We start from the raw sequence: 55,777 nt of genomic DNA, 5'->3' as shown, positions 1-55,777 counted from the left end.
GGCGACCATCCCGACCGACCGGTACAAGGTGTAGCGGGCGGGCGGTCGTCGCCCCAGATCGAGAGCGGGTCCTGCCGCGACATGCGTCATCCCCGCGCAGGCTGGGATCTCTCGCCGACAGCACCCGGCAGGAGCCGCGAGAGGCCCCAGCCTTCGCTGGGGCGACGTTTGCCGGTCGGCAGATTACTCGTTGGGGGCGAAGCGCGCCCGTTACCGGAACGGCGGTTCGTTGAATGCGCGCAGCTTGCGGCTGTGCAGCCGGGCGCCCTCCAGTCGCAGCTGCTCGCAGGCCTCGATGCCGATGCGCATATGTTCGTTGATCGCGCGTTCGTAGAAACGGTTGGCCTGTCCGGGCAGTTTCAGTTCGCCGTGGAGCGGCTTGTCCGAAACGCACAGCAGCGTGCCGTAGGGGACGCGGAAGCGGTAGCCCTGCGCGGCGATGGTCGCCGATTCCATGTCGATCCCGACCGCGCGGCTGAGCGAGAAGCGCAGCGCCGAGCGGCTGAAGCGCAATTCCCAGTTGCGGTCGTCGGTGGTGACGATGGTGCCGGTGCGCAGGCGCTTCTTCAACTCATCGCCCGACTGGCCCGACACGATCTCCGCCGCGCGCGCCATCGCGACCTGCACCTCGGCGATCGCCGGGACGGGAATTTCGGGCGGCAGCACGTCGTCGAGGACATGGTCGTCGCGCAGATAGGCGTGGGCGAGGACATAGTCGCCGATCCGCTGGCTGGGACGCAGGCCGCCGCAATGGCCGATCATCAGCCATGCCTCCGGCCGCATGACCGCCAAATGGTCGCAGATCGTCTTCGCGTTGGACGGGCCGACGCCGATATTGACCAGCGTGATCCCGGTGCCGTCGGGCGCAACGAGGTGATAGGCCGGCATCTGGTGCCGCCGCCATGCGCTGTCGCTGACCATGCGTTCCGCATCGTCGCCGGCGGTCGCCAGCACGCCGCCCGCGCCGGACAGCGCGGTATAGCGGCTGGGCGTGCCATCGGCGGCGGGCTTCAGCTGCTCGCCGGCCCAGCGGACGAATTCGTCGACATAGCGGTGATAGTTGGTGAACAGCACGTACTGCTGGATGTGCTCGGGCGGCGTGCCGGTGTAATGGCGCAGGCGTGCGAGCGAGAAGTCGGTGCGCAGGCCGTCGAACAACGCCAGCGGGCGATGCGCATCCTGCGACGCCCAGAGGCCATCGGCGATCTCGTCACCGATATGCGCCAGCTCGGTCGCAGGGAAATAGCGGGCGAGTTCGGTCGCCGATACCGCGTCGAGGCTGAGTGCGTGCCCCGCGTCGAGGACATAGGGGAAGGGAATTTCCTGCCGCCCCGCAACCGCCTCGACCGTCACGTCGTGGTTTTCGATCAGCAGGTCGAGCTGCTCGGTCAGATAGGCGGCGAACATCGCCGGCTTGGTCACGCTGATGCGATATTCGCCGGGCGTCGTCAGCCGGCCATAGGCGCGCGACGGCGTCGGCCGTTCGCTGCTGCCGCGATAGGTCAGGCGGATTTCGGGATAGGCGAACGACCCGTCGACCCTGGCGGAAGAGGGCGGGGGCGTGCCGTCGGTGAGGTAGCGGTCCAGCGCGGCGCGGAGGCGCGCGACCGAGGCGGTGTAGAGCCGATCGAGTTCGGCGACGATCTGGGAAGCCTGCGTCATCGACCGTGGCTAAGGCGGCGCGCGGCGCAACGCAAGCCCCCGGCGCGCGCGTAACGCGCCGGGGGCAGCGGCCTCAGGTCGCCGAGGGCGGGACCTTCGGCGTGGCGTCGGCCTCGCGCTTCTTTTCCATCAGCTTGGACGCACCGAACGCGGCGCCGGCAATCGCGGCGGCGGCACCGGCGACGATCGCGGCGGTCGCGCCGGGATGTGCCTTCACGGTTTCGGCGGTCGACTTGGCGGCGCTGCTGACGGCATCGCGCGACTTGGCAGCGGCGTCGCTGACGCTGTCCTTGGCCGAGGCGTAGGTCGCCGATGCCTTTTCGGCGAGCGTGCCCGAGGTTTCGGCGACGTCGTTCGCGATGTCGTTGGCGACATCCTTCGCGGCGTTGGTCGTGGTCGTCGTGTCGGTCATGACGTTCCCTTTCCTGATCGATATGGCTGCGTAACTACCGACTAACTCGAACGGTCGCCGCCGGTTCCGTTACAACCGGCGGGAAATGGCCCCTTGTCCCACGACGTCGCACCAGCGAAGGCTGGGGCCTCGCGCGGCTCCTGCTGCGTGCTGTCACCGTAAGACCCCAGCCTTCGCTGGGGTGACGTGTGCGTGCGAGTCTGCGCGAACAGCGTTAGAGCGATGCCAGCAGGTTTTCGGCGGAACTGACCTTGAACTCGCCGGGTGCCTCGACATGCAGCGCCTCGACCACGCCGTCGTTCACCAGCATCGCATAGCGTTGCGAGCGGGTGCCCATGCCATAGGCCGAGCCGTCCATGGTCAGCCCGATCGCCTTCGCGAAATCGGCATTGCCGTCGGCCAGCATCGTTACCTTGTCACCCGCATCGCCGGCCTTGGCCCAGGCCGACAGGACGAAGGCGTCGTTGACCGCGGTGCAGGCGATTTCGTCCACGCCCTTGTCACGGAATGCCTGCGCCTGTTCGACGAAGCCGGGCAGGTGCCTGGCCGAGCAGGTCGGAGTGAAGGCGCCGGGGACCGAGAACAGCGCGACGCGACGCCCGGCGAAGAAATCATCGGTCGATACCTGGTCCGGGCCGTCGGGCGTGACCTTGGTAAGGGTGGCGTGGGGCAGGCGGTCGCCGACCTTGATCGTCATGAATCTCTCCGCTTCGGGTCCGGCGCACGATGCGCGCCGCCATGCAGCTTGGGTGCGCTCATGGTCCTTTTCAACCATGGCGCTCGGTCGCGGGCGGGATTAGCGTCGGCGGCATGATGGACCAGACGCGATTCCTTGCCGGAGAGATTTTGCTTGCCATGCCGGGGATCGGCGATCGCCGGTTCGACCATGCGGTGATCGCGATGTGCACCCATGACGAAGAGGGCGCGATGGGGGTCGGGATCGGCGATACGATCGACGGCCTGGGGCTGCATGCGCTGTTGAAGCAGCTCGACATCGAACCGGGCGAGGCGCCCGATGCGCCGATCCACCTCGGCGGGCCGGTCGAAACGCGGCGCGGCTTCGTGCTGCACGACGACAGCTGGAGCGGGCAGGACACGATCGACGTGGCCGGCAAATGGGCGCTGTCCGGGTCGATCGACGTGCTGCGCGCCATTGCGGCGGGCAGCGGGCCGTCGCGCTACCTGATCGCGCTGGGCTATGCCGGCTGGGAAGCCGGACAGCTGGAGAGCGAATTGTCGCGCCATGGCTGGATGAACGTCGCCGGCGACGGGGCGCTGCTGTTCGACGTGCCGACCGCGACGCGCTGGCGCGGCGGGTTCGAACGGGCGGGCATCGATCCGCGGTTGCTGGCGCTGGGTGCGGGAACCGCCTGACCACGGCATATAAAGGAATCTTTATATAGGATTTGCGTTTCGGCGGGGCCGCCGGTAGAGGCGGACCATCCGCCATGGGTGCGCCCATGGCCCCACGCAGGAGCATCCCATGGCTACCGCCATTGCCGACAAGCAGACCGATTACGTCATTCGCGACATCAGCCTCGCCGATTTCGGTCGCAAGGAAATCGAGATCGCCGAAACCGAAATGCCGGGCCTGATGGCGCTGCGCGACGAGTTCGGTGCGTCGCAGCCGCTGAAAGGCGCGCGCATCACCGGTTCGCTGCACATGACGATCCAGACCGCGGTGCTGATCGAGACGCTGGTGGCGCTCGGCGCCGACGTCCGCTGGGCGACCTGCAACATCTTCTCTACGCAGGACCATGCCGCTGCCGCGATCGCGGCCAAGGGCATTCCGGTGTTCGCGGTGAAGGGCGAGAGCCTGGCGGACTATTGGGACTATGTCGGCGACATCTTCAACTGGGGCGACCAGACCGCCAACATCATCCTCGACGATGGTGGCGACGCGACGATGTTCGCGCTGTGGGGCGCGAAGCTCGAAGCCGGCGCGACGCTGGGCGAGCCGGAGAATGAGGAAGAAGTCGAGTTCCAGCGCGCGCTGAAGGCGTTCATCGCCAAGCGTCCGGGCTATCTGACCGAAACCGTCAAGAACCTGAAGGGCGTGTCCGAAGAGACGACGACCGGCGTCCACCGCCTGTACGAAATCGCGAAGAAGGGTGAGCTGCCCTTCCCGGCGATCAACGTGAACGACTCGGTCACCAAGTCGAAGTTCGACAACCTCTATGGCTGCAAGGAATCGCTGGTCGACGCGATCCGTCGCGCGACCGACGTGATGCTGGCCGGCAAGGTCGCGTGCGTCGCGGGCTTCGGTGACGTCGGCAAGGGCAGCGCCCAGTCGCTCCGCAACGGCGGCGCGCGTGTCATGGTCACCGAGATCGATCCGATCTGCGCGCTGCAGGCGGCGATGGAAGGGTTCGAGGTCGTGACGATGGACGAGGCCGTCGAACGCGCCGACATCTTCTGCACCGCGACCGGCAATGCCGACGTCATCACCGCCGAGCATATGGCGAAGATGAAGCCGATGAGCATCGTCTGCAACATCGGCCACTTCGACAGCGAGATCCAGATCGCCGCCCTGTCGAACTATGAATGGGACGAAGTGAAGCCGGGCACCGACCTGGTGAAGTTCCCCGATGGCAAGCAGATCATCGTGCTGGCGAAGGGCCGCCTCGTGAACCTCGGCTGCGCCACGGGCCACCCGTCGTTCGTGATGTCGTCGTCCTTCACCAACCAGGTTCTGGCGCAGATCGAGCTGTGGACCAAGGGCGAGAACTACAAGAACGAAGTGTACGTTCTGCCCAAGCACCTCGACGAAAAGGTCGCGGCGCTGCATCTCGAAAAGCTGGGCGTGAAGCTCAGCAAGCTGACCGAGAAGCAGGCGTCGTACATCGGCGTGCCGGTCGAAGGGCCGTTCAAGCCGGACCATTATCGCTACTGATCGCCCACGCGATCCGACGCCACAGGGGGCGGGCATCCACCGGGTGCCCGCCCCTTTTGTTGCACGTTTGCAACGCTCTGCGCCGAAACCACCCCGGCAATCATTCAATACGTTGCAAATGAAACCGACTGCGTATCGTAGGAATGCATATAACTGTATGAGTAAGGGGTCTGTTTCATGAACCAGTCAACGTCGCGTTTGCGTGCCGGTGTCGCCCGCAGTGCCGTTGTCGTCGCCGCGCTGATGGCATCGGCGGCCGCCACCGCGCAGACTGCCGCGCCCGGCAACAGCGATAACATTCCGATCCCGGCAGACCCCGCCGCGCAGACCGCCGAAGACGCCAGCAACGGCGACGAAATCGTCGTCACCGGTACGCGCATCCGTCGCCCGGACTTCGAATCGCCCAGCCCGGTCGTCTCCGTCAGCGCCGCCGCGATCCAGCAGGCCGGCAGCACCAACCTGACCGACATCATCGCGCAGGTCCCCGCGCTGCAGGGGTCGACGACCTCGGCCGATACCGCGGGCAGCGGCGTCGGCATCGGCGCGTCGGGCCTCAACGTGCTGAACCTGCGCAACCTTGGCACCGATCGCACGCTGGTGCTGATCGACGGCCGTCGCCAGGTCGCGTCGGTTCCGGGGTCGCAGGCGATCGATATCGGTACGATCCCGAGCGATCTGGTCGAGCGGTTCGACGTTCTGACCGGCGGCGTGTCGGCGGTGTACGGTGCCGACGCGGTGACCGGCGTGGTCAACTTCGTCCTGAAGCGCAACTTCGAGGGCATCACCGCCCGCGCTCAGGCCGGCATTTCCGAATATGGCGATGCGGGCAAGCGCCTGCTGGCCGTCACCGTCGGCAAGAATTTCGCCGACGGCCGCGGCAACGTCGCGCTTGCCTATGAATATGGTTCGGAAAGCCGTCTGGAATCGCGAGACCGCGCGCGCCTGCGCGGGAACGGGCTGGTCAGCTTCCAGCGCAACCCGAACGATCCGGAGTTCCGGCCGGGCTATACCGGCGGTGCCAGCAACGGCATCCCCGACAATATCCCGACCCGCGACGTCCGCTACAACGACACCGCGCGCGAGGGTGGCATCGACGTCGATTTCGACGGTCAGCCGGACTATATCGTCAATGGCGCGGGACAGCTGGTTCCATTCCAGCTGGGCACCGTGTTGCGTCCCGGTTTCTCGCAGGGCGGCACCGGCACCAAGACCGCCGATTATCTCAACGACCTGCTGCCGCGCATCGACCGCCATGTTGTGAACGCGATCACGCATTTCGACGTGTCGCCGGCGCTGACGCTGTTCGCCGAGGGTAAATACGCCCGCAACAAGTCGTTCACCGTCGGTCAGCCGTCGTTTGACTATTATCTGTTGGCGGAGGACGGCAATCCGTATCTGCCGGCCGGCCTGCCCAATCTGGGCAATGGCGGCGTGCTGATTACCCGTGACAATTTCGACATCGGTCAGCGCGGTGAGACGATCACCCGCGAAACCTATCGCGCCGTCGTCGGTGCGAAGGGCCAGATCAACGACCATGGCAGCTACGAACTGTCCTATGTCTTCGGGCAGTCGGACATCGCCAACCGCTATGTCAACAACACCTATAACGACCGCTTCTATGCGGCGCTGGACGCGGTGCGCGATCCGTCGAACGGGCAGATCACCTGCCGGGTGAACCTGCAGCCGAACTGGACGCCGAACCAGCCCTATGCCAGCCGCACCGTGGTGAACCCGACGACGTTCCGGCCGGGTGAGTGCGTGCCGCTCAACCTGTTCGGCGATGGTGCGCCGAGCCAGGCGGCGCTCGATTTCGTGCGTGCGACCACCACCGACCGTTCGCGCCTGCGCCAGCATGTCGTGTCGGGATCGATCTCGGGCGATTTCGGTCAGTTCTTCAAGCTGCCCGGCGGTCCGGTCAACTTCGCGCTGGGTGCCGAGTATCGGAAGGAAGAGAGCCGGTTCGTGCCCGATGCCATCGCGGCACAGGGGCTGACCTTCACGAACTCGCTGGGTCGCGAAGAGGGTCAGTTCGACGTGAAGGAAGGCTTTGCCGAACTCGATGCGCCGATCCTGAAGGACCTGCCGTTCGCCTATCGCCTGAGCGTCGGCGCGGCGATCCGCTTCTCCGATTATTCGACCATCGGCGGCACGACGACGTGGAAGGTCAACGGCACCTACGCGCCGGTCCGCGACATCGTGTTCAACGGCACCTATTCGAAGGCGGTGCGCGCCCCGAATATCGGCGAGCTGTTCGCGGGTCAGTCGCAGACCTTTGCCTTCATCACCGACCCGTGCGATCGGGCCGAGTTGCAGAACGGCACGGCGACCCGCGCGGCGAACTGCCGCACGCTGCTGAGCGGTCTGGGCGTTGCCGATCCGGCCAATTACGTCGATGCGCGCTCGACCAACATCTCGGGCTTCTCGGGCGGTAACAGCCAGCTGCGTGAGGAAGAAGCGACGACCTGGACCGCGGGCGCTGTGCTGCAGCCGCGCTTCATCCCGGGCCTGTCGTTGCGTGCCGACTGGTACGACATCAACCTGCGCGGTGCGATCAACACGGTCGCGGCCAACGAAGTCGCGCGGCTGTGCGTCGATCAGGCCACGCTGGACAACGTCTTCTGCCGGTCGATCACGCGTACCAACGTCGCCAGCAACACGGCGGCCGTTGGCAACATCACCAGCTTCGTCGTCGCACCGCAGAATGTCGCGCGCTTCAGCACCGCCGGTCTGGACGTCAACGTCAACTACGCCTTCGATGCGGGTTCGGCGGGCCGTTTCAACCTGCGTCTGATCGGCAACTATCTGGACAAGCTGGAGTTCATCGGCACGCCGGGAGCCCCGGTCACCAACCGTCGCCAGGAAGCGGGGTATCGTGCGCCGAAGTACAGCGCGAATGCCGATCTGACCTGGTCGCTGGAGAATGTCACCGTCAACTACGGTGTCAACTTCATGGACAAGACGCTGCGCTACGCCAATCTGACGAACGAGAACAACCCGGACGTCGTTGCGCCCGAGTACAAGTACATCAAGGCGATGTGGCAGCACGATATTTATGTCAGCGTCGATGCGACCGACCGCTTCCAGTTCTTCGGTGGCGTGAACAACGTGTTCGGTCAGAAGGCGGACATTGCCGACACGACCTATATCCAGCAGGTCATCGGCCGCTACATGTTCGCGGGCGCTCGCATAAAGATGTAAGCGCACGCCCCGGGCGGCGATCCGTCGCCGGGAAGCGATAGAGGGGCGGCACCATGCGGTGTCGCCCCTTTTTCGTGCCGGTCGTGGTGAGGTCCGGGAAACGCGGCTTCCGCCCGGAGCGGCTCCGAATTGTTGCTGGTATGTGGCGGGGTGTTGCATGGCAACAACGCTGCCCCGCTAAATGACCCGTTTCGTACCGTTGCGACGAAAGGACCGGGCGAACTGCGCGCCGGTCGCATGCCCTAATATGGTATACTAAACTGAAAAGGGGGATCGACCGATGAAGCAACCGATATCGCGCTGGCGGCTGAACGCCGCACGCAGCGTCCTCGCCATGGCTGCCGTTCTGGCGGCGGCATCCGCTTCGGCGCAGGATGCGCCGGCGACCGTCGGCGACGAACAGGCAACGACCGATCCCGCCGAGGAGATCGTCGTGACCGGTTCGCGCATCGTGCGGCCCGAGCTGGAGGTTGCCAGCCCGATCGTGTCGGTCACCGCCGCCGCGATCGAGGCGACCGGTCTGAACAACATCACCGACGTGCTGATCCGCAATCCCGCGCTCAGCGCATCGGTCGGCGGTGCGCGGTCGGGCGGGGGCAGCCCGACGCCGCTGGCCGGCACCGGCGCCAATTTCCTGAACCTGCGCAATCTGGGGACGAACCGGACGCTGGTGCTGGTCAATGGCCGTCGCCACGTGGCGGGCGTCCCCAATACCGCCGCGGTCGACATCAACTCGATCCCGCAGGACCTGATCCAGCAGGTCGACGTGCTGACCGGCGGCGCGTCGGCGGTCTATGGCGCCGACGGCGTGTCGGGCGTCGTCAATTTCGTGCTGCGTCGCGATTTCGAAGGCGTGACCGCTCGATTGCAGGCCGGCATCTCGGACGATGGCGACGCCGGCAACCAGCTGGCATCGATCGTCGCCGGCAAGAACTTCGCCGGTGGACGCGGCAACGTCACGGCCGCCTATGAATACAGCAACACCGAACGGCTGAGCAGCTTTGCACGGCCATTTTCCGGCGATCCCGACCATTTCCAGGAATTGTGGCAGAACATCAACGATTTCCGCCCGGGCGCGAACGGCATTCCGTTCGACGATCCCAACATTCCGGATCGCATACTCTACACCAACCTGACCTGGGCGGACAGCGCGCCCGACGGCGCGGTCGACCTGAACCTCGACGGCATTCCCGACTTCACCGGCAGCGGCCTTCCCTATGACGGCGGCACCTTCCTGCCCGGCGGCAGCGGCCGTGCGATCGGCGGCACGTCGAACACGCCGACCGCGGGATATTTCGGCGACCTGTATCCGGCGATCGAACGCCATGCCGCCAACCTGCTGACCAGCTTCGAATTTTCGGACAAGGTCCGCTTCTTCGCAGAGGGCAAGTTCGTCCGGACCCGCGCCTATTCGGTCGGGCAGCCGAGCTTTGACTTCTACACCTATCTGATGCCCGACAATGCGTTCCTGAACGATCGGTTCGGCGCGAATGCGGCGCCCAACGGTGCCTTCATCTCGCGCGACAATTTCGACTTCGGCATTCGCGGCGAGCGGGTGCGGCGCGATACGTGGCGCGGGGTCGTCGGCTTCGACGGCGAGATCGCCGAGAACACGCGCTACGAAATCTCGTACGTCTATGGCCGCACCAGCGCGCGGTCGTCGCAGACGTCGAACCCGATCGGCGACCGTTATTATGCGGCGATCGATGCGGTGCGCGCGCCGGACGGATCGATCGTCTGCCGCTCGACGCTCGATCCGTCGGCGCTCAGCCCGGCGGCGACCACCTTCACCCCGGGGGCGGGCAGCCCGTGCCGGCCGCTCAACCTGCTGGGGAACGGCGTCGCGTCGCAGGCCGCGCTCGATTTCGTACTGGCGAGCAATGTCGGCCGCGCGCTGGTCGACCAGCATGTCGTGTCGGGATCGATCTCGGGCGACAGCCGTGCCGTCTTCGAACTGCCCGGCGGTCCGATCGGCTTTGCATTCGGTGCGGAATATCGGCGTGAGCGCAGCCGGTCGGACCCCGATCCGTTCAGCGTCCGGGGCGAGTTTCGCGATTCCGCCGCGCTGCCGCCCAGCGCCGGCAGCTTCGACGTCAAGGAAGTGTTCGGCGAAGTGAACGTGCCGCTGCTCGCCAACATGCGGTTCGCCGACCTGCTGTCGTTCGGCGCCGCCGCCCGCGTGTCGGACTATTCGACGGTGGGGTCGACCCGCACGTGGAAGTTCGACGGCATCTATGCGCCGATCCGCGACATCCGCTTCCGCGGCTCCTATTCGCAGGCGGTCCGCGCGCCCAATATCGGCGAATTGTTCCTGCCGACGACGGGCACGTTCGGCTTCGTGACCGATCCGTGCGATCTGGCGAACCGCAATCAGGGGACCCAGTATCGCGAGGCGAATTGCCGCACGCTGTTGGCCGGGCTGGGGCTGACTCCGCAGCAGATCGCGACCTTCACCCCGTCGCGGGTGCCGTCGGCGACCACCTCGCGGCGCGGCACCGTCGGTGGCAACCGCAACCTGGCGGCGGAAATCGCGACGACGTGGACCGCGGGCGTCGCGCTGCAGCCGCGCTTCATCCCCGGCCTGACGATCACCGCCGACTGGTACGACATCCGCATCCGCGACGCGATCAACACGCCCAGCCCGACCCAGCTGGCGCAACTGTGTGTCGATCAGCCGACGATCAACAACCAGTTCTGCGCCAACGTCTTCCGGTCGACCACCACCGGCTATGTGCTGGGCGACGGCAACGATCCGCAGCGGCGCATCGGCTTCAACGTCGGACCGGCCAACGTCGCCGCGTTCCGTACGTCGGGTGCGGATTTCGCGGTCAACTATACCGTACAGCCGGGCAAGCTGGGCCGCTTCGACTTCAACGTGAATGCGGGCTATCTCGACCATATCTCGTTCGTGCCGACGGTGGGCGCGGACGTCGATGACAACACGCTGGAACAGTATAATCCGCGGTGGCGCGGGTCGGGCAACATCACCTGGACCCTTGACGCGCTGTCGCTGAACTACGGGCTGGTCTATTTCAGCAAGACCCGTCGCTTCAGCGTCGAGGAACTGGCCAACAATCCGGACCTGTCCGATCCGAAGTTCTTCTTCTGGCCGGAAATGTTCCAACACGACATTCGTGCCGAAGTGCGGGTGAACGACCGGTTCCGCTTCTATGGCGGCGTCAACAACCTGTTCGAACAGACGCCGATCTGGGGTTCGCTGAACTACCCGATCTCCGGCGTCGGCCGGTTCCTGTATGCCGGCGCGACGATGCGCATGTGATCGGACGCGACCGAGGTTTCGGTTGAACGATTCTGGCCGGCACCATGCGGTGTCGCCCCTTTTTTATGCGGGCGCTAACGACTAGGCAGGGGGCGTGCCCATGTCCGCCGTTCCTTCGTCTGCCCGCGAGGCGCTTGCTTGATTACGCTCAGCCTGATGGCCGCCATCCTGTCCGGTGTCGTGCTGGCGCTGCTGGTGGGGGCAAGCGCGTGGATGCTGCATGCCGGCCTGTCCGCACGGCGGCGGGCGGCGGCGGATGCGGCGTCGTTCGCGTCGCTGAACGCCACCCTGTCCGCATCGCCGGCGCTGGCGATGGTGGTGCGGGCCGATGGGCGATTGCTGCTCGACCAGCCGCTGGCCGACCGGCTGGGGCGCAGCGACATGCCGGCGTCGCTGGCCGATCTGGGCAATGCCGATAGCGGGCTGGAGCCGGGCAGTGCCGACCGGCTGGTCGATGCGATTACCGCGGCACTGCGCGGGGGCAAGCCGTTCCGCACCGTCGTGCGCGCGACCGGTTCGGCGCGGTCGTTGTTCGCGATTGGCGAGCGGGCGCCGGCGGCCCTCAATACGCCGGGCGGGGTGCTGGTCTGGTTCTTCGACGCGACCGAATTCCATGACGAGATCGCGACGCTGGGCGCCGAGGCCGAGGAATATCGCGCGGCGTTCGAAGCGCTCTCCAGCCTGATCGAGGCGGCACCGATGCCGATGTGGTATCGCGACGACAGCCTGCGCCTGGCCATGGTCAACACCGCCTATGTCCGCGCGGTCGATGCCGCCGATGCCGCAGAGGTGATCGCGCGCCAGGTCGAACTGGTCGAGGGCGTCGGCATGGGCGGGCCGCTGGCCAGCGCGGCGATCGCGCGCGATACCGGACAGCCGCAGGTCGCGGCGATGCCGGCGACGATCAATGGCGAACGGCGGATGCTGCGCGTCCACGACATGCCGCTGCGCGACGGTGGGACCGGCGGCTTCGCAATCGACGTGCACGAGATCGAGGAAGCGCGCGGCAAGCTGAAGCGCAGCCGCGAGGCGCAGCGGGCGATGCTCGACCGGCTGTCGGCGGGCGTGGCGCAATTCGCGCCGGATCGTACGCTCGTCTTCTACAACCAGCCGTTCGGCCGCACCTTTGCGATGAAGCCCGAATGGCTGGCCGACCGGCCCGAATTCGACCGGGTGCTCGACCGGATGCGCGAGGCCAAGCGGCTTCCCGAAGTCCGGGACTTTCCGGGGTGGAAGGCGGAGCGGCGCGACTGGTTCCGCGCGGCCGAGGGCGCGATCGAGGAACAATGGCATCTGCCCGGCGGCACCCATCTGCGCGTCGTGGCGCAACCGCTGCCCGAAGGCGGGTTACTTCTGATCTTCGAGGATCGCACCGAACAGGTGCAGCTCGCCAGCGCCCGCGACACGCTGCTGCGGGTGCGCACCGCGACGTTCGACAATCTGTTCGAGGCGCTGGGCGTGTTCGCGGCGGATGGGCGGTTGCAGATCTGGAACGCGAAGTTCCGGCAGGTCTGGGGGCTGGACGACGCGTTCCTCGATTCCCACCCGCGGGTCGATGCGCTGGCTGAGCGGGTCGCCGACAGCCTCGCCAGTCCCGGCAAGGCGGCGCTGATCCCCGAACTGGTCCGCTTCGCCACGCAGCAGCGGATGCAGCGTTCGGGCCGCTTCGCCATGGCCGATGGGCGGCATTATGAGTTTGGCGCGGTGCCGCTGCCCGATGGCAACGCGCTGCTGACCATGCTCGACATCTCCGACAGCCGGCGGATGGAACAGGCGCTGCGCGACCGCAACGAGGCGCTGGAGGCGGCGGACCGGGTGAAGACCGCGTTCGTCGCGTCGATGAGCTACGAACTGCGCACGCCGCTGACCTCGATCAAGGGGTTCGCCGAGATGTTGCAGGCGGGCTATGCCGGCAAGCTGACGCAGGACGGCGCGCGTTATACCGACGCGATCCTCGAATCGGTCGAGCGGCTGGGCGGGTTGATCGACGACACGCTCGACCTGACCGCCAACGAAACCACGCCGGTCGCACGCGCTACGGTGCCGTTGAAGATGATCGCGACCGAGGCTGCCGATGCGGCGCGGGCGGCGGCGACGGCGCGTGGCGTCGAACTGGCGGTGGAGATCGCACCGACCGCCGGGGTGATGCTGGGCGATGCGCGGCGGTTGCGGCAGGCGGTGGGCCATCTGCTCGACCATGCCATCGGCGGGTTGCGGCAGGGCGGGCGCGTGCTGCTGCATGTCGACGGCGATGCGCAGCGGGCGCGGATCGTGGTGTCGGACGACGGTCCCGGCATGTCCAAGGACGCGGTGGCGCGCGCGTTCGACCGCTTTGCCCAGGCCGGCGCGACGCGGGTCGGGGAACGCGCGCTCAGCCTCGACCTGCCGCTCGCCCGACAGGCGGTCGAGGCGCATGGCGGGACGATCGAGCTGGTGTCCGAAAAGGGCGTCGGCACGCTGGTCACCATCGACCTGCCGCGCGAGCCGTGATGCATCTGCCGGACGAAGCGGCGGCGCATGCGCTCGGGGCGAAGCTGGCGGCGGTGGTGCAGCCGGGTGACGTGATCGCGCTGTCGGGGCCGCTCGGCGCAGGCAAGACGAGTATCGCGCGCGGGGTGTTGGCGGCACTGGGGCTGGCGGGGGAGGCGCCCTCGCCGAGCTTCGCGATCGTCCAGCCCTATGATCCGCCGGAGGTGCGCCTGAGCGTCCTGCACGTCGATCTGTACCGGATCGAGGAACCGGACGAGGCGCTCGAACTGGGACTGGACGAGGCGGACGATGCGCTGCTGCTCGTCGAATGGCCCGAACGGCTGGGCGACGATCCTTGGCCGGATGCCCTTTGGCTGACCCTCGCGTTCGACGAAGCGGGCGGGCGGCGCTTGACAGCGCGCGTGCCGGACGCTTGGGAAAGCCGATGGCCGCTGATCTGAACCCGCGCGATGCGGCTGTCCCGTTCCTCACTGACGCCGGCTGGGGCGAAGCGCAGATATTGCCCTTGGCGGTCGATGCCTCGTTCCGCCGCTACTACCGCGTGATCGAGGCGGGGCGCAGCGCGGTGCTGATGGACGCGCCGCCGCCCGAGGATACGCGCAAGTTCGCCCATATGGCGGCATGGCTGGGCGAACGGGGCTTTGCCGCGCCCGCGATCCTGGCCGACGATGCTGCTGCCGGCTTCATGCTGCTGGAGGATTTCGGCGACATGCGGATGCGCGAGACGGTCGACGCCGCACCCGAAAGCGAAGGCCGGCTATATGCCGCCGCCGTCGACCAGCTGCTCCGCCTGCAACGCCATGAGCCGGCCCCGGTCCCTCCCTACGACCGCGCGTTCATCCTGCGCGAGGCGAACCTGCTGATCGAATGGTATTGCGACGCGCTGGGCCTCACCGTCGATACCGAAGGTTATGTAGCGGCATGGAATGCGGCGTTCGACGCGCTGCCCGACATGCCGGTCGTCACCGTGCTGCGCGACTATCACGCCGAAAATCTGATGCTGCTCGACGATGCGCGGCTGGGGCTGCTCGATTTCCAGGACGCGCTGGCCGGGCATCCGGCGTACGACCTCGTGTCGCTGTTGCAGGATGCGCGGCGCGATGTGCCGGCGGTGGTCGAGGCGTCGATGCTCGCCCGCTATCGGGAGTCGACCGGCGTGGGCGACGGGTTCGACGCCGCCTATCATCTGTTCGGCGCGCAGCGGAACGCGAAGATCCTCGGCATCTTCACCCGGCTGTGGCGGCGCGACGGCAAGCCGCGCTATGGCGCGCTGTGTCCGCGCGTGTGGCGCTATCTGGAGCGTGACCTGACCCATCCGGCGCTGGCCGGGGTCGCGCGCTGGTTCGATCTCAACATCCCGTCGCCCAAGCGCGGCGATCCGCAGGAACTCGCATGACCACGCTCCGTTCGATCCGTCCCCATCCGCAAGCGACGGTGCCCGAAACCGCGATGGTGATGGCGGCGGGGCTGGGCAAGCGGATGCGCCCGCTGACCGCGATGCGGCCCAAGCCGCTGGTCGAGGTCGCCGGCAAGCCGCTGATCGATCACGTGTTCGACCGGTTGCGCGGGGCGGGGGTCAAGCGCGCGGTGGTCAATGTCCATTACCTGGCCGATGCGATGGAAGCGCATCTCAAGCACCGTGTGAAGGGCATCGACGTCGCGGTGTCCGACGAACGCGCGAAGCTGCTGGAGACCGGCGGCGGGCTGGTACAGGCGCGCGAGCTGATCGGCGACCAGCCGTTCGTCTGCGTCAATTCGGACAATCTGTGGGTCGACGGCCCGGTCGACTCGATCCGGCTGCTCAGCAATTTGTGGGACGACGACCGGATGGACGCGCTGCTGCTGCTGGTGCCGCAGGCGCTGGCGCACGGCCATCGCGGGCAGGGCGATTTCCACATCGACGCGATGGGCCGCATCACCGGCCGTCGCAAGCCCGGCCGGCTTGCGCCGTTCGTGTTCACCGGCGTCCAGATCCTGTCGCCGCGCGTCATCGCCGACTGGCCGGAAGGCGCGTTTTCTACCAACTTGTTCTGGAACCGCGCGATCGAAGCCGGGCGCGCCTATGGCGTGGTGCACCAGGGGCTGTGGTTCGATGTCGGCACGCCGGGCGCGATCGCGATGACGGAGGCGGTCCTCGCCGATGGCTGAGGGGCGGCGCCTCAGCCTCTATACCATCCCGATCCATCGGGCATTTGCCGATGCGCTGGCGGTCGGGCTGATCCGCCGGTTCGGCGGCGACCGGCTGGCGCTGGCGCAGGGCATGGTTCTGGTGCCGACCAACCGCGCCAAGCGGACGGTGCAGGAAGCGTTCGTGCGCGCCAGCGGCGGCGGGTTGCTGCTCCCCCGCCTCGTCGCGATCGGCGACCCCGAACTGGACGAAGGCGTCGGCAGCTTTGCCGATCCGGCCGACCAGGAACCGATCCCGCCCGCGATCGATCCGCTCGCCCGACGGATGATCCTCGCCCGGCTGGTGACCGAGGAGCGCCAGCGCGCCGGGCGTCCGGTCGATGCGGCGGAGGCGGTGCGACTGGCCGGTGACCTTGCCGCGACCCTCGACCAGCTGCTGGTCGAGGAGGTCGATCCGGCACGGCTGCGCACCCTCGACCTCGACGAAACATTGTCGGCGCATTGGGAACGCTCGCTCGACCTGTTCCGCATCGTGCTCGACCGCTGGCCCGGCGAACTGGCGGCGCTGGGGCGGATCGATCTGGCCGACCGGCGGACCCGGCTGCTCGGGCGGCTGTGCGCGCGCTGGGCGGTCGATCCGCCCAAGGGGTTCGTCTGCGCGGCGGGCATCGCCACCAACGCGCCGGCGATCGCCCGCATCCAGCGCTGCGTCGCCGGCCTGCCGCGCGGGATGGTCGTGCTGCCCGGCCTCGACCTGGCGATGGACGATGACGAATGGGCGTCGCTCGGCCCCCATGCGCCCGATCCCGTCACCGGCCGGCGCAAGCGGTCGATCGAGACGCACCCACAATATCATTTGAAGCTGCTGCTCGACCGGATGGGCGTCAACCGCCACGAATTCGTCCGCTGGCAGGCGGCGAGCGAGCATGACGCGACCCCGACGCGCAGCCGCGCCATTGCCACCGCGCTCAGTCCCGCCGAGCGGACGCACCACTGGATCGACGTGCCCGCCGCCGACCGGCGCCTGTCCGGTGTGCGGATGGTCGAACTGGCGACCCCGGCCGAGGAAGCGCAGGCGATCGCCGTCGCGCTGCGCGAGGCGTTGGAGACGCCCGGCCGCACCGCCGCGCTGGTGACTCCCGACCGGATGCTCGCGCGACGGGTGGCGGCGCACATGGCGCGCTGGGGTGTCAGTGTCGACGATTCCGCCGGGCAGCCGCTGTCGCTGCTCGCGCCCGGTACGTTGCTGCTGGCGTTGGTCGAGGCGGCGGCGCAGGCGTTCGCGCCGGTCGCGTTGCTGTCGCTGCTGAAACATCCGTTGGTGAAGAGCGGGGACGCCGAACAGCGGGTGCTGTGGCTCGATGGTGTGCGCCGGCTCGACCGGGCGTTGCGCGGCCCGCGTCCGGCGCCGGGCTTGGCAGGGATCGAACGTCATCTGCGCGAGGGCGAGCCGCGCGATGCCGCGATCCGCGCGGCGGCGGCGGGCTTCTGGGAAATCGCCTGTCCGCTGCTGACGCCGCTCGCCGACATCTTCGCATCCGGGCCGCAGCCGCTCGTCCGCCTGCTGGGGGTGCTGCGCGAGACGGCGACCACGCTGGCGGGCGACGCGGCGTGGAGTCGGCCCGAAGGCCGCGCCGCTGCCGAACTGATCGCCGCGCTGGAGGAACAGGCGGCGATCGGCCCGCCCTTGGTCGATCCCCGTGTGCTGCCCGCGCTCCTGCGCACCTTGCTGGACGAAGTGGCGGTGCGTCCGCCGCAGGGCGCGCATCCGCGCCTCGCCATTCTCGGCCTGCTCGAAGCGCGGTTGCAGACCGCCGACCTGATGATCCTCGGCGGCCTGAACGAAGGGGTGTGGCCGGCGCTGCCGTCACCCGATCCGTGGCTTGCCCCGCGCATTCGCGCCGATCTGGGCCTGCCCGGTCTCGAACGCCGTATCGGCCTTGCCGCGCATGATTTTGCCGGGGCGATGGGCGCGCCCGACGTGGTGCTCACCCGCGCGGCGCGCGACGCGACCGCGCCGACCATCGCGTCACGGCTGTGGCTGCGGTTGCAGGCGCTGGACGACAATCTGGAGCGTGCAGGGCATTTGCGCGACTGGGCGCGGGCGATCGACCGGCCCGCATCCTTTGCTGCCGCAGCGCGCCCCGCACCGCGCCCGCCGGTAGCACAGCGCCCGCGCCGCATCTCGGTGACCGAGGTCGACCGCATGAAGGCCGACCCTTACGCCTTCTATGCGCGGCGGATGCTGCGCCTGTCGCCGATGGACGCGGTCGATGCCGATGCGACCGCCGCATGGCGGGGAACGGCGGTGCACGGCGTGCTCGAACGCTGGGCGCGCGAGGACGGGCTGGACCCGGCGAAGCTGCGCCGCCGGTTGCAGGCGCTGTCCGACGATCCGCGCACCCATCCGCTGCTGCGGGCATTGTGGGTGCCGCGCCTGCGCGAGGCGATCGACTGGGTCGCGTCGCTGACGCACCAGAAGCTGGCCGAGGGGCGCGACGTGGCGGCGGTCGAATGCGACGGCAAGCTCGCCATCGCCGGGGTCGAACTGTCGGGCAAGGCCGACCGGATCGATCGCGCCGCCGACGGCAGTCTCGCGATCATCGACTATAAGACCGGCAAGGCGCCGAGCGGCAAGGCGGTGGCCGCCGGCTACAGTCTGCAACTGGGGCTGCTGGGCTTGATGGCCGAACGCGGCTGCTTCGCCGGGGTGCGCGGCACGGCAAGCGCGTTCGAATATTGGTCGCTGATCAAGGACAAGGACAGCTTCGGCAAGTTCACCACCCCGGTCAACGCCAACGGCACCGGCGGCAAGATTGCTACGGCGGAATTCGTCGCCACCGCGCTGCGTCATTTCGAGGATGCGGTCGCCCGCTTCCTGACCGGCGACGAAGCCTTTACCGCCAAGCTGGTGCCCGAATATGCCATCTATGCCGATTACGACCAGCTGATGCGCCGCGACGAATGGTATGGCCGTGAGTGAGGTCCGCGCGCTCCAGCGGTTGAAGAACGACCAGGCGGCGGCCAGCGACCCGCATCGCCATGTCTGGCTGTCGGCGTCGGCCGGCACCGGCAAGACGCACGTGCTGTCGGCGCGGGTGTTTCGCCTGCTGCTGCGCGGGGTCGATCCCGCCGCGATCCTGTGCCTGACCTTTACCAAGGCGGGCGCGGCGGAAATGGCCGAACGCGTCGCCAGCCGATTGGCGCGCTGGGTCCGCCTGCCGACCGCCGAGTTGAAGGCCGATCTGTTTGCGTTGGGTGAGGACGTGAACGACCCGGCGCTGCTCGCCCGCGCCCGCACCCTGTTCGCCCGCGTCCTCGACGCGCCGGGCGGCGGCGTGCGTATCCAGACGATCCACGGATTCTGCCAGAGCCTGCTCGCCGGCTTCCCGGTCGAGGCGGGGCTGGTCCCCGGCTTCCGCCCGCTCGAGGCGCGCGAGGAAGCGGGCATGGCGCGTGAGGCGCTGGCCGAACTGCTGGTCGAGGAACAGCGCACCGGGTCGAGCCGTATCGGCGATGCCATTGCCGCCATGTCACTGCGCATGGGCGAGGGCGCGGCCGAGAATTTCCTGCGCGAATGTGCCAAGCGGCCGCAGGCGATGACTGAACTGCCGAGCGGCATTCAGCCGTTCCTGCGCCGTGCGCTGGACCTGCCGTCGATGCCGATCGACGAAATGCTGGCGGAAGCGTGCAGCGACGACGAATTCGACTGCGACGCCTTGGAACGGCTGGCCGCCGCCAACCTCGCCTGGGGCACGGCGACGGGCAAGAAGACGCATGGCGCGATCATGGACTGGCTGGCTGCCAGCCCGGTCGAGCGCGCCGCGCGGGTCCGCGACATCCGCAAGATCTTCTTCACGGCCGAGGACACGCTGCGCAAGGCGTCGGCCAAACTGGTCGCCGCCGAACCCGATTATGACGAACTGGCCTATGCGGTCGGCGGCCGTGCCGGTGAGCTGATCGAGGAAGCCGCACGCATGGGCTATGCCGATGCGCTGGCCGACGCGCTGGAGGCGGGGCGTGCTTATGCCGACGCCTATGTCCGTGCCAAGCGTCGGGCGGGCGCGGTCGATTTCGACGATCTGATCCGCGAGACGCTGAACCTGCTGGCGCAACCGGGCATCGGCGACTGGGTCCGCTTCAAGCTCGACCAGACCACCGAACATGTCCTGATCGACGAGGCGCAGGACACCAATCCCCAGCAATGGGCGATCGTCCGTTCGCTGGTCGAGGAATTCTTCAGCGGCGATGCGGTGCGGACGGCGGGGATGCGGACGCTGTTCGTCGTCGGTGACTACAAGCAGGCGATCTTCGGTTTCCAGGGCACCGACCCGATCTATTTCCGCGCGGCGCATGTCGATTTCGAACGCCGTGCCGCACTGCCCGACGATTATCGCGGCGATGCGCGCGAGCTGGATACGTTGTCGCTGACCCACAGCTTCCGCACGACGCGCCCGGTGCTGGAATTCGTCGACGCCGCCATCGCCGCCTTGCCCGACCCCGGCATGGGCATCGACGCGCCCGACACCCATGACAGCGAGGTGCCCGGCCCCGGCACCGTCACCCTCTGGGCACCGACCGTGGTCGAGACGCCCGACGATGCCGAGGAAGGCTGGATCGACGACGTCACCCGCGTCATCGCGACGAAGATCGCGCGCGAAATCGCCGGCTGGATCGGCACGCTGCCGCTGGAATCCAAGGGGCGGATGCTTCAGCCCGGCGACATCATGGTGCTGGTCAAGCGGCGCGGCGACCTCGCCTCGCTGATCGTCGCGCGGCTCTATGCGGAGGGGGTGCCGGTGGCGGGCGTCGACCGGCTGCGGCTCGATGCGCCGCTGGCGGTCAAGGATTTGCTCGCCGCGATCCGCTTCGCGCTGCAACCCGATGACGATTTGAGCCTTGCCTGCCTGCTCGTATCCCCGCTGATCGGCTGGACGCAGGAGCAACTGCTCGCAGGGGCACTGCGCGAGAGCGGAAGCCTGTGGCGGCATCTGCGCCGGACGAACAGCGAGGTGGTCGAACCGCTGTCGCGCATCCTGCGCCGTGCCGATTTCGCGACGCCCTATCGCTTCCTTGAGGAACTGTTGTCGGGCGAGATGGACGGCCGCCGCAAGCTGATCGCGCGGCTGGGGGAGGAGGCGCGCGACCCGATCGACGAGCTGCTCAACGCCGCTTTGTCGTTCGAAAGCGTCGCCACATCGTCGCTGCAACGTTTCGTCGAATGGTTCGACCGGGGCGAGGTGGAGATCAAGCGCGACGCCGGCGGCTCGGGCGGCGCGGTGCGGGTGATGACCGCGCACGGGTCGAAGGGGTTGCAGGCGCCGCTGGTGCTGCTGGCCGATGCCGCGATCGATCCGGAGAACAGCCGGCGCGGGGTCGTCCAATGGGCACCCGAAAGCCATGACGGCGCAGCCTTCCCGCTGTTCCGCCCGCGTGGCAGCGAGGCGGGCACCCCGGTCGACGGCGCCTTTGCCGCCAGCGACCGCCGCGAGTTGGAGGAGCATTGGCGGCTCTTCTACGTCGCGGCGACCCGTGCCGAGGAGCGGCTGGTCATCGCCGGCGCGCCATCACCGAAGTGCAAGGGCATTCCGCCGGCGCTCAGCTGGTACAGCGCCGCCGCCGCCGCTTTCGATGCGCTTGGGGTGCCGGGGAGCGAGGACGGTGACCGGCTGTTCACCGGCCTGACGCCGCAACCCCCGATCGCCGTCAGGGCACGGTCGGCAACCGCACCGGCCGCCGCCGCATCGGCGCCCGCCTGGCTCCGCGCGCCGGCCCCCGCCGAGGCCCGCCCGCCGCGCCCGCTCGCCCCGTCGGCAGTGGGCGAGGACGAGGTGTCCGATCCGCCGCCCACCGCGACGATGCGCGCGGCAGCGGAGCGGGGCAGGCTGCTCCACCAGCTGTTCGAACGCCTTCCCGAACTGCCACGCCACGAGCGCGCCAATGCCGCCGGACGCTGGCTGGCCGGCGCGGCGGGCGTCGAGGATGCCGCCCTCCGTCGCCGGGTGACGCGCGACGCGATGGCGGTGCTCGACGATCCGGCCTTTGCCGACTTGTTCGGCCCCGACGCGCTGGCCGAAGCGCCGATCGCAGCGGTCGTTGGCACGCAGGTCGTCGCCGGCACGGTCGACCGGCTGTGCGTCGGCAGCGACACGGTGCGCGTGGTCGACTTCAAGACCGGCCGCCGCGTGCCCGACACGGTCGAGGACATTCCGGTCTATCACCTGCGGCAGATGGCGGCCTATGCCGCCGCACTGCGCGTCATCTTTCCCGACCACGCGGTAGAGGCGGCGTTGCTCTACACCGCCGGTCCGCGCCTGTTCGTCCTGCCCGGCGAACTGCTCGACGCGCACAAGCCCGGCTTGGGGGCGGGGGAACAAAGCTTGCCCCGCACAGCTTGAGGTGCCGGCCCCCCGATCATAGATACTGGCGCAAGAAGGAGATTATCATGCCGACCAAGACCGTTACCGACGCCAGCTTTTCCGCCGACGTGCTGCAATCCGACAAGCCGGTGCTGGTCGATTTCTGGGCGGACTGGTGCGGCCCGTGCAAGATGATCGCTCCGGCGCTGGAAGAAATCGCCGACGAACTGGGCGACAAGGTGACGATCGCCAAGGTCGACATCATGGCCAACCCCGACACCGCCGGGTCGATGGGCGTCCAGTCGATCCCGCTGCTGAAGCTGTTCAAGAACGGCCAGCCGGTCGCCGACCTGCTCGGCGCGCGGCCGAAGAGCCAGCTGAAGGCGTGGCTCGAGGGTGAACTGGGCTGATGCCGCCGGCGGCGGACCATCGCCGCCGCTGACCGGAATACCTATCGTCGCCCCGGGCTTGACCCGGGTTCCCGCTTCTTCTTCCTCGACTGAGCCGTGAGAAGAAGCGTGACCCCGGATCAAGTCCGGGGTGACGGTTATGTGCGGGGCGTCAACATCCCCAGGCATCCCTGCCACAACCGTCGCCCCAGCGGAGGCTGAGGCATCGACTGACTCCTGTCCCGCGCTATCCGCCACAGATCCCGGCCTCCGCCGGGATGACGCGAGGTTCAACGGGACGAAAGCGGCCTTCCGTCGCCCCTCAGCTCCGATAATCGGCGTTGATCGAAATATAGCCGTGCGTCAGGTCGCAGGTCCACACCGTCGCGCGGCCTTCACCCAGATGCAGGTCGACGCCGATCTCGACCTCCTGACCCTTCAGATGCGCCGCTACCGGCGCTTCGTCGTAACCGGCTACCGCCAGCCCGCCTTCGGCGACCTGCGTCGTGCCGAACCGGATCGACAGCTTGTCACGCTCGGCCGGTTCGCCCGCCTTGCCGACCGCCATGACGACACGGCCCCAATTCGCATCTTCGCCCGCGATGGCAGTCTTCACCAAGGGCGAATTGGCGATGCTCATCGCGATGCGGTGCGCGCTGCCGTCGCTCTCGGCCCCTTCGACGGTAATGGCGATGAACTTGGTCGCGCCTTCGCCGTCGCGTACCACCAGATGCGCCAGTTGCCGGCACAGGTCATGCAGCGCCGCCGCGAACGCATCGGCCCCGTCATCATCGAACGACGCGATCGGCGCATTCCCCGCCGCCCCGGTGGCAAAGGCCAACACGGTGTCGCTGGTCGAGGTATCGCCATCGACCGTGATGCACGAAAAGGTCTGGCGGTTGGCCGCCTCCAGCGCGCTTTGCAGGAACGCCGGATCGACCGCCGCATCGGTGAAGATGAAGCCGAGCATCGTCGCCATGTCCGGCGCGATCATGCCCGACCCCTTGATCACGCCCGACAGCTTGACCGTCCGGTCGCCGATCCTGGCGGTGGTGAACGCACCCTTGGTAAAGGTGTCGGTCGTGCCGATCGTCTCGGCCACCGCTTCCCAGCCACAGGATTCGGCGACGAACGCGGCGTCGAGGCCCGCTTCTGCCTTGTCGATCGGCAGCGGCACGCCGATCACGCCGGTCGAGGCGACGAACACGTCGGACGGCTGGCATGCCATCGCCTGCGCGGTGCGCGCCGCGATCGCTTCGACCGCGGCACGGCCCCGGTCGCCGGTAAAGGCGTTGGAGTTGCCGGCATTGACCACCAGCGCCCGCGCCCGGCCCAGCACCAGCGCGCGACGGCACCATTCCACCTCGGGCGAGGGGCATTTGCTGTTGGTCAGTACGCCGGCGACCGCCGTCCCCTCGGCCAGCGTCACGAAGGTCAGGTCGCACCGGTCCCAATTCTTGTACCGCGCCCGCGCGACGCGCAGCGTCACGCCTCCGATCGGCGGCAGCGCGGGAAACGGCGTGGCGAGCGGGGATGTGGCAGTCGACATGGTCGCAGGGTCCGGTCTAGCCTGCGCCGGGTTCGGGGCAGGGGGTGGCAATGCGACGGTTCCTACGCATGGGCGCGGCGGTTGCAACGCTTTGTTGGGGTGGCGGGGTTTGCGCACAGACACCACCCGAAAGGATCGGTGCCGCCACATGGTTGACCGGCGACGATTATCCGGAGGTGGCGCTTCGGCGGGGCGAAGAAGGTGTCGTGAAGTTCGCGATCGATGTCGACCGGCGGGGAAGGGTTGAAGGGTGCCGTATCCTCGAGTCGGCCGGCGCTTCGTTGGATCAGGCGACCTGTCGCGGACTGGTGACGCGGTTGCGATTCAAGCCGGCGCGTGACGCGGATGGAAAGGCCGTAGCGGGCGTTTGGCAGCGTGAGATGCGGTGGAAATTGCCGGGCCGCTCTTCCGACAAGTAGATCGACCGCGTCTGGACGCCGGGCCACCCATTCCCTATGTCTCGCGCGACTGCGGCCGGCATCCTGTCGCGAAACCAAACCGTCTGGACGTATCGCTTGCGTTTGCTGCTGTTCCTCTCCGCGCTGCTGACGGGCCTGACCGGCCTGCTGCCCGGCGTGGGAGTCGCGAATGCGCGGCAGGTCGCACAGGCGCAGGCCGTTGCCGGGCAGATCGCGGTCGCCGTGGTGGAGGCCGGATCGGCCGCGACCGCCCGTCCGCTACAGCCGTTGGTACGCGATCCGCATCCGCTGTTCCTGACGCCCGCGCCCCATGTCGCGGTCCGCGCACGCACGCTGCGCACCCACGAATAGCGCGCACCCGCGCCCGTCCGACCCCTTATTCCAGCGCAGCCGGCGAACGCATCGCGGCGCGCTTCCCGTAGTTTCAAGGAAATTCGCCCATGTTCGGTGGCCTCGCCAAATCGCTGTTCGGGTCGTCCAACGACCGTTACGTCAAGTCGCTCGGGTCGATCGTCGACAAGATCAACGGCTTCGAACCCACGTTGACCGCCATGTCCGACGCGGAACTGGCCGCGCAGACCCCGAAGTTCCGCGAGCAACTGGCGAACGGCGCCAAGCTCGACTCGCTGCTGCCCGAAGCCTTCGCGACCGTTCGCGAAGCCGCGCGCCGCGTGCTCGGCATGCGCCATTTCGACGTGCAGATGGTCGGCGGCATCGTGCTGCACCGGGGCGAGATCGCCGAGATGCGCACCGGTGAGGGCAAGACGCTGGTCGCGACGCTCGCCTGCTATCTGAACGCGCTGCCGGGCGAAGGCGTCCATGTCGTCACCGTCAACGACTATCTGGCGCGGCGCGACGCGGCACAGATGGGGCAGGTGTACGGCTTCCTCGGCCTCACCACCGGCGTGATCGTGCCGAACATCGCCGATCACCAGCGGCGCGAAGCCTATGCCGCCGACATCACCTATGGCACCAACAACGAATTCGGCTTCGACTATCTGCGCGACAATATGAAGTTCGACCGCGCGTCGATGACGCAGCGGCCGTTCAACTTCGCGATCGTCGATGAAGTCGACTCGATCCTGATCGACGAAGCCCGCACCCCGCTCATCATCTCCGGCCCGACCGACGACAAGTCGGACCTGTACCGTTCGGTCGACGAGATCGTGAAGCGCCTGTCGCCGGACGATTACGAGAAGGACGAGAAGCAGAAGTCGATCGTCCTGACCGAGGACGGCACCGAAAAGGTCGAACGGATGCTGGAGGATGCCGGCCTGCTGGTCGGCGCTAACCTCTACGACTTTGAGAATACGCAGGTCGTGCATCACGTGAACCAGGCGCTGCGCGCGAACGTGATGTTCAAGCGCGACACCGACTACATCGTGAAGGACGGCAAGGTCGTCATCATCGACGAATTCACCGGCCGCATGATGGACGGCCGCCGCTGGTCGGACGGCCTGCACCAGGCCGCCGAAGCCAAGGAAGGCGTGACGATCGAGCCGGAGAACCAGACGCTCGCCTCGATCACCTTCCAGAATTATTTCCGCATGTATCCGAAGCTGTCGGGCATGACCGGCACGGCCGCGACCGAGGCGCCGGAATTCTTCGACATCTACAAGATGAACGTCGTGTCGATCCCGACCAACGTGCCGGTGCGCCGCGTCGACGAAGAGGACGAATTCTACAAGACGCTGGACGACAAGTTCCGCGCCATTGCGAAGAAGATCCGCGAACATGCGTCGCAGGGGCAACCGGTGCTGGTCGGCACGGTCTCGATCGAGAAGTCGGAACTGCTGTCCGAATTCCTCACCCAGGAAGGCGTCGATCACAAGGTCCTGAACGCCCGCTATCATGAATCCGAAGCGCATATCGTGGCGCAGGCGGGGCGGCTGGGCGCGGTCACGATCGCCACCAACATGGCCGGTCGCGGCACCGACATTCAGCTGGGCGGCAACCTCGAATTCCGGATGCTCGACGAACATCCGGACCTGGTCGAGGGGACGAGCGAATATGACGCCGCCGCCGCGCGCATCCGGGCGGAGATCGTCGAGGAAAAGCAGAAGGTCTTGGACGCCGGCGGCCTGTTCGTGCTCGGCACCGAACGCCATGAAAGCCGCCGCATCGACAACCAGCTGCGCGGCCGTTCGGGGCGTCAGGGCGATCCGGGCCTGTCGCGCTTCTATCTCTGCCTCGACGACGACCTGTTGCGCATCTTCGGACCGGACACGCTGTTCGCCAAGATGATGCGCAACAATATCGAGGATGGCGAGGCGATCGGCAGCAAGTGGCTGAGCCGCGCGATCGAAACCGCGCAGAAGAAGGTCGAGGCGCGCAACTATGACGTGCGCAAGCAGGTCGTCGAATATGACGACGTGATGAACGACCAGCGCAAGGTCATCTACGAACAGCGCGCCGACATCATGGACGCCGATGCAGTGGGCGATGTCGTGGTCGACATGCGCCACGCGGTCGTCAACACCATCGTCGGCGACGCGGTGCCGCCCGACAGCTATCCCGAACAGTGGAATGTCGAGGGGCTGCGCGAACAGGCGCAGGAGCTGCTGGGCGTCGACGCGCCGGTCGCGGAATGGATCGCGAACGAGGACGGGCTGGACGCCGAAACCCTCGAAGAGCGCATCCGCGCCGAAGCCGATGCGCTGGTTGAGGCCAAGTCGGCCGAACTGGACCCGGAAAGCTGGACGCAGATCGAAAAGTCGATCCTGCTCCAGACGCTCGACCATCATTGGAAGGAGCATCTGGCGATGCTCGACGCGCTGCGTGCTGTCATCCACCTGCGCGCCTATGCCCAGAAGACGCCGATCAACGAATATAAGCAGGAGGCGTTCGCGCTGTTCGAACGGATGCTCGGCAGCATCCGCGAGGACGTGACCCGCACGATGGCCCACGCCAACTTCAATTTCCAGGTTCCGCCCGAACTGCCCGAGCTGCCCGATTTCCTGACGATGCACATCGACCCGCTGACCGGCGAGGACGACAGCTGGGGCGGGGAGGGCACGCCGGGCCTCATCACCACCCGCGTGCCGATGCTGCAGATGGCCGCACCGCAGCCCGACGAGGATCTGGGCGACGATCCCGCCAGCTGGGAAGGCCGGGTCAGCCGCAACGCGCCGTGCCCGTGCGGGTCGGGCCGCAAGTACAAGCACTGCCACGGCGCGCTGGTGGCGTAACCACTACCTCGACCGCGAAAGACGTATCCCCGCGCAGGCGGGGATCCAGGGTTACGGGCGATGGCGCTTGCGGCTCTGGATCCCCGCCTGCGCGGGGATACGTTTGTCAGCTAGGCGAAGTCCCGGTCGTCTGTTGGTGACCCAACGCTCCCCCCGGTCACCCCGGGCTTGACCCGGGGTCCCGCTTCTTTTTCTTCCACGCCGGCAAAGAAGCGGGACCCCGGATCAAGTCCGGGGTGACGATGACGGCTGGTGGCGCCGCTAGTATCGCAACTGTCCCCAGCTTGAGTTGGAGCGACATGATACGGGCACAACGAAAAAGGCCGCCGCTCCCCATCAGGAACGGCGGCCTTTCCGCATTCAGCCGGTAGCTTACGTTACCGGCGCGGTTCCGGCTCCATCACGCTCGGCCCCAGGCTCTGCAACACCGCGCGGGCGTCGAAGGCGCGGACATTGTTGGCGGGCTTCGGACCGCGACCCAGCACGATTTCCGCCATCGCCTCATACTTGTCGACGGTGCGGATATCGACCGAGCGGTCGAAGAACGGATCGCCCCAGAACGGGTCCCAGGTACGCCAGCCGAACGCCGGACTGCGATAGCGCCATGCCGGGCCCCAGCCGCCCCAGCCAAAGCCCGCACCCCATCCGCCGAAGCCACCGACACCCGGCGTCGAATAGGTCCGGCTACGCAGATTGGTGTCGCGATCGGCCATGATGAAATAGTCATAGCCGCGCTCCAGCGTCAGCTGCGCGGCGCGGTACAGCAGATACCGCTCGACCGTCTCGCGCGACGTCAGGCTGTTGCCCGAAAAGCTGACCTGGTAGCGGTTCGGCTCGATCTGCTGGTCGCTATAGCCATTGCGATAGAAGCCCGAACCCGACGCGGGCTGATAGGGGGTAGGCGTGGCGCAGGCCGCGAGCGCGAGCGCCCCGACCAAGGTGGCGCCGATCGCGCGAAGGCGGGCACGGGACATAGGGTGCAGCAACATCAGTTTCTCCAATGCCGCCATGGTTCCCGACCGATGGCGTGTCTTCCTGCCATTTCAACGAACGGTCGCCGGTTCGGGTCCGTGGGACGGACCGACGGACCGTGCACGAGTTGAGATTAGCGGCGGCTGAACGATGACCTGTTCGCATTGCATACAGGGCGGGCTGCCGCCGCCACAAGACGAGGCCGGGCTGGGGTCGCGTTCGCGGGTGGTTGTCGATACGCTGCCTTCGGGACGCGATGCGGGGGCAGGAATGGCCGATAGCACGAACGACGATATCGGACGCATCTATTGGGGCTATGGCATCGGGTTGCTCGCGCTGGCGTGGTTCAGCGCGCCGCTGATCCGCTATGCCGATGCCGTCGCGCTCGCCCGCTGCGGCGTCTGCGCCTTTCTGGTCATCCTGACGCTGGAGCGTTCGCACCGGGCGCATAGCGCGGTGGTGCGACAGGTGGCGCGCGGCGCGTTTTTCGGGACGGCGGCGATGACGGTGCTGTTCGCCGGGCAGCTGTTCTTCGCGGCGCGAACGATGGCGCGGGATAATGACCGGCGCTGTGCGGTGATCGAAGGCGAGCTGTTGCGCGCTACCCCGCGACGGGACGATCTGGCCGATATGTTCCAGGCATTCGGCTGTCGCCCGCAAAGCAGCGCGATGCCGCGACGGCCGTAAACGGGCCCGCCCCCGGAAGGGAAAATCCAACAATTTCCGGGGGTGTCGCTGGCTCCCTGAGTAGGATTCGAACCTACGGCCGCTCGATTAACAGTCGAGCGTAAATCGTGCGTTTTCAATGCGCGTGTGCACATGTTCACGCTTCTACCCGCCGTTGCCGCCCCTCAAGGGCACTGGATTTGTCAAAATGGCGGCTGGCGTCGAAAGCTGCGCGCGAATCGGCGTCTGCAACGCTCGACAAAGGCTCGCCAATGGGCAACGATTGAGGCCATGGAAAGCGGCCGGAGAGGGCAGGGAATGGTCAGGGTCGGCGCGCACGGGGAGGCTCATGCTTGACCACCGCAACGCCCGCCGAGGTCCGTGCTACACTGGTCGCTCTGGCCGCCGAACGGGGCGAGAGCCTGTCCGCCCTGTCGCGGCTGATCGGCCGCAACGTCGCCTACCTGCAGCAGTTCGTACACCGGGGCACGCCGGAGTGGCTGGACGAGACGGACCGGCTGGTGCTGGCCCAGCACTTCCAGGTGGACGAGCGTCGGTTGGGGGCGAGAGACCCATGGGCGCCAGCCGGCGGCGATCAATGAGGCTGCACAGCCGGTTGCATGTCGAGGCTACCATCGTTGCCGCGATGATGCTCGCGGGTTTGGTCGCCGGAGTGGCTCGCCTGTTTTGAGGTAGGCACTCATTCCCGCCATGCGCCGGACTGCCGCAACTGGCGGACGATGCCGTTGAATGCGGCGGTCACGGTCTGCGCCCTGCCGATCTCGTGACCGCCGGCCCCGCCCTCCCAATAGGATACGAGCGGCCAGCGCTCCCGGCAGTACGGTAGGAGGCAGCGCAACGCCAGCCGCACCGCTGGCGTGTCGACGCGTCGCTTGTCGCTCTCCGCAACGCCGGCGCGTAGAACGGCAACTGCCAGTTCGATGATGACTCGTTCATGCCTGCGCATGCTCGTATGGAACGCAACGAGAACACGAAGGCAATGATTCGATATGGCCTGCCGCCTCTGCACTGCGAACGATCGGGACGCGCTCATCGAGTTTCTGGCTGAAAAGCTGTGGGACAGCCGAATGGGCGAGTTCGAGACCCCAACGCCGTGGAGCGAGGCCGGCCCGACTTGGCAGGGCAAGTTCCGCGAGATGGCAGTTAGCGCGGCGCTGGCACTCGAACACTGACGCTAATGCGGGCAGTCCGCCCGCAACGGCTGGCCGGCAGCTGCAAGCACGGCGCATTGCAGTCGAACAAGCTGGGCGCGAATACCTCCTGCCACGTCCAGCACGTCCAGCTGCGACCCTAGCGCGGCCGCGCCGTCCTGCCCGCCGTCAGCGCTGCGGCGCGGCTGGGGCAGGGTCGCCGGGCGTGACAGGAGATGCGCCGGGATCGTTGCCGTTGGCGATGGCCGTAGCGCGCTCGACGAGCCGCACCCCGTCAGCATCGACGCACAGATTGCGATACACAGGGCGTTCGGTGATGGTGTTCGTTTCACGGTAGATCTCCCGGACCTTCTCTTGGCGGTCGGTTTCCTTGGCAGCGCCGGCCGCCTCGGACGCGGCAACGAGAGCTTCGCGCTTGTCGCGCTCGGCCTTCACCGCCTTCTCGACCGCTGCCTGCTTACCGTCGGCGATAGCACGTCCGTCGCGCCTGCCGGCGATGTAGGCGGCGGCGAGCAACGCCACCGCCACGACGGCGCCGACGATAGCGAGGTAGGGGCGGAGCGCGGTCATAGCCGCGCGTACTCGCCTTTGGCGTCGAAGCTCGGGCAGGCCTTCGCTACCTTGGGATAGTCCCGATGGCCCTTGATGACCGCGCCGGGATGGGTCTGCTTTAGTGTCCGCAGCAGGTCGACCATTGCCGCCTTCTGTGCTGTCGTGCGGGTGTCCTTGGGCGTCTTACCGTCCGCAGCAACGCCGCCGACATAGACGATGCCGACGCTGTTCGCGTTGTGGCCTGCGACGTGCGCGCCGACCAGTGCCTTGGCGCGGCCGATCTCGATTGAGCCATCCAGCGCAACGAGGAAGTGATAGCCGATGTCGCTCCACCCTTGCGCCTTGTGCCATGCCCGCACGTCCGCGACGTGGAAGGGCTGACCCTCGCGGGTCGCGGTGCAATGGACCGCGATCGAAGTGATCGCGCGCGCGATCGGCGCGGACGCGGCTGCGCGCCACGCCGGGGTTGCCGTCGTCATTTTGACCTTGCCTTTCGAAGATGCCGCCTACCCGGCGGCGAGGATCAATCCGGCTTCGCGTCGGGCGCGAACGGGCCGGTGGCGCGCTGCACCCACGTCAGCGCGATCGAGATGATGCCGGCCCCCAGCGCGCCGATCCCGGTGCCGGTCATAAGCGCCCACAACGGCTCCGGCCGCTGCGAAATGACCAACCCGGCGGTAAACAGCAGCGACAGCACCGACACCGGCACGTCGACGGTCCAGCGATGTGCTTTCCGCTCCGTCTGGACGACGTAGAAGCGGACGGCGATGCAGGCGCACAGCGCCGCGATCATGCTTCCCGCTTCGAACGGGTAGCCCAGGAAATGCCAGATGGTTGGGACCGAAGCCTGCACCGTCGCCCCCTTGTCCATTGCCGCGACCGTCGCGACCGGCACCACGGCCCCCGCCGTCGCCAACAGCCGCCCGATCATCGCGTCGCCACCACGCCGATGGCCGCCGCCACCGACAGGCCGACGATCGCCGCGGGCCGCCACAGCAGCGGCAGCTTCGTCCAGAAATCGAGCGGGTGGGGCTTGCGGCGTAGCTGGTACACGACGCCCGGCGCTGACAGATAAGCGATGGCCAGCCCGGTCAGGCCGAACGCGACCGCGACCGGATCGATCATCCGCTGCAACAACAGCAGCGCGCCCGTGTCATCGGGCCGCAAGGGGTTCCACCCCCACAGCACGACCGCCGCGCCGCCGCTGCGCAGCCCGATCCCGGTCGCGAAGCACAGCACCATACCGCGCCATACCGTCACCGGATGGCTCGGCCGGTCGCAGCGCCGCCGCCGCCATATGTGCCGCACCAGATCGACGGTCATCATCAGCGCCAGCACGAAGGCGGCGGTCATCATCGCCAAATTGACGACGACCAACCAGCCTTGTCCATCGAAGCTGGGCGGCGCGACGGTCGCTGGGCCGCTTGCAACGGCTTTAGCAGCGTAGCTTTTCGCCTGGGCGAGCAGGGTCATGCGGACGCGCTCCCGCGCGCGCGGTTGAGCGTGGTCATGGCACCAGTCCTTTCGATTGACAATTGTTCGCTACCGGGGCGCAGCGGCGTGTCTCACCCCTTGCGACGTAAGGCTTTGCGGCGCAGAATCGGGGAATGCTTCAGGTGGATGCTTCTAACGTGCTCGGCCTCGGCGCACGGCGATTAGCAGAACATCTGCTACCAGCATTGCAGCGGATCGCCGGTGATATCGAGATCACGCGAACTCAACATTCGGCCATTCCCCGTCCGCTTCTTCGGCTCCTATCCTGTCTTAGACAGGACGCCCGCACAGGCACCCTACTGGTGTTGGGGGATATCCCTCTACGCTATTCTGGTAAGCAGGTCGTGTTCGTGCAGAACGCGCATCTCATCCCAAATTCGGAAACGCCAAGCCGCCCCCAGCAGATCAAGAACCTTGTCTCCCGCTACCTTTTCAAGCGCAATATCAGGTTCGCCGATGCTTTAATCGTGCAGACCGAACACATGCGGGCAGCCATCGAAGAGCATTACCCTACGACCCGCGGGAAGATATCGATAGCTCGGCAACCGACCGCATGCGTCGACGGCACGACGCGCCGAGAATGGCGAGGCGGAAAGCTACGCCTCTGCTACCCAGCTGCGCCTTATCCGCACAAAAACCACGCAATTCTCACTTCTGCTATGCAACTGGCGGGATCGCATGGCCTTGTCGAAGACATCGCAACAACGCTCGATGGCGAGCGACCTTCTGGAGATGTCGCGGCGATGTACTCGGCGGCAGATGCGTTGGTTTTTCCATCGTTTACAGAAAGCTACGGTTTGCCGCTCGTAGAGGCGATGACTATCGGCATGCCGATTGTAGCAGCCGACCGCCCCTACGCCCGCGAGCTATGCGGTGCAGCGGGCATCTATTTCGATCCGCTTTGTCCGGAAGCTCTTGTGGTGGCATTGCGCCATCTGAAAAGTCGCCTTGATGATGGCTGGACACCTGATTGGTCGACACAACTGGCGGCGTTGCCAAAAGATTGGGACGACGCCGCCTACGCATTCTGGCGCGTCATCCAGCGAGACCAAGAGCCTTCAGATGAGCGACAACGTCTGCCACAGACGCGGCCGGGTGAAGAAACGCAACGGGAATGGGCGCTTTCCCGCTGAACCCAAGCTTTCCATCGGATGCTGAAATCATCGGACCGCCGGCGAAGCGAATTGAGAACGGCTTCGTCCCGTATTTATAGATGCTAGACGCGTCGGTGTCGCCGCCCGGGAGCAGGTCAACGTCGCGCGCGAAGATACAATCGTTCGCGGTTGGCACCGACACCGAATGACTGAGACGGAAACTAGTCCTGGTGCCAGTGAAGTCGCCGGTCGCCGTTACCGTATCGTATGCCCGATGCGTCGAGGTGTCCTCAATACTACCAATAGAGCCGCCGACGATCACGCTGCGCGCCGCTTGAATACGGAACATGACGTTCTGTTCTGGCGCCCGCACACCCATAAGCAACACACTCGCTAGCCCGGTTATATTGACGGAGCGTTCGTTCGCGAGAAAGACACATCCATTCATAGCAATTTCTGTATTAGCAGCAGACCCAAAGACGGCCGTTCCTTTGTTGCCTTCAAACCAGCAATTGTTGAAGGTAACGATAGCATCGCCGACTTCCTGCGCCATGGCGGCGCCAAGCTTCACAACACCGCTTGTCCAATCAGCCGGCGTACCGTTGGACTCGAAGTCCACGGTGTCGAACACCACGCCATTTGCTTGGTCGATATCAACGGCGAGTGCGCTACCGCGAATTTCACCACCAGTGAATTTGATCAAGTTCGAATATATACTGGCATCGCTTGCGCGCGTACGGAAGCCCCTAGCGTTACCGCGCAGCGTGACATCGTTAGCCAGCCAAATCAGGCCGCCGACATTATCGAGCCCTAGACCAAACCCGCGCACATTCACTCGGTTCAACGACATCCGGGCGGTATTGACGAAGCGGATGCCTACACCGACCGTGTCACGAAAACCGTTATCGATGCGCAAATCCTCTAGCACCGTATAATTGTCCACCTCGTCTGTTGTGATGGTCAACGCAGGCTCATCACTGTTCGCGCGCTTACGGATCACCGAAATATCCTTGCCATCGCCAAAAATGTGCAAAGGCAAACCGGATGGCACGTCGAGTGTAATCGGATTGGTCTGATAGATTCCGCGCGGGAAGTAGACCCTAGCGCCCGTCTGCATAGCGAAAGCGAAAGCAGCTGCCAAAGCCTCGGTATCGTCGGTGACAGCGTCGCCTTTTGCGCCCCCAGCGAATCGCCCGTCCCGCACCGAGATGGTGTCGTCCAACTTCTGTTGAACGGTACGACCCCGATACCCAATCAGCCCCGCCCCGCCCGGCCCTTCATACGCCGCCTTGCTGGCATAGCGCGCCTGCTCGATCGCAGCGCCAGATACCTCGCGATACAGGATGGCGTAGGTCGACGCCCCGTCACCGACGACCGTGAAGAACCCGCCTTCCGCGGTCGCGGCGAGGCCGGCAGCGACCGTTGGGAACAGATTGGACGCCGCAACGGCGCCCGACGCAGCCAGATCGGCCCGATCGGCCTCCCCGCTCGCCAGCGTGGCTGCTGCGACAGCCCCGCTTTCCGCGCGGCGCGCACGGGCAACGAGAGGAGCAAGGGTGTCAGCGCCGTCGATCTTGATGACGCGTGCGCCGTCGAAGCGGAAGGGTCCGGCCATTAGTGGGTCGCTCCTGGTACGATGATGAAAGCGCCTTCGACCCACCGTCGCTTGCCGAAGTCAGGCATGGTGATGTGCAGGTCGTAGGCGAGACTGATTTCGTCGCCCGGCTCGGTGCCATTGGCTGGGAATGGCAAAAGCCCTTCCAAGGTCGTCTCATTGATGCGGATTTGCACGATGCTGGTCGGCAGTTCTCCGTCCCATTCGACGTCCAGCGAAATGCCCTGCGCGTTCGACGCGGCATTGCTGAGCGCCACAAGCGCAGCGCCCGGCGCATCGGGGTACAGGCGAACCTCCATTGCGAAGGAGGCCCCGGTCATGTCCAGCCCCTCGAATGGGAATAGCTCGACCATCGGCGCCCAGCGATACGCACGCAGATCTTCGCGCGCCGGCTTCATGCCTGCGTTCCCATGGCAATCTCCATTTCGGTCAGTTAAGGCGCAGCAGCCAGTTGTCGAACGAATAGCTGGCCAGTGCCGTGATGGCTGGCAGCGTCAGATCAACGGTCAGTTCCCGTGGTTTCCTTCATACCTGGTTCGCCTCCGCCTGCTTGTTGTGGCTGATGAGACGACGTCCTGCACCGTCGACCAGCACGTAGGTCGCGGCATCGGCAACCGTCAGCGCCACGACACGCCCGCTACCGGCCGGCTTGCCGATCACGTCCGACCGCGACCAGCCATTATCCCACCACAGATGCGACGGCGAGGTGAGCGGGCGATCGTCGACAGCATAAAGCGGGCTGTCGAACACCCGCGTGAAGGTGACCAGATACGCGCCCCACTTGCCGGTGCCCAGGTCTGCTTCCCGCTGCGACCAGACCCACATGCCGGCTTCTATCTTGCCCGCTTCGATCGTGTCGCCGGGTCCGGTGCGATCGGTATTCGCCAGCAGAATGCGCGCGGTCACGATCGGGCATCCACCGCCACCATAGCCACCGCCATTGTCGCCGCCCGGAGCCGTGGGGTAGGTCGGATACGTCCCATCGGCGTTCGACGTGGTCGTCTCGCGAATGATGACGTAGCGATCCGATGCCACCTCATTGAGCGCCGGCGCCGGCACCGCGACGAACGTCGAGTTGTCCAGATCCCAGAGCACCAGATAGACCGAAGCAGCAGTCAGGCCGGTGATCGTCTGCGCTGGGAACGTCAGCACCCGGCCATCATCGATCGTCGCTTCGAACGTCTCAATCGTGATCGTCGTGTCGTCGCTGTCGACCGGATACGCGACCGACTGCCGCACGATCAAATGGGCGGCGCGGTTCGAAGGCGGTAGAGAATAGTCACCCGGCACGTCCGGCCGATCGACGTACGGCACCGGCGGCAGCGTACCAGTCCGGGCGAACACGCGACCATGCTTCGTCGGGTCCTCCGTCCTCATGGTCATCGGCACCATCCCCGTTGCAGGGTCAAGCGAGCGCTTCAGCAGGATCATCTGCTTGCCCGACAGGCCTGTCTCGTCCGCGTCGATCGTCACGCAGTCACCGGCGCGAAATCCGATCCAGCGCAGCTTCAGCGGCATCGTGATCGGCCCAGCCTCGCGAGCATTCTCCAGGTCATAGCCTGCAAGCTCGACCGTCTGCTGCACGTCGTCGCTACCTTCGACCTGCACCAGCCCGTAGGCGATTTCCTTCGTCCGCTCATCGCCATCCTTGGCGAGCATCGCGGCGTCACGGACAACCTCGCCCGGCACGACCTCCCAGAAATGCGCCTCGCTGCGATAGGTCGGGATGATGCCATTGACCCTATCCCGGCGCGGCTGTGTCTTCGGCGCGCTGATCTCCCCGACGATGTCATCGCGCCCGATCGTCGCGATTGGCACGCGCGGGGCGTTGACCATGCACGACAGGGTCGCCCCATCCTTGATCGGTTCGCCGCCGCCGGCTTGCAGGATCGATTTCAGCACCTGCCACTTGTCGTCGCCAGTCGAGACTTCGCCGCCGCACGTCCACCCGTTGAAATCGGCGACGTTCGCGCCTTCGACGAACCGCGAGACCTCGATATTGCGGATATGAATGCCGACGCCAGCCACACGGACGCCGTTCGCCTTCCACCCGATCGCCCAAGTCAGACCGACGACATAAGGGTTCTTGCTGAACGCCCAAGTCGTCTGATCGAACCATCGTTGCGGGCCGCTACCGCCAGGGTACGTGCTATCCAGTCGCGGATCGTAGCAGCGAACGCCTCGCGTGACCCAGAGCATCCCCGGCTCGGTCATGAAGGTGCCCTTGCCCTTGCTGTCATAGCGAAGGGTCGTCTGCACCGCCGCGAGGCTGGATAGCTTGTGATCGGCGGTCCAGCCTGGCTTATTGCCGACACCGGTATTCAGTGCCGCCGGTTCAGGGCACAGGCCAAGCTGGCGCACCTCCCACAGCCAGCCAGAGAAAGGGGCGTTGGCTGCCGCACCCGTAAAGGTCAGCGGTTTCTTGTCGGCATAGCTCGCCTCGATCGCGTCGATCGGGCCAGCACCGCTTAAGACAGTCGTCAGCGTCTGGTACTGGTTCTTGTCCGCCTCGCCGCTGCCCTTGCGATAAACGATGTTCCCCGCGCCACCAGTGCGGCCGAAGCGGATCGGGATCGGTGCGCGCGGATCGGCAGACCAGTCCGTCTGTGTGCCGCCACCCGTGCCGCCGGTACGTGGCGACAGCAGCCCGACCGCCAGATTCGACCCGATCGCAATGGCGCTTGCCACAGCCACCGCAGCCGCGCCCGATGCCACCCCCGCCGCTGCCACGCCCGCCGCCAGCAGCGATGTGCCACCCGAAGGAATGGCCGCAGCCACGGCGATGACGACGGCTGCGATCTTCGCCACGCGCATCAGGCTCTCCACGCAGCGATTGGAGAGGCGAAGGGCTGCATTACGCTAAGCCCATCGTTTCCCTCGGAATAACCCATTACACGGCCGTCACCGAGTGCGATGCACAGCGCGCCGAAAACGTCGCTTTCGCTCTGCAATTCGACCACATCGCCCATGATGACCTGCGCCGGCATGATCCGGGGCAAGGTCGCGTCCATCATGTCGGCCAGATTGCTCCAGCCCCGCTCGGTCAGCGCGGCCTTGGCGCTAAGGGCCGACCGGAAGCGCGGCATGGGCGGCACCGAATGACCCATCGCAGCGACATGCCGGCGTACCATGTGAACGCACGTCGCGGCCTTGCACCAGTCAAAGGGCTTCGGCGTGAAGTGATCCATCGTAGCCTGCGTCACATCGCGGCGCTGGTGCATCTTCATATGCGCACCCCGCTTGGTGTCGACTGGCCCCAATAGACCGGATCGGGAACGCCAGTGATGAAGTCGAGGCCCAGCTCGCCGGGCCAGACGCGCTTGTGGAAAGCGGGTGCCAGGCGCACGCCTTCCTCATTCTCGAAGAACCGCTCCATCCCGCCGACACAGTCGAAATCGACGCGCAGCGACGCCTGCGGGATGACCAGCGTCGGCACGTCGATTTCACCGTCGAACAGCAGCAGCGGTTCGCCGATCACGATGCCGCTGTCGGTATCGATCGCGCCTATCCAGAAACGGACCCGCACGCCCTGCATGTCGTCGGTCGCGACCATCTCCGGATCGGCATCGGCCGGCGGCAGCAGCGAGAAGCTGAAGCTAGGAGCCTCATCGCCCGCACCGTCCGAATAGTCGTCGATCCCGTCCCAAGTACCCCAGACCGGGTGCGCGCCGATGAATATTGCGGGCGCGCCGTCGACCATGAAGGTCGCTGTACCCGACCCGTCCAGTAGCAGAGCGGGATCGCCGTCGAAGTCCACCCGCAGCGCAGCGAAGATCAGCGCGCGATCGCCAGCCAGCGCGGCATCGAGCGCGGGGTGCAGAGCGGTCATGCCCTCTCCACAATCGTAAAGCCCAGCCCCACCGTGCGGCTGCGCTCCAGCGTCCATTCGTAGCCGTCACCCGACAGCCAGCCTTCGATGACCGGCTTCGACAGTTCGACCGCATCACCAATCGACAGCGGCGAGCGCAACAGCACGTCGACCGGCACCGATCCCGCCCCGCTGCCGTCCAGCACGACCTGTGCCGTGGCGCAGTAGAGGTACGACCGGCCGGCATGAGTGACGGACAGCCATTGCCCCTCGCGCACGGTGTAATAGGCGGTAGCACCCGTGATCGGGATCAAGCGCCCCGATGCCGTCGCCGCGCTGACGGTCGGACGCCCACACGGCCCCGGCTCGAAATCGACCTGCGGAAAGGCGATGCGTCCGCCCTCCTGCTTTGCCAGCAGCAGCCGGGCGATCCAGCGTCGGCCATCCGCCTCCACCCGCATGGGCGGCATCTGAACGTCAATTGCGTGGCGGCTGCCGAGGCGGTCAAGTCGCTGCGTCACACCGCCCAGCGTTGGGGTCAGTTCCGAGCCCCATTGCAGGAGGCGGGGCGTCGCGCCGGCGATGCGGATGCCGGTCAGGTCGATCATCGCGTTCCCCGGCCCATGGTGTTGCGATAGGACTTCATGTCGCGCCGCTTGCTGTCGATCGAGACGGCGGTCGCCTGCGTGTTCGCCTCGTCGCGGATCGTGGCACGGAACATCGGGCCCTCGTTCACATCGATGGCCACGCGCATGAACTGCGCCGATCCGTTGTCATTGCTGGGGTTAGGGTGAATGTACCCCGACCGGGTCGCCGTGAACAACTCTGGCCCCCGCTCGCCGACCATGTACGTCCGACCCGCACCCACCGGCCCGCCTTCCGCACGGAAACCCCCAAAGTCGAAGGTCTTGCCGTTGGACTTGCCGAACAGGCCTGCCCCGCCGAGTGAGAAGAACGCATCGGCGATCGAGGACAGGATATCGACGAAGTCACCGCCCTTGATGGCGCCGACGAGACTTTGCAGCGAGTACATCGCACGACGAGCCATGTCTTCGAACGAGGCGGCTGCATCGTCGTTGGCTTTGCCCAGTCCGCCGAGCACCTCTTCGATATCCCCGACCTTGATTTCGATGTCGCCAACGTCCGGCAACCCCAGGTCTTCGTCGTTCGGCTCTCCGATCACGTCAGCGGCGGTAGGCTTGCCGCCTAGCTCGCGCGCATACTCGTCACGCAGACGCTTGATCGCCTCGGCCGCTTGCTGAGCAGGCAGGATGCCGGCCTTCACAGCGGCGTTGACCGTCTCGATATCCGCGGCCAATCGGTTCTCACGTGCTTCGGCCGGATATAGCCGATCTAGGATTGGCGAGAGGCTCGCCGCCAGCGCGCGGAAAGCCTGATCGGTCTTGCTGATCGCTCCGGTCGCCGGCGCCACCATCTCCTGATCGAGCCGGCGCATGTGCTGCCCGATCTCGTCGACCATGTCCGGAATATAGCTGTGACCGACAACCGCATCGTAGAGACCGAAGAACTTGTCGTTGATCCACTGGATCTTCTCGGCCGCGCTGGCCCAGATCGCGTTCAGCTTGTCGCCGAGCCACGTCTTCACACCGGTATACAGCCGCTGCATGGATGTGACCGCGCTGGACGCCATCCGTACGAATGCGGCATCAAAGTCCGCCGCCCATTTCTGAACCCCCAGCAGCCACGCATCGATCCGTGCGACCGACTCCGTGAAGTTCCGCTCAATGCTGTCGAGAAACTCGGGCTGCGAGGGAATGCCAAGACGGCGGTCCATCGCGTTCACGCCGTCAGTAAACTGCTTGATATTGGCGTCGGTCTTGGTCGCCCAGTCCTGCATGCGCGTGGCGACATTGTCGATCCAGGGCCCGATCTTGTCCCAGTTCTTGTAAGCCGCCACCACCGCAATCGCGCCGATAGCAATGGGGCCAAGTGCCCCGGCAATGCCGACCAGACCGGTGCCGCCTGCCCCGGTTGCTGCCGCGCCCGCTGTCCCGATTAGAGGGGCCAAACGGGCCAATAGCGGCGAGAACATTTTCACCATGCTGCCGACGCCGAACACTACCGGCCCGACTGCTGCGGATACGCCACCGATGGCCGCAGCCAACTTAAATGCTTCCGGGTGGGCCTTTGCGACCCACTTCGTCCATTCTGCGACCTTAGTCGCAAGATTGGTTAGGGTTTCGAGCAAGCCACTATCGACGACGGCGATTGTCAGCGCACGGAAAGATTCCTGCATCTGCTGCTGAGCGGCAGTGTACCGCTTCATGTTTTCTAACTGCTCGGGCGATATAACGGCAGCATTCTTGCCGAGGTCGCCCATTGCCTTGCCATTGTCGCGAAGCAAAGGAAGAAGGCGGGTCGCGTCGTCCGCGATTGCCTCCATGTAGAACGTCATTTCAGCTTGGCTTACGCCGGCCTTCTCCAAGCTGCTCACGTATAGTTGCAATGCGTCTGGACCAGATAGACGCTTAAATTGTGCAGCGGTGACGCCAACTTTAGGGGCGATTTTCTCGAAGAAGTCCTTCATCTCGCCACCGCCGGTGGCCATGAAGTCGCCTACTTTGTCGTTCACGTCCTTGTAGATGTCGGACAGCTTGTCGCTTTCAACGCCAACGGATTTTGCTGCGTAGGCCAGACGCTGAAACTGGCTGGTGGACGTGTTGGCGAGTTGCGCCATCGCCTGCAATTCAGGAGCCGACGCCGCCATCTCGCGGGCGGATGCTGCGAACGCAGTACCGATGGCGAGAACCGGCGCCGTGATGCCCGCCGACAGCTTGCCGCCGATGCTCTGCATGCGGTCGCCAACGGCCTTGAAGTGCCGCTCCGTCGCCTTCAAGCGCTTCTCAGCCTCACCTGCGCCCTTCTCGAACGCGACGCTATCGAAACCTAAGACGTACTTCAGATAGCCGAGGACGACTTCGCTTCCAGCCATGGGACCGTCCTCCTAGAATGAGCGCTTCATCTGCTAGAATCGGAGCGCACGATGTTTGCTATTTCGATATTCTTGGCTGTCGCCGCGATCAGCCCCGCCAAAAAAGCGGCGATCCAAAAGCACATCTCAACAGGGTTACTCGACAGCAAGTCGGCGCGCTGGAAGTGGCCGGCACAGCAGGCGGACAAAGATGTCTACTGCCTGTGGATCAACGGAAAGAACCGCTTTGGAGCTTACACAGGCTGGAAGCAGTATTACGTCAAGTTCAATGGCCCAAAGCTAGAATACGCCGTGGACAATCTTCCTAACTTTTTCACACGCGAAGATCGCTGCGTGACAGCCGGCTACGCCTCAACACCCCCGGACTAAGCCCGGTGCTGAACCCGGCGCTGCACCGGGGTTATTGTCGCCTTGCCCTGCTCGGCCAGCTGCTTGAACATCGCCAGTACCGCGCCATTGTCCGCTGCCGGGTTGCGTCGGTTCAGATAGTGTTTGAGCGGGCGCAACCGCCTCTCCCGGCTGAACATCGCGGTCTGGTGGGCCAGCGTAATCATGCGCTCTTGCTGGCCGATCGCGCGCCCACGCAATGCGTTCCGGAAGGATCGAGGCGTCTGCCGCCAGAAGGCATCCGGGTCTAAGCCTTCGCGCGACCAGTCTTCTTGGAGGGCGTCCCAGTCCCACCCTCCGTCTGTACCTTTCCCTCCGCACTCTCATCAGGCGGTGGGAAGGCAGCGACAACCGCCGCGTTCAGCGCACCAGTCAGCGGGCCGGCGTCAGGCGACAGGAGCATATCGCCGACGTCGGCCATGGTGATTTCCGGGTGCCGAGCCTGCAACGCCCCGAAGGTCATGGCCTGCATCACACGGATGCGCGGCTTGCTCGACATGCTGGCGAGGATCTGGCCGACGCCCATGTCTGCCGCGTCCTCGGCATGCGCCAGCGCGTTGAAGTCGACGACCAGCGTCAGTTCGCGGCCGTCAGCGGTCGTGAAGGAGGCTTCGCCCCGCACCCGGTTTGCCATTAGTCAGCAGCCACCTGCGTTTCGGCGCCGCTGATTTTGATCGTCAGCGTGGCTTCCATCTTGCCGTCGGCGGTCACTTCGCCGCGATCATAGCCGCGAACGTAGCCAGTCGTGTCAACCTGCGCGGCAGCGACACCACCCTGCGGAATGACGAAGCGGATCGGGCGAACGTCGCCCTCGGCCATGGCGTCACGGCAGAGCTCGTCGGTGTCGGACAGCGGACGGTAATTCATCACGACACTGATTTCGCCGCCGTCACGCATGCCGGCGATGAACTCGCGCCGGCGATCGGGCGACTTCAGATGGGTCGTCTCGACGTCGTCGATCTCATCCTGCGGCAGCGTGAAGCTGACCACCTGAACCAGTTCCTTCAACGCGGTGCCATCATGCATCCAGAACTCACCGCCCCAGCCAATGGAGGCTTTCTGCGTTTCGGCCATCGTTATGCTCCTTCGTGCCAAAATCGAATATCGAGGGACTGACGGTAGAGTGTGCCGCCGCCCGGTTTATCTTCGCTAAGATCGCGCTGCCCCTCGATCGTTGCGCGCCCGAACCGGATGCCTTCGATGGTTGCCGGGTTGATGACGGCAGCAATCACCGCTTCTGCGAGGCGAACGGTCTGCGCGTAGCCATCGGCAACACCATCAACGTGCCTGGCCCAGCAATCGATCTGCACCCGAGTGCCGCGTGCGTCGTCAAAGCCCTTCAGGTGCTGCGGACGCTCGTCGTTGATCGTCTGCATGGTGACCGCCGGCAGCGCGGATGCCTGCGGGCGCGTCACCCACGTTACGCGGTTGCCGACCAGAGCTGACACGGCAGGATCATCGATCTGCCGCTTACGAAGCGCCTGCCGCATGTCCATCGCTAGACCTTCCGTCGCTTCGCCGCTCGGATCACGGTCTTATCGACCTCGTCCTTCAGCGCCGCACCGAACTTATCGAGCCGTTCCGTGCGGGTGGCTTCCTCCGCCGGCCGCGCGAACGGCTCGGCTGCCTGATGGCCGTTGCCGAACTCGACCTGCACCGACGCGATATCGCCGGCCTTTGCCGCGACCTGCGGGCGGCCCTTCTTGGCGCGCTCCTTCTCGACGCCGATCGATCGCTTCAGGTTGCCTTCCAGTTCTGGCGCTCGCTCCCGCATGGCGTCCGCTAGGATCGTGGCCGGTATCTGCAACGCCCGTCGGCCAACGCCCGCCGCCATGGCCTTCTTCATGCCGGCTAGCTGCCGCGACGCTTCACGGAACCCTTCGATCCGCGCCATCACGCAGCCCGCGTAGCCGTGATATCCCGCCCCTCGCGCCCATACGGCACGCTGCTGACGATATCCCAAACACCCAGATCGCGGCCGATGATCGCCAGCACCGCGTCTTGCGTCTCAGCCCATCCCGGACGCGCGAAAGGCTGGGCATTCTCCTTGAACGTGCCGAATTCCTGCGGGATCGCGGACGGATCGGCGCTGCCGACATGCCGGGTCGCGAATGCCTTCCCGTCCTTCTTGACCATGCGCGCCTGCCGCCGGGTCAGCTTGGTGCCGTCGACGATCGATTCCTCTAGCGCCCGGGTCAGTTTCGGTGCCTTGGCCTTCATCGCCGCCTTCACCGGCTGCGCCGCCTTCTTCAACGTCCGTTGCAGCGCTGCCCGGGCGGTAGCTTTCGGCAGCGCGCCGAGCGCTCGGTCAAGCTCGCGCAGCCCCTCTACCTTGACCGTCCGCCTCGACATCACGCGCTCGTCGTCGCGGTGATGTCGCGACCTTCACGGCGATACGGCACGTTACCGCCAATATCCCATGTCGAGCCATCGAACTGGATTCGATCGGCCGGCGTCACGGTGTTCGTCACGCTATTCGCCCGGATACGGAACGTCGCGGACTGTGCCGACGACTCCTGCGCTGCGACCCGGCGTTCAGCGCCGGTGCCGTACAGAACCTTCGCGAACGGGCTGCATAGCTTCGCCCATGTTTCGACTTCGCCGCCATACCCGTCTGTGGTGACGGTCCGGCGCTCGATCACGATGCGCTTGTCCAGTTCGGCCGGGTTCACAGCAGAACCGTCCGGAAGCGGAAGCACACGGCTTGCACGGCGGCAAGGTTGATGTCGCCACCACTCCCGCGTGCCTGATCGAATGCGCCAGCATACAGCAGCACGCCGTGCAACAGGCCGGCGGGGATTGTCTCGGGATCTTCACCGGCAATCGCGCGACCGGTGTAATCCTGAACGTATTCCACGCCCGCCTGCAGCGCTACGCCGAGCGTCGCGTCTTCGTCGGTATTGTCGGCCTCGTAGCGCAAGAACGCTTTGACGAGGTCAAGGGTCAGCGCGGTCATTTGCACCCGGCCCCGAGCACGACGCGATTCCCCGACCCTTCCGACTTCACCAGAGGCGCACCGGTAGGGCGCGACAGGGTGCAGCGGGTGATGACGACATCGGTGCTGCCCGCGACGATCAGCAGCGGCGCGGCATTGTCGTTGCTGGCGATCAGATGATCGATCCGCACCCGCGCGCCTTTGCCGATCCACACGGCAGCGCTGGTCCATCCCTCCGCGGTGATCGTGCCGGCGGTGACGGTGTTCCAGAACCGATAGTCGCGGCCATTCCGGCGGGCGATGGTGCGGTCGAGCGTCCATGTGCCCTTGATGTCGAACCCGCCGTCGCTGTTGTCCTCGGCCAGCGTGTTCGCGATCGTGCCGCTGGTCCCGCCTTCGGTCGCAATGCCGTCGCCGTTTGTGTACTTCCCCGGTTCGACCGGCATACGGAAGCGTGCGACCCGGCCGTTGCGGATCGTAATGCCGGTCCCGGCGGTGATCGCGATGCCCTGCGGCAGATGCTCACCGGTCGACGGCGCATCGGCATGGGTCAGATCGAAGTCCTCGATCAGCGCGCCGGGCGCGGCGCGCAGGCGGATGCCGTCACGGGTCAGCCCCGTCGCTTTCAGCCCGCGGATGCGAATGCGCGGGGTATCGACGCCCGCGTCCGTCTCGACCGCACGGTAGGCGTCCTGCACCACAACCGGGCCGATCGTCACGTCGGGAGCGTCGACACGCAACCGCGCCGCACCATTCACACCGGGGGCCGCGATCGTCGGCGGGACTGGCGCGGGCCATGTCTGACCGGGCGTCAGGAACACGGCTTGGGCGGCTAGGAGAAGGGCGATCACGCCGACACCGCATCGCGATAGGCGATCGATGCCGTCTGCGCGCCCAACTGGTTGACGTGCGTACCGTCCGCCTCAAGGTAGTGCGAGGTGGCACCGTCCGTCTTCCACTTATCGGTTGCCGCTGGGTCGTTGACCAGCGCACGCGGATTGAAAGTGAAGTCCAGCGCCATTCCAGCGGCGCCGACATCGGCAGTGATCGCCGCATCATAGGCCGGCCGGGCTGCGTCGGTGTTCGCGTAGCCGGTGCGGACACCCTGCGCGGCGGCGGTGAGGAACCCATCCTGCTCGTTTACGCGCGGCAGGATGAAGGCCTGACCGATGCGTGCCGTGCCGCCCATTGCCGTCTTGACCTTGCCCCGCAGCGAGCGGACGTTCGCGATAAGCGCGGTGCTGACGGTTGTGTCCGATGCGCTTGCTACATCGCCGAGGTCGTTGGTGCCGAAGTTGATGAGCGCGCGCCCGTTCTTGAACCATGCCAGCGCTTGGAAGCGGAGATCGTTGGCAGGGGCGTTGTTCCACCACGATGCGCGATCACCGTTCTTGCCAAACACGGAGTAGGGCTGGGTCGCTTGAAACAGACCGAACGCGGCCATGCCGCTCTGCGCGCTGCTGCCGTCCTGCCCGGGGCGGCCGGGGCCGCGGGCGCCGAGCGTGTTGCTGTCGCCCAGGGCAACGGCAGGTTCCAGCCCACCGCTGGTAGGTTCGCCGATGATGACCAGCGGCCGAAGAGCGCGTGTCTGCGCGGAGCCACCGTTCGCCCCCATGGCCCCGAAGGTGCCGATGCTGGTCGTGCCGCCGTAATAGATGTTCTCGCCCGACGTGCTGGTGCTGGTGGCGTCCGTCATGGTCATGAACCATCCAGTTGCCAGCGCGTCCATTTCCAGCATCGCCAGCACAGCGGCGCCCAACGGAATACCGCTCAGGTCAAGGCGGCAGAACAGGTAGGGGATAGCCCCGCCGGTCGCCGCGGCGGTGGCTCCGTTTGCTACCGTGAAGGTCGACGCCCCGTTCACCGTGCCCGGAGCGGTTCGGTCGCCAGCCGCGTTCGAGATCGTGCCACTGGTATAAACATCGAACTGACACTTGGCGGTCAGGCCGTCCGGCAGGCGCACGACCTGCGTCACGCCAGCGTCGTCGATATACCAAAGCGGAAAGGCGAACGTCTGGTAGGGCGAACCGGCGGCACGGGTCAGCGAGCGCGAGCGCAGGCGCAGCTTGGTCGCGGAGACCTGCTGCACGTTCGTAGCCATTCGGCCACCGGTGCCGATCGCGGTGACGCTGGCAGCCGCACCGGGGGCGACGACGACCGTTACGGCGAGGTCGGCCGTCACGCCCTTACTGTCGGTCGCGCGCAGGGTGTACGGATAGGTGCCAGCGGTCGTGTACGATCCGGTCACGGTCAGTCCGCTGATCGAGCGGCCGGGCGGAAGGGTGCCGCTTGCGATCGATAGCGTGTACGGCGCAGTGCCGCCGCTGATAATCGGCAGGAAAGTGCCGCCCGCGCCAACCGTGCCTGCGACAGGGGTGCCGCTGATCGACAGCGGGGTGCCGCCAGCGCCGGGGTAGGGGCCGACAGGGGGACCAACCGGAATGATCGCCTTGCTGGGATTCACGGTGACGAAGCCGCGAGGGCGGCTGCCGGGTTTGCGTGCCATGTGTTGTCCTCGCGGCTGTCGTGGTCAGGCGTTGCGCGGCGCGCGTGGCGTCCGAGCAGGCTTGGGTTCGGCGGTGACGGACGCCTTCGTGGCGCTCACGTCCGGTTCGTCGTCGGTCACGTCCTCGTCGGTTTCGACGACGGCGCCACTCTTCACCAACGGCTCGGCGTCTGCTGCGTTGAGTTTACGGACAGTGCCAGCGGGCGCGCCCTCAAGGTCGCGCTCGTAACGATAGTGCTTCATCGGGCTTCTCCTTTCCGGAAGGGCGCAAGCCGCCCCTCGGGAAAGGGGCGGACACGCGGCCCGCCCCTCCCGTCATGCGGCCGGTCAGCCCGGGTTGACGTTGCCGAACACGAAGGCTTCCGGACGGTAGATCGTCAGCGCCAGGCGCTCTTCCGCCAAGATCGTGACGAGGTTGTTCACGAAGTTGTCGCGGTCCTCCGACGACACCGTGACAGCGGCCTGTTGGCGGTCGAAGATCTGCGCCGCCATCCGCCACGCGCCGGTCGTGAACTTGCCGACCGCCTGCGTCTGCGTCTCGACGACCGGCAGGCCCCACAGGGTCGGGCCGGTCAGGCCGGCCGGGTTGGCGAGGATGTACCCGCCGGCCGCGTCCTTCACGAGCTCGATGTTCGTCCAGTCGATCGGGTTCAGCACGAAGCCGGTCGACGGATATTCCGCCAGCGTGACCTGCAACATGCCCAACCGCAGGCGATCGATCGGGGTTTCGCCCGCGACGACCGCGCCGGTCGGCTTCACATAGGCCGATGCCACGGCGTTGATGCCCAGCAGATTCTGGTTGGTGCCGTCGCCGTTGAGCAACTGGCCATCTTCCTTGAACGCCAGCCCGTAGCGAAGGCGTTCGTCGATCATCGACTGAAGCGCGGGCGCGTCGGCGAGGATTTCGTTCGATGCGCGCATCCAGTGCGCGATCTTGCGAACGGGGGCGTTCTTGAGCCCGTATTTCAGGCTCGATTCCGGCTTGAGCGTGCCTTCCGCCGTCATACCGGCAGCGTTGGTGAAACCCGTCTCCTGCGGATACTCGATCGACGACGCCGACGTGGTGCCGGGCGCGATCAGGTCGCGGACGCGCAGCTGCCGGTTCGGCAGGTTCGTCATCATACCGGCAACGCGCTCGGCGCGGGTCAGCGCGCCGGCCGAACCGTCTGCATTCGTCGACAGCGACGTGATCGCCTTCATTTCGACGGTCAGGGTGCGCCCCTTCGACATGCTGCCGCCGAGCGCCTTGAACTCGTCGCTGCCGACGAACTGCTGCCCGACGGACAGCGCCTGTTCTTCGTCGCCTCCGGTGCGCGCCATCTTCTGTTCGAAGTCGTCCAGGCGGGACTTGATTTCGGTCAGTCCGGCGAGTGCCTGATCCGCCAGTTCCTTCTGGCTGGTCGTCAGGGTTTCGCCCCGCTCGGCCTTGCCCAGCGCATTCTCGGCGATGCCCTTCACCTCGTTCATCTTGGTGTCGAAGTGCGTCTTCAGTTCGAGGGCCATTTCGGCCGGGGTCTTGTCGGTCATGTTCTGCCCTTCCGGCAAAGAGGATGATTAGGCGCGGAAAACCGTGCCATGCAGGCACGACAGCGCGTCGATCGCCTTCGCCTCGGGCTCCCCCCGAAGATGCGGCGTTGCGGCGGCGGCAATGGCCGCCGCCTTCATTCGAGAGAACCCGGCATCCCGCAGGAGTCCCTCGAAGTCCCGGACCGTCGGCATGTCGCCAGCGCCCAGAATGTCCTTGATGCTAAGCACCCGCGTCCGATTGTTCATCGGCACGGTCACCAGCGAAATTTCGTGCAGCCCAACCTGCAACAGGTGTCGGGACTTGCCCTCAAGCCGATGCTTCAGGGTGCGGAACCCCATCGACAGCCCGGAGATGATCCCGGCGCGAACGTCGTCGCGCGCTTCTCGGGCGGCAGTCGACGTACCCATGCGACCCTTGACGTGCAGGCCGTCCGGCTTGTCGTCGAACTCGGTCCATACGCCGACGGGGCGGGTCCGATCGTGATGCAGCAACATCGGGATCGACTTGCGGCCTTCGAGCAGAACCGATCCGCGCGCCACGATGTCGCCGCCGTGATCGACATCGCCATAACCAACAGCGATGCCCGTGATGGTGCCGTCGTCATCGATCGACTTGGCGTCCAGAGCAACGTCGAGGTGGTCAAGCATTACTGTTTCTCCGGGGAAGGGGGCTGCTCGCCGAGCGCCACGTCCTGCATCTGACGGTAGATCACATCGCCGCCGGGGACTGGGGGGAGCCCTTCGAGCGCGCGGACCTCGTTCACCGTCATGAACGGCTGCATCTTCTGGTAGTAATCGGCCCGGCCGCCGCTATCGGCGCGCAGGAAGGCCTCGACGTTGAACCGGATCGCGATTCCGGCGCGGCGATCGGCGCGGGACAGCAACTGCTTGCCCAGCGCGCCTTCGATCCGCTTCAACCGCTTGCGCATCTTGAACTTCATGACGCTGTTGGTCTGTTCGGTAATGCTGCTGCCGAGCGTGGTGTTGCCGACCGTCTGACCGACAAGATGCGGATCGACCTCGAACACGCGGCAGATGTCCTCAACCGAGAAGCGGCGGCTTTCGAGCATCTCCGCGTCTACCGGATTGATGCTCAACTGCTGCCATGTCAGCTTGTTGTCGAGCAGCATGGGGCGACCGGCATTGCGGGCGCCCATGAACTTCTCGATCAACAGGTCTTCAAGTTCTTTGCGCTGCGTCGCGTTCAGCACGTTATCCGTACTCAGCACACCCGACGACTGAACGCCGTTGACGAACATCGCTGCCGCAGCGCGGTCGACCGATACGGCGCCGCTAAATGTGCCTCGGCAGACGGCGAGAGGTGACACCCCGCCCAGCGCGTTCCCGCCGAAACCCCGGATATGCAGCACCCGCTGCTGCGTTTCGACGCGCGATCGGTTGTCGGCAGTCCAGCGGTATTCGAGGTCGCGGTTGCGCAGGCGGCGCACCTGCACCCGGTCCGGGCATAGGATAGGCTCAAGCGCGACCAGCCGGCCGTTCGTGCCGAAGATCATTTCCGCATAGGCGTTGCCATGCAGTTCGATCGAAGCGGCCATGAACTCCCAGAAGTCGAACGCCGACTGGTCGTAATTCGGGCTGTCGTGCAACAGTTCGTGCAGCGGGTGTTCGTAATCGTTGACCGCCACGCCGCCGGGGCCGGGGCGCTGCACGTAAAGCGGCAGCGATGCGGTGTTGCCCGCCCAAAAGCTGACGCACGCCCAGGTCGCCGACAGCCCCAGCGCCGAACTGCGGTTCAGGAACCGTGCGTCCTCGAAAGCCTCGGTCGTCACACGGTTGGTGACGAGGTTGTCGCGATCGAACCGGCTGACGCCCGACGTGAACTCGTCGAGCCCTTCGATGTCCTTGCGGTCGAGCCGGGATGCTTCCCATTGGCGTTCCAGCGCTGCGGCGCGCGGGGATAGCTGATACCCCCTCATCCGCGCATACTCGCGATCCAGTCGTCGACATTGACTTCGGGGTCAGTGAACATCGCCTCAACCCCTCTTGCCATTGTCAGCGCGACCATGCCGTCAATGCGACCGGTCGATTTCGACTTGTCCAATTTCCGGTTGCCGGCCGGGTCCGGCACCGCCACCGCGTTCGCCGCGCACATCGCAAGCGGCGGATTGCCGCCGTGGTGAACCTGGCCTTTCAGCAGGTCTTCCTCGATAGCGTCGATCGCAGGCGACATGGAAACGAAGCCCTGCCCGAAGGGCTCAAGCGGCAACTCCACGCCGATCTTCGCCAGTTCGACCTTGAGCCGATCCATCCGCCAGCGGTCGAACGCGAGCCGTTTGACCGGCACCGGCAGGTCGCCGCAAATCTCGCCCACGTCCCGCGCGACGAACGCATAGTCGATCACGTTGCCGGGCGTGGTCCGAATCAGCCCCTTCTTGACCCACACGTCATAGGGCGTCCGGTCCCGCTTCGATGCGATGGCGATGTTCGCTTCGGGCATCCAGAACCACGCCCGGACCATCAATACGCCGCCCTGTCGCTGCGTCAGCACCAGCGAGGTAAGGTCGGTCGTCGCCGAAAGGTCGAGACCGCCGTAAATCGCCGAATGGTCCCACGGTGCCGGCTCGACGTTGCCGCGCTTCCAGACGGACGCCGCAACCAGCGCTGCGACCATGTTCTGCCGCTGGTTCAGGATCAGCACCCGCGCCGTCGCTTCCTTCGACGGCATCCGCGCGGCCTGCTGCAACTGTTCTTCGGCATCGGACTTTGACCGGAACAGCCCCAGGGCGGGGTTCGCCGCCGCCAGCGCCTTCGGGTCCAGTAGATCGCAATCCGGGGCGGCTGCGTACAGATGGCAGATCGTCGCCATGTCGCCGGCCCGCTCCGCGTCATCGAGCAGGATCGACATCATGTCCGCGTCGGTCGGTGCCTGCGTCGAAATGACGAACAGCAGGCCGTCGGAATACGCGCCCTGCGACGTGACCATCGCGTCGACGAAGTCGTCTTGCGGCCCCTTCACCTGCCCGACCTCGTCCAGCACGACGACGATGTACGAGCCGCCGTGCGCGGTCGAACCTTCGGCGGAAACCGCGTCGTACTCGACGTTCATCGCCAGCCCGACCAGCTTCTTTGCCGACGGCACCGGCCGGACCCGGTTGCGCAGATCGGGCGACAGCGCCGCCATCTTCGACGCGTAGTTGTAGACCTCCGCTGCCTGCTTCCGGCTCCGCGCACCCGATGCGATGCGGCTGTTCTGCTTCGCCTCCGGTCCGACAAGGTGAACCAGCACGATCATCGCAATCGTGCCAGTCTTGGAGTTCTTGCGCGCCATCGACAGGATAGCGCGCTTCGTCATCACCTTGTTGTCGTAGACCGCGTAGAAGAATGCTTCCTGAAAGTCGGCGAGCTTGATCGGTTGTCCGACCAAGTCGCCCTCCGGCACCCGGAGATACCGTTCGCAGAACTTCATGTTGCGTTCGGCGCGGGTGAGCTTCGACGTCGGCAGGCTCCGCCAGTCGCGCAGCTTTGGGACGGGGCCGCTTTTGATCGCCTGCCGGACGACCGGCCGGAGCCTCACTGTAGCGACGGACGCGCCAGCAGATCGTCGTCGTCGCCCGCGTTGTCCGCCTCGATGCCCTTGGCGGCGGCGCGGCGCTTCGCAACATCGCGCGGCTCGCCCGCGCTCGCGCGCGCGTGAAGCGACAGGCTGCGGCGGGTCGACAGGATGGAGGCGTCGAACATGCGAACCGATTGGATGAGCGGGTTGCTCATCGGCGAGCCGGATGCGTTCATGGTGGTGAACCCCTCGGTACGAAGCTGGCGTTGCAACGCCTCAAGGTCCGACATCTTGCGCGCCAGCATCGCGGCAAGTTCGAGCTGGTGATCGGTCCATTCGGACCGGGCGAACTCGGCGATAACCGATCGCCAGAACGGTTCATCCTGCTCCTCAAGCTGAACGTGTGCCGGCGGACGGATGACACCGCCGTCCTTCGCCATGGTCGCGACCGCTCCGGCGACGCTGTCGATGCGCTGCTTGCGCGGCTTGCGGGGCGCCATGATCGAAAATCCTGTGTTAGCGATGAAGTTCGGGGTCGGGATCGGTCCTAGGCGCGATCGGCCCTGAACTTTTCGATACCCCCCCTGGGGTCACTCGATCGGCCACCCGTCGGCTCCGATGGCGGTCCGCGTTCGGTGCCCGCGGTCGGCCGCGCTCTTGCGGTCGTGACAGGGGCGGCAGAGGGGGCGGAGGTTCGACCGGTCGTCCGTGCCGCCGTCCGCCTTCGCCTTGATGTGGTCGACCTGCGTCGCGGCTGTCACGACGCCGCGTTCATCGAGGCAGGCGCGACAAATCGGCTCTTCGTTCAGCACCTGCTTGCGCAGCTTGTCCCACGCATTGCCGTAGCCGCGCTCGTGCCGGCTCTTGCCGCCGTGGTGCCATGGCTTGCGGGCTGTCATGCTGTATGTACCAATGCGTTGCACAACCGCCGAAGCGCATTGCTTCGGCTGGTGGCGCGGAGGCGGTCCACTTCGAAGAGCGACCGACGCTGACCCGCATCAAGCCGCTAGAGCGGCGGCGCCCGTGATGGGCTGCGTTTGTTCTACCGCATCCGGCGGCAGGGTGGAAGTCTCTATTTCGATCGTCATCCACCCGCCGAACGCGATCATCGTGCGCCGGCCGTTGCTCGACTGGATGACGCCCGACATGCCCGCATAGGGCCCTTCCGAAAGACGCACGCCGGCGCCGGGCTGATAGCTCGGGCGCTGGGCACGGGGCAGGGCGCGCCGCTCGACAACACGCAACCGCTCAATCTCGCTATCCCGCACGCGCACCACATCGCCCAGGTAGCGGAACAGCGAGAACGCCGGGTACGGGTTGCTCGGCAGGCGCAGGATGCGGTGCAGGTCGGCGAGGTGCCGCGCACGCACGAACACGAACGTCGGCATGATCGCTGCCGGTCGCGCCTCTGTTGCCTTGCGGGAGCGACACACCCGCCGCCTCACCATCTCCGACGGTGTCCATGCTTCGAAGCCCGCCGCCGCCAGAGCGCTCGCGAGCGGCAGCGTGCGCGCGCCACCCGTCCGCAGGATGCACCACCGATCGTCCATGTCGCCTTGCCCTTCGCTCCCCCGCTGCATCTCTACGCTGCCTTCTCATCTGGAACATAGACGGAACGATCGCCGTCCGCCACATCGCCACCGCCCAGCGCCTCATCGACATCGCCCTGCGTGATGAACCCGGCCGTCACGCCAAGCCGCCGCCACTCGTCCGGCAGCGCGCGAATCCCATCGGCCGTCAGCGGCGGGGGCGGGGCCATCTCGCGCCGCCCGACGCGCAGGATGGCGCGGGCGCGGCGGATCATCGCCTCGTCCTCGCTGACCCATTCGGCCGCACGGTCAAGTATCTGCTTCACGGTCGGCATCCAGTCGAGTTCAACCATGCAGCGCCGGCAAGCATAGGACAGCGCGCGCTGGTCGATGCCTTCAAGCATGGTGACATAGGCGTTCAGCTTCAGCTTGCCGGCCTGCGCGTCGCTCGCCTGGGCGGGCATGGCGGCGGCAAGCGTCCCGACCGACTGGCGTATCGTGCGCTCGTCGGCTGGTTCGGCACCCGCGATCGCCGACGCGACCGGTGTGATGATCGCGATGTCCGCGTCACTGAACGTCGCCGACGGGTCAAACGCCTGCGCCAGCACGGCTCGCGCGTTCGGCGTCAAAGACGGCATCGAGGAGCCCGTTGCCAGTGCCACGCCGCGGCTGATGCCCGTTTGAACCTGATCTGCCATATCGATTTTCCTGCCGTGTGAGCCATTCGGGTTCGAAGCTGATCCAGCCTCGCTCGATCATCGTGTCGACGAGCCGACCGGGCGGCCATTCGTCGGAGGCGTGCTGGTCGAGCTTCTTCGTCAGCAGCCGGTAGGCGTGGTCGGTCAGCGCCGAGCGCTTCGCCTTGCGGTGGGCAATGAACCCCGCCCACTGGTCGTCGCTGACCCCGACCGGCGGCGGCATGGTGCGCGGCCAGCGGGGCTTATCGGGCTTCCGGCTGGCGGCGATCACCGCTGCACAGCCTGCCTCGATCACGGCGAGGACCACCCGCATGGCCAGCCCTCGTGTGTACGCGTCAAACCCTACCGGGTGGGGGTGAGGGTGTGGGGTTTGTTGGGGGGTCTGGGGG

Annotated in this window: 57 protein-coding genes (1 of these 57 cut by a window edge); 20 read left to right on the top strand and 37 right to left on the bottom strand. The window is 66.2% G+C overall.

Going from position 1 to position 55,777, the window contains the following annotated elements:
* Positions 1–34, top strand: partial view of a lipopolysaccharide biosynthesis protein gene (locus tag AVT10_RS06220; RefSeq protein ID WP_084401414.1) — the 3' end only. 1,550 nt of this gene lie to the left of the window's left edge; 34 of the gene's 1,584 nt are visible here — the last part of the coding sequence; its start codon lies beyond the left edge, outside the window; its stop codon occupies positions 32–34.
* 176 nt (positions 35–210) lie between these two features.
* Here the strand turns inward: AVT10_RS06220 and AVT10_RS06215 are convergent, their stop codons facing one another.
* The 3 genes from AVT10_RS06215 to AVT10_RS06205 all read right to left on the bottom strand — a co-directional run bounded on the left by AVT10_RS06215 (position 211) and on the right by AVT10_RS06205 (position 2,771).
* Entirely contained in the window at positions 211–1,662 is a 1,452-nt protein-coding gene (locus AVT10_RS06215) for an AMP nucleosidase (RefSeq protein ID WP_066689425.1), read from the bottom strand.
* 73 nt (positions 1,663–1,735) lie between these two features.
* On the bottom strand, positions 1,736–2,074 hold the full coding sequence (locus tag AVT10_RS06210; protein ID WP_066689424.1) for a hypothetical protein: 339 nt from the start codon (positions 2,072–2,074) through the stop codon (positions 1,736–1,738).
* A 214-nt stretch (positions 2,075–2,288) separates the two neighbouring features.
* Positions 2,289–2,771 (bottom strand): peroxiredoxin, encoded by a 483-nt coding sequence (locus AVT10_RS06205; RefSeq protein ID WP_066689423.1) that lies wholly within the window; start codon positions 2,769–2,771, stop codon positions 2,289–2,291.
* Positions 2,772–2,887: 116 nt separating this feature from the next.
* Between AVT10_RS06205 and AVT10_RS06200 the strand changes: the two genes are divergently transcribed.
* The 11 genes from AVT10_RS06200 to trxA all read left to right on the top strand — a co-directional run bounded on the left by AVT10_RS06200 (position 2,888) and on the right by trxA (position 22,831).
* Positions 2,888–3,448 (top strand): YqgE/AlgH family protein, encoded by a 561-nt coding sequence (locus AVT10_RS06200; protein ID WP_066689422.1) that lies wholly within the window; start codon positions 2,888–2,890, stop codon positions 3,446–3,448.
* Between the two features lie 109 nt (positions 3,449–3,557).
* Positions 3,558–4,967, top strand: coding sequence for an adenosylhomocysteinase (gene ahcY / locus AVT10_RS06195; protein WP_066689421.1), 1,410 nt, complete (start codon positions 3,558–3,560; stop codon positions 4,965–4,967).
* 177 nt (positions 4,968–5,144) lie between these two features.
* On the top strand, positions 5,145–8,165 hold the full coding sequence (locus tag AVT10_RS06190; protein ID WP_066689420.1) for a TonB-dependent receptor plug domain-containing protein: 3,021 nt from the start codon (positions 5,145–5,147) through the stop codon (positions 8,163–8,165).
* Between the two features lie 280 nt (positions 8,166–8,445).
* On the top strand, positions 8,446–11,445 hold the full coding sequence (locus tag AVT10_RS06185; RefSeq protein WP_066689419.1) for a TonB-dependent receptor plug domain-containing protein: 3,000 nt from the start codon (positions 8,446–8,448) through the stop codon (positions 11,443–11,445).
* Between the two features lie 156 nt (positions 11,446–11,601).
* Complete coding sequence (locus tag AVT10_RS06180) at positions 11,602–13,935, top strand: sensor histidine kinase (protein WP_066689506.1); 2,334 nt, start codon at positions 11,602–11,604, stop codon at positions 13,933–13,935.
* Positions 13,935–14,375, top strand: coding sequence for a tRNA (adenosine(37)-N6)-threonylcarbamoyltransferase complex ATPase subunit type 1 TsaE (tsaE, locus tag AVT10_RS06175; RefSeq protein WP_066689418.1), 441 nt, complete (start codon positions 13,935–13,937; stop codon positions 14,373–14,375). The genes AVT10_RS06180 and tsaE overlap by 1 nt, the downstream gene beginning before the upstream one ends.
* A complete protein-coding gene (locus AVT10_RS06170) occupies positions 14,360–15,331 on the top strand; it encodes an aminoglycoside phosphotransferase family protein (protein WP_066689417.1) in 972 nt (323 codons plus the stop codon). The genes tsaE and AVT10_RS06170 overlap by 16 nt, the downstream gene beginning before the upstream one ends.
* Positions 15,328–16,083 (top strand): nucleotidyltransferase family protein, encoded by a 756-nt coding sequence (locus AVT10_RS06165; protein WP_066689416.1) that lies wholly within the window; start codon positions 15,328–15,330, stop codon positions 16,081–16,083. Before AVT10_RS06170 ends, AVT10_RS06165 begins: the two co-directional genes overlap by 4 nt.
* A complete protein-coding gene (gene addB, locus AVT10_RS06160; protein ID WP_066689415.1) occupies positions 16,076–19,045 on the top strand; it encodes a double-strand break repair protein AddB in 2,970 nt (989 codons plus the stop codon). The genes AVT10_RS06165 and addB overlap by 8 nt, the downstream gene beginning before the upstream one ends.
* A complete protein-coding gene (gene addA / locus AVT10_RS06155) occupies positions 19,032–22,460 on the top strand; it encodes a double-strand break repair helicase AddA (RefSeq protein WP_066689414.1) in 3,429 nt (1,142 codons plus the stop codon). The genes addB and addA overlap by 14 nt, the downstream gene beginning before the upstream one ends.
* A gap of 47 nt (positions 22,461–22,507) precedes the next feature.
* A complete protein-coding gene (gene trxA / locus AVT10_RS06150; protein ID WP_055760313.1) occupies positions 22,508–22,831 on the top strand; it encodes a thioredoxin in 324 nt (107 codons plus the stop codon).
* A 301-nt stretch (positions 22,832–23,132) separates the two neighbouring features.
* On the opposite strand, the gene argJ is transcribed toward trxA, so the two are convergent.
* Entirely contained in the window at positions 23,133–24,359 is a 1,227-nt protein-coding gene (argJ, locus tag AVT10_RS06145; protein ID WP_066689413.1) for a bifunctional glutamate N-acetyltransferase/amino-acid acetyltransferase ArgJ, read from the bottom strand.
* Positions 24,360–24,511: 152 nt separating this feature from the next.
* Here argJ and AVT10_RS06140 point away from each other — a divergent pair, with 152 nt between their 5' ends.
* The 3 genes from AVT10_RS06140 (at position 24,512) to secA (ending at position 27,966) form a co-directional block, all read left to right on the top strand.
* Positions 24,512–24,778, top strand: coding sequence for an energy transducer TonB (locus AVT10_RS06140; protein WP_066689412.1), 267 nt, complete (start codon positions 24,512–24,514; stop codon positions 24,776–24,778).
* A gap of 96 nt (positions 24,779–24,874) precedes the next feature.
* A complete protein-coding gene (locus AVT10_RS06135) occupies positions 24,875–25,129 on the top strand; it encodes a hypothetical protein (RefSeq protein WP_157092695.1) in 255 nt (84 codons plus the stop codon).
* Between the two features lie 89 nt (positions 25,130–25,218).
* Complete coding sequence (secA, locus tag AVT10_RS06130; RefSeq protein WP_066689410.1) at positions 25,219–27,966, top strand: preprotein translocase subunit SecA; 2,748 nt, start codon at positions 25,219–25,221, stop codon at positions 27,964–27,966.
* A gap of 377 nt (positions 27,967–28,343) precedes the next feature.
* Here secA and AVT10_RS06125 read toward each other — a convergent pair whose 3' ends face one another.
* A complete protein-coding gene (locus tag AVT10_RS06125; protein ID WP_232307899.1) occupies positions 28,344–28,955 on the bottom strand; it encodes a CC0125/CC1285 family lipoprotein in 612 nt (203 codons plus the stop codon).
* A 253-nt stretch (positions 28,956–29,208) separates the two neighbouring features.
* Between AVT10_RS06125 and AVT10_RS06120 the strand changes: the two genes are divergently transcribed.
* Complete coding sequence (locus AVT10_RS06120) at positions 29,209–29,625, top strand: hypothetical protein (RefSeq protein ID WP_066689408.1); 417 nt, start codon at positions 29,209–29,211, stop codon at positions 29,623–29,625.
* A gap of 332 nt (positions 29,626–29,957) precedes the next feature.
* A complete protein-coding gene (locus AVT10_RS06115) occupies positions 29,958–30,206 on the top strand; it encodes a hypothetical protein (protein WP_066689407.1) in 249 nt (82 codons plus the stop codon).
* A gap of 98 nt (positions 30,207–30,304) precedes the next feature.
* On the opposite strand, the gene AVT10_RS06110 is transcribed toward AVT10_RS06115, so the two are convergent.
* Entirely contained in the window at positions 30,305–30,571 is a 267-nt protein-coding gene (locus AVT10_RS06110; protein ID WP_066689406.1) for a hypothetical protein, read from the bottom strand.
* 43 nt (positions 30,572–30,614) lie between these two features.
* On the opposite strand from AVT10_RS06110, the gene AVT10_RS06105 reads away from it, so the two are divergent.
* Positions 30,615–30,797: a hypothetical protein gene (locus tag AVT10_RS06105; RefSeq protein ID WP_066689405.1), complete on the top strand. Its 183-nt coding sequence runs from the start codon at positions 30,615–30,617 to the stop codon at positions 30,795–30,797.
* A 147-nt stretch (positions 30,798–30,944) separates the two neighbouring features.
* Here AVT10_RS06105 and AVT10_RS18130 read toward each other — a convergent pair whose 3' ends face one another.
* Genes AVT10_RS18130 through AVT10_RS06085 form a run of 4 tightly spaced genes read right to left on the bottom strand, consistent with a single transcriptional unit; the run spans position 30,945 to position 32,801 of the window.
* On the bottom strand, positions 30,945–31,346 hold the full coding sequence (locus AVT10_RS18130) for a hypothetical protein (protein WP_066689404.1): 402 nt from the start codon (positions 31,344–31,346) through the stop codon (positions 30,945–30,947).
* Entirely contained in the window at positions 31,343–31,807 is a 465-nt protein-coding gene (locus AVT10_RS06095) for an N-acetylmuramoyl-L-alanine amidase (protein ID WP_066689403.1), read from the bottom strand. The genes AVT10_RS18130 and AVT10_RS06095 overlap by 4 nt, the downstream gene beginning before the upstream one ends.
* A gap of 44 nt (positions 31,808–31,851) precedes the next feature.
* Positions 31,852–32,259, bottom strand: a complete 408-nt coding sequence (locus AVT10_RS06090; protein ID WP_066689402.1) for a hypothetical protein — start codon at positions 32,257–32,259, stop codon at positions 31,852–31,854.
* Positions 32,256–32,801 carry a hypothetical protein gene (locus tag AVT10_RS06085; RefSeq protein WP_232307897.1) on the bottom strand — a complete coding sequence of 182 codons (546 nt, stop codon included), beginning with the start codon at positions 32,799–32,801 and terminating at the stop codon, positions 32,256–32,258. Before AVT10_RS06085 ends, AVT10_RS06090 begins: the two co-directional genes overlap by 4 nt.
* Positions 32,802–32,959: 158 nt before the next feature.
* On the opposite strand from AVT10_RS06085, the gene AVT10_RS17705 reads away from it, so the two are divergent.
* On the top strand, positions 32,960–33,955 hold the full coding sequence (locus AVT10_RS17705; RefSeq protein ID WP_232307896.1) for a glycosyltransferase: 996 nt from the start codon (positions 32,960–32,962) through the stop codon (positions 33,953–33,955).
* Here the strand turns inward: AVT10_RS17705 and AVT10_RS06080 are convergent.
* The 7 genes from AVT10_RS06080 to AVT10_RS06050 all read right to left on the bottom strand — a co-directional run bounded on the left by AVT10_RS06080 (position 33,858) and on the right by AVT10_RS06050 (position 42,292).
* The gene (locus AVT10_RS06080) at positions 33,858–35,531 is read right to left on the bottom strand and encodes a glycosyl hydrolase family 28-related protein (protein ID WP_066689401.1); all 1,674 of its coding nucleotides are present in this window, start codon (positions 35,529–35,531) and stop codon (positions 33,858–33,860) included. The genes AVT10_RS17705 and AVT10_RS06080 overlap by 98 nt on opposite strands.
* Positions 35,531–35,929, bottom strand: coding sequence for a hypothetical protein (locus AVT10_RS06075; RefSeq protein WP_066689400.1), 399 nt, complete (start codon positions 35,927–35,929; stop codon positions 35,531–35,533). The genes AVT10_RS06080 and AVT10_RS06075 overlap by 1 nt, the downstream gene beginning before the upstream one ends.
* A gap of 127 nt (positions 35,930–36,056) precedes the next feature.
* Positions 36,057–38,345, bottom strand: a complete 2,289-nt coding sequence (locus AVT10_RS06070; RefSeq protein WP_066689399.1) for a hypothetical protein — start codon at positions 38,343–38,345, stop codon at positions 36,057–36,059.
* Positions 38,345–38,758, bottom strand: coding sequence for a DUF6950 family protein (locus AVT10_RS06065; protein ID WP_066689398.1), 414 nt, complete (start codon positions 38,756–38,758; stop codon positions 38,345–38,347). The genes AVT10_RS06070 and AVT10_RS06065 overlap by 1 nt, the downstream gene beginning before the upstream one ends.
* Positions 38,755–39,360, bottom strand: a complete 606-nt coding sequence (locus AVT10_RS06060) for a hypothetical protein (RefSeq protein WP_066689397.1) — start codon at positions 39,358–39,360, stop codon at positions 38,755–38,757. Before AVT10_RS06060 ends, AVT10_RS06065 begins: the two co-directional genes overlap by 4 nt.
* Complete coding sequence (locus AVT10_RS06055; RefSeq protein WP_066689396.1) at positions 39,357–39,947, bottom strand: hypothetical protein; 591 nt, start codon at positions 39,945–39,947, stop codon at positions 39,357–39,359. Before AVT10_RS06055 ends, AVT10_RS06060 begins: the two co-directional genes overlap by 4 nt.
* Positions 39,944–42,292, bottom strand: a complete 2,349-nt coding sequence (locus tag AVT10_RS06050) for a hypothetical protein (protein ID WP_066689395.1) — start codon at positions 42,290–42,292, stop codon at positions 39,944–39,946. The genes AVT10_RS06055 and AVT10_RS06050 overlap by 4 nt, the downstream gene beginning before the upstream one ends.
* A 51-nt stretch (positions 42,293–42,343) precedes the next feature.
* On the opposite strand from AVT10_RS06050, the gene AVT10_RS06045 reads away from it, so the two are divergent.
* Complete coding sequence (locus tag AVT10_RS06045; RefSeq protein ID WP_066689394.1) at positions 42,344–42,661, top strand: hypothetical protein; 318 nt, start codon at positions 42,344–42,346, stop codon at positions 42,659–42,661.
* Here the strand turns inward: AVT10_RS06045 and AVT10_RS06040 are convergent.
* The 20 genes from AVT10_RS06040 to AVT10_RS18125 form a co-directional block, all read right to left on the bottom strand.
* Complete coding sequence (locus AVT10_RS06040; protein WP_066689393.1) at positions 42,658–42,846, bottom strand: hypothetical protein; 189 nt, start codon at positions 42,844–42,846, stop codon at positions 42,658–42,660. The genes AVT10_RS06045 and AVT10_RS06040 overlap by 4 nt on opposite strands.
* A gap of 80 nt (positions 42,847–42,926) precedes the next feature.
* A complete protein-coding gene (locus AVT10_RS06035; RefSeq protein WP_066689392.1) occupies positions 42,927–43,313 on the bottom strand; it encodes a hypothetical protein in 387 nt (128 codons plus the stop codon).
* A complete protein-coding gene (locus tag AVT10_RS06030; RefSeq protein ID WP_066689391.1) occupies positions 43,313–43,753 on the bottom strand; it encodes a phage tail tube protein in 441 nt (146 codons plus the stop codon). The genes AVT10_RS06035 and AVT10_RS06030 overlap by 1 nt, the downstream gene beginning before the upstream one ends.
* 2 nt (positions 43,754–43,755) lie before the next feature.
* Positions 43,756–44,175 (bottom strand): DUF3168 domain-containing protein, encoded by a 420-nt coding sequence (locus AVT10_RS06025; RefSeq protein WP_066689390.1) that lies wholly within the window; start codon positions 44,173–44,175, stop codon positions 43,756–43,758.
* A 2-nt stretch (positions 44,176–44,177) separates the two neighbouring features.
* Positions 44,178–44,573 (bottom strand): HK97-gp10 family putative phage morphogenesis protein, encoded by a 396-nt coding sequence (locus tag AVT10_RS06020; protein ID WP_066689389.1) that lies wholly within the window; start codon positions 44,571–44,573, stop codon positions 44,178–44,180.
* Entirely contained in the window at positions 44,573–45,031 is a 459-nt protein-coding gene (locus AVT10_RS06015; RefSeq protein ID WP_066689388.1) for an HK97-gp10 family putative phage morphogenesis protein, read from the bottom strand. The genes AVT10_RS06020 and AVT10_RS06015 overlap by 1 nt, the downstream gene beginning before the upstream one ends.
* Positions 45,031–45,351, bottom strand: a complete 321-nt coding sequence (locus tag AVT10_RS06010; protein WP_066689387.1) for a phage head closure protein — start codon at positions 45,349–45,351, stop codon at positions 45,031–45,033. The genes AVT10_RS06015 and AVT10_RS06010 overlap by 1 nt, the downstream gene beginning before the upstream one ends.
* Positions 45,348–45,635 carry a head-tail connector protein gene (locus tag AVT10_RS06005; RefSeq protein ID WP_066689386.1) on the bottom strand — a complete coding sequence of 96 codons (288 nt, stop codon included), beginning with the start codon at positions 45,633–45,635 and terminating at the stop codon, positions 45,348–45,350. Before AVT10_RS06005 ends, AVT10_RS06010 begins: the two co-directional genes overlap by 4 nt.
* The gene (locus AVT10_RS06000; RefSeq protein ID WP_198158510.1) at positions 45,632–46,465 is read right to left on the bottom strand and encodes a right-handed parallel beta-helix repeat-containing protein; all 834 of its coding nucleotides are present in this window, start codon (positions 46,463–46,465) and stop codon (positions 45,632–45,634) included. The genes AVT10_RS06005 and AVT10_RS06000 overlap by 4 nt, the downstream gene beginning before the upstream one ends.
* Complete coding sequence (locus AVT10_RS05995; RefSeq protein ID WP_066689384.1) at positions 46,462–48,120, bottom strand: putative Ig domain-containing protein; 1,659 nt, start codon at positions 48,118–48,120, stop codon at positions 46,462–46,464. Before AVT10_RS05995 ends, AVT10_RS06000 begins: the two co-directional genes overlap by 4 nt.
* A gap of 24 nt (positions 48,121–48,144) precedes the next feature.
* Positions 48,145–48,363 carry a hypothetical protein gene (locus tag AVT10_RS05990; protein WP_066689383.1) on the bottom strand — a complete coding sequence of 73 codons (219 nt, stop codon included), beginning with the start codon at positions 48,361–48,363 and terminating at the stop codon, positions 48,145–48,147.
* 84 nt (positions 48,364–48,447) lie between these two features.
* Positions 48,448–49,647, bottom strand: coding sequence for a phage major capsid protein (locus AVT10_RS05985; RefSeq protein WP_066689504.1), 1,200 nt, complete (start codon positions 49,645–49,647; stop codon positions 48,448–48,450).
* 27 nt (positions 49,648–49,674) lie between these two features.
* Positions 49,675–50,295, bottom strand: a complete 621-nt coding sequence (locus tag AVT10_RS05980) for an HK97 family phage prohead protease (protein ID WP_066689382.1) — start codon at positions 50,293–50,295, stop codon at positions 49,675–49,677.
* Positions 50,295–51,584, bottom strand: a complete 1,290-nt coding sequence (locus AVT10_RS05975) for a phage portal protein (protein ID WP_084401406.1) — start codon at positions 51,582–51,584, stop codon at positions 50,295–50,297. Before AVT10_RS05975 ends, AVT10_RS05980 begins: the two co-directional genes overlap by 1 nt.
* Positions 51,581–53,182 carry a terminase large subunit gene (locus AVT10_RS05970; protein ID WP_232307895.1) on the bottom strand — a complete coding sequence of 534 codons (1,602 nt, stop codon included), beginning with the start codon at positions 53,180–53,182 and terminating at the stop codon, positions 51,581–51,583. The genes AVT10_RS05975 and AVT10_RS05970 overlap by 4 nt, the downstream gene beginning before the upstream one ends.
* Entirely contained in the window at positions 53,179–53,601 is a 423-nt protein-coding gene (locus AVT10_RS05965) for a hypothetical protein (protein ID WP_198158509.1), read from the bottom strand. The genes AVT10_RS05970 and AVT10_RS05965 overlap by 4 nt, the downstream gene beginning before the upstream one ends.
* 150 nt (positions 53,602–53,751) lie before the next feature.
* The gene (locus tag AVT10_RS05960) at positions 53,752–54,060 is read right to left on the bottom strand and encodes an HNH endonuclease (protein WP_066689380.1); all 309 of its coding nucleotides are present in this window, start codon (positions 54,058–54,060) and stop codon (positions 53,752–53,754) included.
* Between the two features lie 99 nt (positions 54,061–54,159).
* Positions 54,160–54,711 carry a transcription termination/antitermination protein NusG gene (gene nusG / locus AVT10_RS05955; protein ID WP_157092693.1) on the bottom strand — a complete coding sequence of 184 codons (552 nt, stop codon included), beginning with the start codon at positions 54,709–54,711 and terminating at the stop codon, positions 54,160–54,162.
* Positions 54,712–54,743: 32 nt separating this feature from the next.
* Positions 54,744–55,328: a hypothetical protein gene (locus tag AVT10_RS05950; RefSeq protein WP_084401421.1), complete on the bottom strand. Its 585-nt coding sequence runs from the start codon at positions 55,326–55,328 to the stop codon at positions 54,744–54,746.
* Complete coding sequence (locus AVT10_RS18125) at positions 55,279–55,701, bottom strand: hypothetical protein (RefSeq protein WP_157092692.1); 423 nt, start codon at positions 55,699–55,701, stop codon at positions 55,279–55,281. The genes AVT10_RS05950 and AVT10_RS18125 overlap by 50 nt, the downstream gene beginning before the upstream one ends.
* Positions 55,702–55,777: the final 76 nt, after the last annotated feature.

It is taken from the genome of Sphingomonas hankookensis (assembly GCF_001619955.1).
Lineage (GTDB): Bacteria > Pseudomonadota > Alphaproteobacteria > Sphingomonadales > Sphingomonadaceae > Sphingomonas > Sphingomonas hankookensis_A.
The sequence above is the reverse complement of the archived record's forward strand: the minus strand, read 5'-3'. Positions and strand labels throughout refer to the sequence as shown.

Excerpts from the sequence above, each read along its gene's own strand:
- addA (WP_066689414.1), top strand. The coding sequence starts at position 19,032 with ATGGCCGTGAGTGAGGTCCGCGCGCTCCAGCGGTTGAAGAACGACCAG.
- argJ (WP_066689413.1), bottom strand. The coding sequence starts at position 24,359 with ATGTCGACTGCCACATCCCCGCTCGCCACGCCGTTTCCCGCGCTGCCG.
- AVT10_RS06090 (WP_066689402.1), bottom strand. The coding sequence starts at position 32,259 with ATGATCGGGCGGCTGTTGGCGACGGCGGGGGCCGTGGTGCCGGTCGCG.
- AVT10_RS06080 (WP_066689401.1), bottom strand. The coding sequence starts at position 35,531 with ATGGCCGGACCCTTCCGCTTCGACGGCGCACGCGTCATCAAGATCGAC.
- AVT10_RS05980 (WP_066689382.1), bottom strand. The coding sequence starts at position 50,295 with ATGCTTGACCACCTCGACGTTGCTCTGGACGCCAAGTCGATCGATGAC.
- secA (WP_066689410.1), top strand. The coding sequence starts at position 25,219 with ATGTTCGGTGGCCTCGCCAAATCGCTGTTCGGGTCGTCCAACGACCGT.
- AVT10_RS06070 (WP_066689399.1), bottom strand. The coding sequence starts at position 38,345 with ATGCGCGTGGCGAAGATCGCAGCCGTCGTCATCGCCGTGGCTGCGGCC.
- nusG (WP_157092693.1), bottom strand. The coding sequence starts at position 54,711 with ATGGACGATCGGTGGTGCATCCTGCGGACGGGTGGCGCGCGCACGCTG.
- AVT10_RS06075 (WP_066689400.1), bottom strand. The coding sequence starts at position 35,929 with ATGAAGCCGGCGCGCGAAGATCTGCGTGCGTATCGCTGGGCGCCGATG.
- trxA (WP_055760313.1), top strand. The coding sequence starts at position 22,508 with ATGCCGACCAAGACCGTTACCGACGCCAGCTTTTCCGCCGACGTGCTG.
- AVT10_RS06050 (WP_066689395.1), bottom strand. The coding sequence starts at position 42,292 with ATGGCTGGAAGCGAAGTCGTCCTCGGCTATCTGAAGTACGTCTTAGGT.
- AVT10_RS06095 (WP_066689403.1), bottom strand. The coding sequence starts at position 31,807 with ATGACGACGGCAACCCCGGCGTGGCGCGCAGCCGCGTCCGCGCCGATC.
- AVT10_RS06190 (WP_066689420.1), top strand. The coding sequence starts at position 5,145 with ATGAACCAGTCAACGTCGCGTTTGCGTGCCGGTGTCGCCCGCAGTGCC.
- AVT10_RS05985 (WP_066689504.1), bottom strand. The coding sequence starts at position 49,647 with ATGACCGACAAGACCCCGGCCGAAATGGCCCTCGAACTGAAGACGCAC.
- AVT10_RS06125 (WP_232307899.1), bottom strand. The coding sequence starts at position 28,955 with ATGTTGCTGCACCCTATGTCCCGTGCCCGCCTTCGCGCGATCGGCGCC.
- AVT10_RS06185 (WP_066689419.1), top strand. The coding sequence starts at position 8,446 with ATGAAGCAACCGATATCGCGCTGGCGGCTGAACGCCGCACGCAGCGTC.
- AVT10_RS06065 (WP_066689398.1), bottom strand. The coding sequence starts at position 38,758 with ATGAAGATGCACCAGCGCCGCGATGTGACGCAGGCTACGATGGATCAC.
- AVT10_RS06005 (WP_066689386.1), bottom strand. The coding sequence starts at position 45,635 with ATGACCGCGCTGACCCTTGACCTCGTCAAAGCGTTCTTGCGCTACGAG.
- AVT10_RS06055 (WP_066689396.1), bottom strand. The coding sequence starts at position 39,947 with ATGATCGACCTGACCGGCATCCGCATCGCCGGCGCGACGCCCCGCCTC.
- AVT10_RS06060 (WP_066689397.1), bottom strand. The coding sequence starts at position 39,360 with ATGACCGCTCTGCACCCCGCGCTCGATGCCGCGCTGGCTGGCGATCGC.
- AVT10_RS18125 (WP_157092692.1), bottom strand. The coding sequence starts at position 55,701 with ATGCGGGTGGTCCTCGCCGTGATCGAGGCAGGCTGTGCAGCGGTGATC.
- AVT10_RS06205 (WP_066689423.1), bottom strand. The coding sequence starts at position 2,771 with ATGACGATCAAGGTCGGCGACCGCCTGCCCCACGCCACCCTTACCAAG.
- addB (WP_066689415.1), top strand. The coding sequence starts at position 16,076 with ATGGCTGAGGGGCGGCGCCTCAGCCTCTATACCATCCCGATCCATCGG.
- AVT10_RS06045 (WP_066689394.1), top strand. The coding sequence starts at position 42,344 with ATGTTTGCTATTTCGATATTCTTGGCTGTCGCCGCGATCAGCCCCGCC.
- AVT10_RS06105 (WP_066689405.1), top strand. The coding sequence starts at position 30,615 with ATGGCCTGCCGCCTCTGCACTGCGAACGATCGGGACGCGCTCATCGAG.
- AVT10_RS06200 (WP_066689422.1), top strand. The coding sequence starts at position 2,888 with ATGGACCAGACGCGATTCCTTGCCGGAGAGATTTTGCTTGCCATGCCG.
- tsaE (WP_066689418.1), top strand. The coding sequence starts at position 13,935 with ATGCATCTGCCGGACGAAGCGGCGGCGCATGCGCTCGGGGCGAAGCTG.
- AVT10_RS06025 (WP_066689390.1), bottom strand. The coding sequence starts at position 44,175 with ATGGACATGCGGCAGGCGCTTCGTAAGCGGCAGATCGATGATCCTGCC.
- AVT10_RS06015 (WP_066689388.1), bottom strand. The coding sequence starts at position 45,031 with ATGTCGAGGCGGACGGTCAAGGTAGAGGGGCTGCGCGAGCTTGACCGA.
- AVT10_RS06035 (WP_066689392.1), bottom strand. The coding sequence starts at position 43,313 with ATGGCAAACCGGGTGCGGGGCGAAGCCTCCTTCACGACCGCTGACGGC.
- AVT10_RS06215 (WP_066689425.1), bottom strand. The coding sequence starts at position 1,662 with ATGACGCAGGCTTCCCAGATCGTCGCCGAACTCGATCGGCTCTACACC.
- AVT10_RS18130 (WP_066689404.1), bottom strand. The coding sequence starts at position 31,346 with ATGACCGCGCTCCGCCCCTACCTCGCTATCGTCGGCGCCGTCGTGGCG.
- AVT10_RS06085 (WP_232307897.1), bottom strand. The coding sequence starts at position 32,801 with ATGACCCTGCTCGCCCAGGCGAAAAGCTACGCTGCTAAAGCCGTTGCA.
- ahcY (WP_066689421.1), top strand. The coding sequence starts at position 3,558 with ATGGCTACCGCCATTGCCGACAAGCAGACCGATTACGTCATTCGCGAC.
- AVT10_RS06040 (WP_066689393.1), bottom strand. The coding sequence starts at position 42,846 with ATGATTACGCTGGCCCACCAGACCGCGATGTTCAGCCGGGAGAGGCGG.
- AVT10_RS05950 (WP_084401421.1), bottom strand. The coding sequence starts at position 55,328 with ATGCCGTCTTTGACGCCGAACGCGCGAGCCGTGCTGGCGCAGGCGTTT.
- AVT10_RS06020 (WP_066689389.1), bottom strand. The coding sequence starts at position 44,573 with ATGGCGCGGATCGAAGGGTTCCGTGAAGCGTCGCGGCAGCTAGCCGGC.
- AVT10_RS06030 (WP_066689391.1), bottom strand. The coding sequence starts at position 43,753 with ATGGCCGAAACGCAGAAAGCCTCCATTGGCTGGGGCGGTGAGTTCTGG.
- AVT10_RS06180 (WP_066689506.1), top strand. The coding sequence starts at position 11,602 with ATGGCCGCCATCCTGTCCGGTGTCGTGCTGGCGCTGCTGGTGGGGGCA.
- AVT10_RS05995 (WP_066689384.1), bottom strand. The coding sequence starts at position 48,120 with ATGGCACGCAAACCCGGCAGCCGCCCTCGCGGCTTCGTCACCGTGAAT.
- AVT10_RS06210 (WP_066689424.1), bottom strand. The coding sequence starts at position 2,074 with ATGACCGACACGACGACCACGACCAACGCCGCGAAGGATGTCGCCAAC.
- AVT10_RS06165 (WP_066689416.1), top strand. The coding sequence starts at position 15,328 with ATGACCACGCTCCGTTCGATCCGTCCCCATCCGCAAGCGACGGTGCCC.
- AVT10_RS06110 (WP_066689406.1), bottom strand. The coding sequence starts at position 30,571 with ATGCGCAGGCATGAACGAGTCATCATCGAACTGGCAGTTGCCGTTCTA.
- AVT10_RS06120 (WP_066689408.1), top strand. The coding sequence starts at position 29,209 with ATGGCCGATAGCACGAACGACGATATCGGACGCATCTATTGGGGCTAT.
- AVT10_RS05960 (WP_066689380.1), bottom strand. The coding sequence starts at position 54,060 with ATGACAGCCCGCAAGCCATGGCACCACGGCGGCAAGAGCCGGCACGAG.
- AVT10_RS05965 (WP_198158509.1), bottom strand. The coding sequence starts at position 53,601 with ATGGCGAAGGACGGCGGTGTCATCCGTCCGCCGGCACACGTTCAGCTT.
- AVT10_RS05975 (WP_084401406.1), bottom strand. The coding sequence starts at position 51,584 with ATGAGGGGGTATCAGCTATCCCCGCGCGCCGCAGCGCTGGAACGCCAA.
- AVT10_RS05990 (WP_066689383.1), bottom strand. The coding sequence starts at position 48,363 with ATGAAGCACTATCGTTACGAGCGCGACCTTGAGGGCGCGCCCGCTGGC.
- AVT10_RS06170 (WP_066689417.1), top strand. The coding sequence starts at position 14,360 with ATGGCCGCTGATCTGAACCCGCGCGATGCGGCTGTCCCGTTCCTCACT.